The 57671-nt window shown below is 56.9% G+C and carries 52 protein-coding genes, 2 tRNA genes and 1 pseudogene (1 of these 55 running past the window's edge); 28 read left to right on the plus strand and 27 right to left on the minus strand.

Annotated elements, in window-relative coordinates:
• Positions 1 to 42 precede the first annotated feature (42 nt).
• On the plus strand, positions 43 to 114 hold the full coding sequence (locus UB90_RS23105; RefSeq protein WP_235859301.1) for a hypothetical protein: 72 nt from the start codon (positions 43 to 45) through the stop codon (positions 112 to 114).
• A gap of 109 nt (positions 115 to 223) precedes the next feature.
• Here the strand turns inward: UB90_RS23105 and UB90_RS22510 are convergent.
• Positions 224 to 1022: pseudogene (locus tag UB90_RS22510) on the minus strand (IS5 family transposase); the annotation flags it as partial.
• Positions 1023 to 1183: 161 nt separating this feature from the next.
• Between UB90_RS22510 and lipA the strand changes: the two are divergent.
• Entirely contained in the window at positions 1184 to 2134 is a 951-nt protein-coding gene (gene lipA / locus UB90_RS13540) for a lipoyl synthase (RefSeq protein WP_009176405.1), read from the plus strand.
• Positions 2131 to 3273 (plus strand): amidohydrolase, encoded by a 1143-nt coding sequence (locus tag UB90_RS13545; RefSeq protein ID WP_065324102.1) that lies wholly within the window; start codon positions 2131 to 2133, stop codon positions 3271 to 3273. The genes lipA and UB90_RS13545 overlap by 4 nt, the downstream gene beginning before the upstream one ends.
• Positions 3274 to 3289: 16 nt before the next feature.
• Here the strand turns inward: UB90_RS13545 and UB90_RS13550 are convergent, their stop codons facing one another.
• Positions 3290 to 3616, minus strand: coding sequence for an RcnB family protein (locus UB90_RS13550; protein ID WP_065324101.1), 327 nt, complete (start codon positions 3614 to 3616; stop codon positions 3290 to 3292).
• 137 nt (positions 3617 to 3753) lie between these two features.
• Entirely contained in the window at positions 3754 to 4290 is a 537-nt protein-coding gene (gene hpt, locus UB90_RS13555) for a hypoxanthine phosphoribosyltransferase (protein ID WP_005611621.1), read from the minus strand.
• A gap of 74 nt (positions 4291 to 4364) precedes the next feature.
• On the opposite strand from hpt, the gene UB90_RS13560 reads away from it, so the two are divergent.
• Positions 4365 to 4811 (plus strand): type II toxin-antitoxin system RatA family toxin, encoded by a 447-nt coding sequence (locus UB90_RS13560; RefSeq protein WP_065324100.1) that lies wholly within the window; start codon positions 4365 to 4367, stop codon positions 4809 to 4811.
• A gap of 34 nt (positions 4812 to 4845) precedes the next feature.
• Here UB90_RS13560 and UB90_RS13565 read toward each other — a convergent pair whose 3' ends face one another.
• From UB90_RS13565 to UB90_RS13575, 3 genes are read right to left on the minus strand one after another with little or no spacing between them, the layout of a single operon-like run.
• Complete coding sequence (locus UB90_RS13565; protein WP_065324099.1) at positions 4846 to 5325, minus strand: CinA family protein; 480 nt, start codon at positions 5323 to 5325, stop codon at positions 4846 to 4848.
• Positions 5322 to 5819 (minus strand): phosphatidylglycerophosphatase A family protein, encoded by a 498-nt coding sequence (locus tag UB90_RS13570; RefSeq protein WP_065324098.1) that lies wholly within the window; start codon positions 5817 to 5819, stop codon positions 5322 to 5324. Before UB90_RS13570 ends, UB90_RS13565 begins: the two co-directional genes overlap by 4 nt.
• Positions 5816 to 6964: a bifunctional 2-C-methyl-D-erythritol 4-phosphate cytidylyltransferase/2-C-methyl-D-erythritol 2,4-cyclodiphosphate synthase gene (locus UB90_RS13575; protein ID WP_065324097.1), complete on the minus strand. Its 1149-nt coding sequence runs from the start codon at positions 6962 to 6964 to the stop codon at positions 5816 to 5818. The genes UB90_RS13570 and UB90_RS13575 overlap by 4 nt, the downstream gene beginning before the upstream one ends.
• Positions 6965 to 7158: 194 nt before the next feature.
• On the opposite strand from UB90_RS13575, the gene dusB reads away from it, so the two are divergent.
• The 9 genes from dusB (at position 7159) to hflX (ending at position 19079) form a co-directional block, all read left to right on the plus strand.
• Positions 7159 to 8145, plus strand: coding sequence for a tRNA dihydrouridine synthase DusB (gene dusB, locus UB90_RS13580; protein ID WP_065324096.1), 987 nt, complete (start codon positions 7159 to 7161; stop codon positions 8143 to 8145).
• The gene (locus UB90_RS13585) at positions 8142 to 9230 is read left to right on the plus strand and encodes a two-component system sensor histidine kinase NtrB (RefSeq protein ID WP_009176180.1); all 1089 of its coding nucleotides are present in this window, start codon (positions 8142 to 8144) and stop codon (positions 9228 to 9230) included. The genes dusB and UB90_RS13585 overlap by 4 nt, the downstream gene beginning before the upstream one ends.
• A gap of 17 nt (positions 9231 to 9247) precedes the next feature.
• Complete coding sequence (locus UB90_RS13590; protein ID WP_065324095.1) at positions 9248 to 10627, plus strand: response regulator; 1380 nt, start codon at positions 9248 to 9250, stop codon at positions 10625 to 10627.
• Between the two features lie 99 nt (positions 10628 to 10726).
• Positions 10727 to 13006, plus strand: coding sequence for a sensor histidine kinase NtrY-like (locus UB90_RS13595; RefSeq protein ID WP_065324094.1), 2280 nt, complete (start codon positions 10727 to 10729; stop codon positions 13004 to 13006).
• Entirely contained in the window at positions 13003 to 14421 is a 1419-nt protein-coding gene (gene ntrX, locus UB90_RS13600) for a nitrogen assimilation response regulator NtrX (RefSeq protein WP_009176688.1), read from the plus strand. The genes UB90_RS13595 and ntrX overlap by 4 nt, the downstream gene beginning before the upstream one ends.
• Positions 14422 to 14519: 98 nt before the next feature.
• On the plus strand, positions 14520 to 15896 hold the full coding sequence (gene trkA, locus UB90_RS13605) for a Trk system potassium transporter TrkA (RefSeq protein ID WP_009176502.1): 1377 nt from the start codon (positions 14520 to 14522) through the stop codon (positions 15894 to 15896).
• Between the two features lies 1 nt (position 15897).
• Positions 15898 to 17436 carry a TrkH family potassium uptake protein gene (locus UB90_RS13610; protein ID WP_065324093.1) on the plus strand — a complete coding sequence of 513 codons (1539 nt, stop codon included), beginning with the start codon at positions 15898 to 15900 and terminating at the stop codon, positions 17434 to 17436.
• 132 nt (positions 17437 to 17568) lie between these two features.
• The gene (gene hfq / locus UB90_RS13615; protein ID WP_005611588.1) at positions 17569 to 17808 is read left to right on the plus strand and encodes an RNA chaperone Hfq; all 240 of its coding nucleotides are present in this window, start codon (positions 17569 to 17571) and stop codon (positions 17806 to 17808) included.
• Positions 17808 to 19079, plus strand: coding sequence for a GTPase HflX (gene hflX / locus UB90_RS13620; protein WP_065324092.1), 1272 nt, complete (start codon positions 17808 to 17810; stop codon positions 19077 to 19079). The genes hfq and hflX overlap by 1 nt, the downstream gene beginning before the upstream one ends.
• Before the next feature lie 24 nt (positions 19080 to 19103).
• On the opposite strand, the gene UB90_RS13625 is transcribed toward hflX, so the two are convergent.
• The gene (locus UB90_RS13625) at positions 19104 to 21575 is read right to left on the minus strand and encodes a penicillin acylase family protein (protein ID WP_065324091.1); all 2472 of its coding nucleotides are present in this window, start codon (positions 21573 to 21575) and stop codon (positions 19104 to 19106) included.
• An 84-nt stretch (positions 21576 to 21659) separates the two neighbouring features.
• Here UB90_RS13625 and UB90_RS13630 point away from each other — a divergent pair, with 84 nt between their 5' ends.
• The gene (locus UB90_RS13630) at positions 21660 to 22562 is read left to right on the plus strand and encodes an NAD(P)-dependent oxidoreductase (RefSeq protein ID WP_328585766.1); all 903 of its coding nucleotides are present in this window, start codon (positions 21660 to 21662) and stop codon (positions 22560 to 22562) included.
• 57 nt (positions 22563 to 22619) lie between these two features.
• On the opposite strand, the gene UB90_RS13635 is transcribed toward UB90_RS13630, so the two are convergent.
• Together UB90_RS13635 and hemB are read right to left on the minus strand one after the other, a co-directional pair.
• On the minus strand, positions 22620 to 23192 hold the full coding sequence (locus tag UB90_RS13635; protein WP_065321865.1) for a lipid-binding SYLF domain-containing protein: 573 nt from the start codon (positions 23190 to 23192) through the stop codon (positions 22620 to 22622).
• 132 nt (positions 23193 to 23324) lie between these two features.
• Positions 23325 to 24323: a porphobilinogen synthase gene (gene hemB / locus UB90_RS13640; RefSeq protein ID WP_065324089.1), complete on the minus strand. Its 999-nt coding sequence runs from the start codon at positions 24321 to 24323 to the stop codon at positions 23325 to 23327.
• Between the two features lie 177 nt (positions 24324 to 24500).
• Here hemB and UB90_RS13645 point away from each other — a divergent pair, with 177 nt between their 5' ends.
• Both UB90_RS13645 and mfd read left to right on the plus strand, forming a co-directional pair.
• Positions 24501 to 25022 carry a hypothetical protein gene (locus UB90_RS13645; protein WP_009176521.1) on the plus strand — a complete coding sequence of 174 codons (522 nt, stop codon included), beginning with the start codon at positions 24501 to 24503 and terminating at the stop codon, positions 25020 to 25022.
• 29 nt (positions 25023 to 25051) lie between these two features.
• Complete coding sequence (gene mfd, locus UB90_RS13650; RefSeq protein ID WP_065324088.1) at positions 25052 to 28507, plus strand: transcription-repair coupling factor; 3456 nt, start codon at positions 25052 to 25054, stop codon at positions 28505 to 28507.
• Positions 28508 to 28591: 84 nt separating this feature from the next.
• Here the strand turns inward: mfd and UB90_RS13655 are convergent, their stop codons facing one another.
• From UB90_RS13655 to UB90_RS13665, 3 genes are all read right to left on the minus strand, one after another.
• Entirely contained in the window at positions 28592 to 29815 is a 1224-nt protein-coding gene (locus UB90_RS13655; RefSeq protein WP_065324087.1) for a multidrug effflux MFS transporter, read from the minus strand.
• 192 nt (positions 29816 to 30007) lie between these two features.
• The gene (locus UB90_RS13660) at positions 30008 to 30709 is read right to left on the minus strand and encodes a DsbA family oxidoreductase (RefSeq protein ID WP_065324086.1); all 702 of its coding nucleotides are present in this window, start codon (positions 30707 to 30709) and stop codon (positions 30008 to 30010) included.
• A 3-nt stretch (positions 30710 to 30712) separates the two neighbouring features.
• Positions 30713 to 32221, minus strand: coding sequence for a class I adenylate-forming enzyme family protein (locus UB90_RS13665; RefSeq protein ID WP_065324085.1), 1509 nt, complete (start codon positions 32219 to 32221; stop codon positions 30713 to 30715).
• 78 nt (positions 32222 to 32299) lie between these two features.
• On the opposite strand from UB90_RS13665, the gene UB90_RS13670 reads away from it, so the two are divergent.
• Positions 32300 to 32929, plus strand: coding sequence for a helix-turn-helix domain-containing protein (locus UB90_RS13670; protein ID WP_005611536.1), 630 nt, complete (start codon positions 32300 to 32302; stop codon positions 32927 to 32929).
• A gap of 20 nt (positions 32930 to 32949) precedes the next feature.
• On the opposite strand, the gene UB90_RS13675 is transcribed toward UB90_RS13670, so the two are convergent.
• Both UB90_RS13675 and UB90_RS13680 read right to left on the minus strand, forming a co-directional pair.
• A complete protein-coding gene (locus tag UB90_RS13675; RefSeq protein ID WP_065324084.1) occupies positions 32950 to 33174 on the minus strand; it encodes a hypothetical protein in 225 nt (74 codons plus the stop codon).
• 233 nt (positions 33175 to 33407) lie between these two features.
• Positions 33408 to 35234, minus strand: coding sequence for an extracellular solute-binding protein (locus tag UB90_RS13680; protein ID WP_065324083.1), 1827 nt, complete (start codon positions 35232 to 35234; stop codon positions 33408 to 33410).
• Between the two features lie 337 nt (positions 35235 to 35571).
• On the opposite strand from UB90_RS13680, the gene UB90_RS13685 reads away from it, so the two are divergent.
• Together UB90_RS13685 and UB90_RS13690 are read left to right on the plus strand one after the other, a co-directional pair.
• Positions 35572 to 36345 carry a 3-hydroxybutyrate dehydrogenase gene (locus UB90_RS13685; RefSeq protein ID WP_065324082.1) on the plus strand — a complete coding sequence of 258 codons (774 nt, stop codon included), beginning with the start codon at positions 35572 to 35574 and terminating at the stop codon, positions 36343 to 36345.
• An 83-nt stretch (positions 36346 to 36428) separates the two neighbouring features.
• Positions 36429 to 37457: a patatin-like phospholipase family protein gene (locus tag UB90_RS13690; protein ID WP_065324081.1), complete on the plus strand. Its 1029-nt coding sequence runs from the start codon at positions 36429 to 36431 to the stop codon at positions 37455 to 37457.
• 1 nt (position 37458) lies between these two features.
• Here the strand turns inward: UB90_RS13690 and UB90_RS13695 are convergent, their stop codons facing one another.
• The 4 genes from UB90_RS13695 to UB90_RS13710 all read right to left on the minus strand — a co-directional run bounded on the left by UB90_RS13695 (position 37459) and on the right by UB90_RS13710 (position 40863).
• Positions 37459 to 38163 (minus strand): DUF502 domain-containing protein, encoded by a 705-nt coding sequence (locus tag UB90_RS13695; RefSeq protein ID WP_065324080.1) that lies wholly within the window; start codon positions 38161 to 38163, stop codon positions 37459 to 37461.
• Positions 38164 to 38249: 86 nt separating this feature from the next.
• Positions 38250 to 39158 carry a pseudouridine-5'-phosphate glycosidase gene (locus tag UB90_RS13700; RefSeq protein ID WP_009177039.1) on the minus strand — a complete coding sequence of 303 codons (909 nt, stop codon included), beginning with the start codon at positions 39156 to 39158 and terminating at the stop codon, positions 38250 to 38252.
• Complete coding sequence (locus UB90_RS13705) at positions 39155 to 40063, minus strand: PfkB family carbohydrate kinase (protein ID WP_065324079.1); 909 nt, start codon at positions 40061 to 40063, stop codon at positions 39155 to 39157. The genes UB90_RS13700 and UB90_RS13705 overlap by 4 nt, the downstream gene beginning before the upstream one ends.
• Before the next feature lie 167 nt (positions 40064 to 40230).
• Positions 40231 to 40863 (minus strand): thiamine phosphate synthase, encoded by a 633-nt coding sequence (locus UB90_RS13710; RefSeq protein ID WP_065324078.1) that lies wholly within the window; start codon positions 40861 to 40863, stop codon positions 40231 to 40233.
• Between the two features lie 156 nt (positions 40864 to 41019).
• Here UB90_RS13710 and UB90_RS13715 point away from each other — a divergent pair, with 156 nt between their 5' ends.
• From UB90_RS13715 to UB90_RS13725, 3 genes are all read left to right on the plus strand, one after another.
• The gene (locus UB90_RS13715) at positions 41020 to 41769 is read left to right on the plus strand and encodes an RNA methyltransferase (protein ID WP_065324077.1); all 750 of its coding nucleotides are present in this window, start codon (positions 41020 to 41022) and stop codon (positions 41767 to 41769) included.
• Positions 41770 to 41832: 63 nt separating this feature from the next.
• Positions 41833 to 42978 carry a heme A synthase gene (gene ctaA / locus UB90_RS13720; RefSeq protein ID WP_065324076.1) on the plus strand — a complete coding sequence of 382 codons (1146 nt, stop codon included), beginning with the start codon at positions 41833 to 41835 and terminating at the stop codon, positions 42976 to 42978.
• A gap of 4 nt (positions 42979 to 42982) precedes the next feature.
• On the plus strand, positions 42983 to 44452 hold the full coding sequence (locus UB90_RS13725; protein ID WP_065324075.1) for a carboxypeptidase M32: 1470 nt from the start codon (positions 42983 to 42985) through the stop codon (positions 44450 to 44452).
• A gap of 60 nt (positions 44453 to 44512) precedes the next feature.
• Here the strand turns inward: UB90_RS13725 and UB90_RS13730 are convergent, their stop codons facing one another.
• Together UB90_RS13730 and gyrA are read right to left on the minus strand one after the other, a co-directional pair.
• Positions 44513 to 44863 carry a DUF6614 family protein gene (locus UB90_RS13730; protein WP_005615674.1) on the minus strand — a complete coding sequence of 117 codons (351 nt, stop codon included), beginning with the start codon at positions 44861 to 44863 and terminating at the stop codon, positions 44513 to 44515.
• Positions 44864 to 44992: 129 nt separating this feature from the next.
• A complete protein-coding gene (gene gyrA / locus UB90_RS13735) occupies positions 44993 to 47731 on the minus strand; it encodes a DNA gyrase subunit A (protein ID WP_204161344.1) in 2739 nt (912 codons plus the stop codon).
• Positions 47732 to 47922: 191 nt separating this feature from the next.
• Between gyrA and UB90_RS13740 the strand changes: the two genes are divergently transcribed.
• Together UB90_RS13740 and pgl are read left to right on the plus strand one after the other, a co-directional pair.
• On the plus strand, positions 47923 to 48192 hold the full coding sequence (locus UB90_RS13740; RefSeq protein WP_065324074.1) for an usg protein: 270 nt from the start codon (positions 47923 to 47925) through the stop codon (positions 48190 to 48192).
• Positions 48193 to 48293: 101 nt separating this feature from the next.
• Entirely contained in the window at positions 48294 to 48965 is a 672-nt protein-coding gene (pgl, locus tag UB90_RS13745) for a 6-phosphogluconolactonase (protein ID WP_065324073.1), read from the plus strand.
• A 30-nt stretch (positions 48966 to 48995) separates the two neighbouring features.
• Here the strand turns inward: pgl and UB90_RS13750 are convergent, their stop codons facing one another.
• A complete protein-coding gene (locus UB90_RS13750) occupies positions 48996 to 49469 on the minus strand; it encodes an acyl-CoA thioesterase (RefSeq protein ID WP_065324113.1) in 474 nt (157 codons plus the stop codon).
• 86 nt (positions 49470 to 49555) lie between these two features.
• Positions 49556 to 49629, minus strand: a tRNA-Gly gene (locus tag UB90_RS13755).
• A gap of 192 nt (positions 49630 to 49821) precedes the next feature.
• Here UB90_RS13755 and UB90_RS13760 point away from each other — a divergent pair.
• A tRNA-Leu gene (locus UB90_RS13760) sits at positions 49822 to 49906 on the plus strand.
• A 201-nt stretch (positions 49907 to 50107) separates the two neighbouring features.
• Here the strand turns inward: UB90_RS13760 and UB90_RS13765 are convergent.
• Positions 50108 to 50602 carry a MarR family winged helix-turn-helix transcriptional regulator gene (locus UB90_RS13765; RefSeq protein WP_065324072.1) on the minus strand — a complete coding sequence of 165 codons (495 nt, stop codon included), beginning with the start codon at positions 50600 to 50602 and terminating at the stop codon, positions 50108 to 50110.
• A gap of 193 nt (positions 50603 to 50795) precedes the next feature.
• Between UB90_RS13765 and UB90_RS13770 the strand changes: the two genes are divergently transcribed.
• The 3 genes from UB90_RS13770 (at position 50796) to UB90_RS13780 (ending at position 53778) form a co-directional block, all read left to right on the plus strand.
• Positions 50796 to 51929: a hypothetical protein gene (locus tag UB90_RS13770; RefSeq protein ID WP_227512028.1), complete on the plus strand. Its 1134-nt coding sequence runs from the start codon at positions 50796 to 50798 to the stop codon at positions 51927 to 51929.
• Positions 51929 to 53164, plus strand: a complete 1236-nt coding sequence (locus tag UB90_RS13775; protein WP_065324070.1) for a Zn-dependent hydrolase — start codon at positions 51929 to 51931, stop codon at positions 53162 to 53164. The genes UB90_RS13770 and UB90_RS13775 overlap by 1 nt, the downstream gene beginning before the upstream one ends.
• 278 nt (positions 53165 to 53442) lie before the next feature.
• Entirely contained in the window at positions 53443 to 53778 is a 336-nt protein-coding gene (locus tag UB90_RS13780) for a hypothetical protein (protein WP_074712568.1), read from the plus strand.
• Between the two features lie 83 nt (positions 53779 to 53861).
• On the opposite strand, the gene UB90_RS13785 is transcribed toward UB90_RS13780, so the two are convergent.
• The 4 genes in view from UB90_RS13785 to UB90_RS23305 are tightly spaced (at most 3 nt apart) and all read right to left on the minus strand, a layout consistent with a single transcriptional unit that may run on beyond the window.
• Positions 53862 to 55187 (minus strand): branched-chain amino acid ABC transporter permease, encoded by a 1326-nt coding sequence (locus UB90_RS13785; protein ID WP_065324068.1) that lies wholly within the window; start codon positions 55185 to 55187, stop codon positions 53862 to 53864.
• Complete coding sequence (locus tag UB90_RS13790) at positions 55184 to 56194, minus strand: branched-chain amino acid ABC transporter permease (protein ID WP_005615646.1); 1011 nt, start codon at positions 56192 to 56194, stop codon at positions 55184 to 55186. Before UB90_RS13790 ends, UB90_RS13785 begins: the two co-directional genes overlap by 4 nt.
• Positions 56195 to 56197: 3 nt before the next feature.
• On the minus strand, positions 56198 to 56911 hold the full coding sequence (locus tag UB90_RS13795) for an ABC transporter ATP-binding protein (protein ID WP_065324067.1): 714 nt from the start codon (positions 56909 to 56911) through the stop codon (positions 56198 to 56200).
• On the minus strand, positions 56908 to 57671 hold the 3' portion of the coding sequence (locus tag UB90_RS23305) for an ABC transporter ATP-binding protein (protein WP_005615641.1). The gene runs 28 nt beyond the window's last position; only the last 764 of its 792 coding nucleotides appear in the window; the start codon falls outside the window, past its right edge — the gene reads right to left on this strand; the stop codon is at positions 56908 to 56910. The genes UB90_RS13795 and UB90_RS23305 overlap by 4 nt, the downstream gene beginning before the upstream one ends.

Raw genomic sequence — 57671 nt, forward strand, 5'->3', positions numbered from 1 at the left:
CTACTTTGCGCAACAGAGCCCGCAAGATCCGGTAAAATTGTTTTGCGGATTGCGCTGGAGCAATTACACCAACATTACGAATCCTGTCCGCCGCAGAACCAGATGATTGGATAGCGGAATTGTAATATACGTGTATGCATGCTAAGGTAGAGTGAATTGCAATGAGAGAAAGCCTCTTTACCCAATCAAAGCATACTATCCGATAGCTTAGGGTCAGGATGCATAACCAATAAATGACGAGAGAAGCCAGGGCGATGGCTGAGAGGAACACCTTGGGGCATCGGTCATAGCGGGTTGCCACGCGCCTCCAATTCTTGAGCCTGTCGAACATGATCTCGATACGGTTTCGCCGTTTGTAGCGGCGCTTGTCATATTTGACCGATGTCTTCCGCTGCTTCTGGCCTGGAATGCAAGCGCGTATGCCCTTGTCTTGCAAGGCTTCTCTGAACCAGTCGGCGTCGTAGCCTCGGTCTCCGAGCCGCCATTTTACGTTTGGCAGACTGCCCAGCAGAGCTCGCGCGCCGATGTAATCACTGACCTGCCCAGCGGTGACGAACAGGTTCAGCGGCCGACCCTGGCTGTCACAGATGGCGTGCAGCTTGGTGTTCATACCGCCCTTGGTGCGACCGATCAGGCGACCACGTCTCCCGTTTTCGGCAACCATGCTGGTCGCCGTTCGATGTGCCTTGAGGTATGTTGCATCGATCATCACGGTCTTCTCCTCGCCGTGTTCCGCAGCCAGCCCGACCATCATTCGAGCGAAGATGCCCTTCTCGCTCCAACGCTTCCAGCGCTGTAAAGCGTTTCCGGGGCTTACGGCGGCCCCACCGGGGCCACGGTCCCCTTCAACTGTGCGGGCCATAGGCTGCAGGGGCATCTCGGAACCTTAACCCATTGCGGTTGATGAATATTACCCCACTCAGAACGCGCTGGTCATCGACCCGGGGCTTTCCGTGCGACTTCGGAAAGAAAGGATCCAGACGCGCCATTTGCGCGTCGGTCAGCCAGAAAAGATTGCTCATGTCACAGCTCCATTTTCGGAGCCGTGCATCAGGCAGTGCGACCAAAATCAATGCATCCTGACCCTAGGACACTCGGAATACAGCAATGTGGCGCTGGTGATGCTGCGCGGCTGCTGTTATGTTCCACGCCAACACCTAATCGCAGTCACAAGGAAGATCCCGTGCGAGATCTGAAGATCCCGGAACAGCGCCACCCGGAAAAGGCGCATCGTCCCGATAATGCTCAGCCCAAAAAGCCAAGCTGGATTCGCGTGAAAGCGCCGGGCGGCAAGGGTTACGCTGAAACGCATAAGATCATGCGTGAAAATAACCTCGTGACCGTCTGCGAAGAAGCGGGCTGTCCAAACGTCGGCGAATGCTGGAGCCAAGGTCACGCCACCATGATGATCATGGGCGAGATCTGCACCCGGGGCTGCACCTTCTGTAATATTGCGACTGGTCGTCCGGACACGCTCGACGCGTTTGAGCCGGGGCGCGTGGCACATGCGGTGCAAAAGCTCGGTCTCAATCATGTTGTGATTACCTCTGTGGACCGGGACGACCTTGAGGATGGCGGCGCGGAGCATTTTGCCCAGACCATTCGGGCCGTGCGTCACCGTTCGCCTGACACAACGATCGAGATCCTGACCCCGGATTTCCTGAAGTGTGCCCCCGAGGTGCTGGAAACTGTTGTTGAGGCCAAACCGGACGTGTTCAACCACAACCTCGAGACGGTTCCGGGTCTCTATCTCGAAGTGCGTCCTGGTGCGCGCTATTTCCATTCGCTGCGTCTGTTGCAGCGTGTGAAAGAGCTTGATCCGAGCATCTTTACAAAATCAGGCATCATGGTCGGGCTGGGCGAGCAAGCCCCGCAGGTAAAGCAAGTGATGGACGACATGCGCGCTGCTGATGTGGATTTTCTGACCATTGGCCAATACCTTCAGCCGACGCCAAAACACCACGCTGTTGATCGGTTTGTGACGCCCGAAGAGTTCAAATCCTATGAGAAAGCCGCCTATGGCAAAGGGTTCCTGATGGTGTCGGCAACGCCGCTGACCCGGTCGTCCTACCATGCCGGAGATGATTTTGCGCAGCTTCGCGCAGCGCGGAACGCGAAACTCGGCTTGGCATGACGCCCGAACAGCTGGAACGCTTCATATCCCTGCGCCATGAGCTTCACTCTGCACCGGAACTCTCTGGTGCAGAGGGGGCGACGGCCGCACGTGTGGCTGAGATCTTGCAGGCGTATGCACCGGATCAAGTGTTGACCGGCATTGGCGGGCACGGCGTGGCTGCTGTGTTTCTTGGCGGTGAGGCCGGGCCGACGCTCGCCATCCGTTGCGAGCTGGACGCATTGCCGATCCCGGAAGAAACAAACCTAAGCTACGCGTCTCAAGTGGCTGGAAAGGCACATCTTTGCGGCCATGATGGGCATATGGTTATGGTGCTCGCTGTGGCAGAAGCTCTGGCTGAACGACGTCCTCAGAGGGGGCGTGTGGTCTTGATTTTCCAACCGGCTGAGGAAACCGGCGAAGGCGCAATCGCTTATCGTTCTGATCCGAAGTTTGCGGAAATCCCGCCGGATATGGTGCTTTCTCTTCATAATCTACCGGGGCTTGCTATGGGGGCCGTGTCCCTGCCCACAGGGCCTGCGAATTGTGCATCCCGAGGCGCGCGTATCGCGCTTTTCGGGCGCACATCTCATGCGGCTGCCCCACAAGATGGGGTGTCTCCCGCGCCTGTGCTGGCTCAGTTGATGCAGGATCTTGCGACGCTGGGTGCCGGTGGTGACTTGGATGAGGATTACGCGCTAACCACCGTCACTCACGCTAAATTGGGCGAGCCGACCTTTGGTGTCGCCCCCGGCAAGGCGGAGCTTTGGGTGACGCTGCGGACCGTAACTGACGAGAAGATGCAGTCGCTTTCTGATGCGCTTGTTTCCAAGGTTGCGACCCTTGCGGCTGACTATGGCCTGCGCCACGAGATCACCTACCACGATGTGTTTGAGGCGTGCCGAAATGCGCCGGAAGCTGTGAGTGTGATCGAGGACGCTTGCCTTACGGGCGGGGTTCCGATCACCCTGAGTGAACGCCCGCAGGCCTTTTCAGAAGACTTTGGGCAGTTTGGAAAATCCGCCCAAGCGGCAATGTTCTGGCTAGGAGCGGGCGAGAACCATCCGCAACTGCACAATCCGGATTATGACTTTCCCGATACGCTCATTCCGATTGGTTCCGGGATCTTTCTCCGGGCTATTCGCAGTGTCTTGGGCTAGCGATGGCACCGTGACGTCAGTCGACTAACGCATCGATGACGGCCACTGCGCCCACAATTGCGAGTGTGTCTCTGACAACTTCGAAAATTTTTCCATCTTTACGGACATAGCGATGTCCAGCAGGCGGAGGATGTAAGCCCCAGCGCTGATAATCGTCTACGTAATCCCAGCTGCCACTCAGGTACCGGTCATGCGCGTGACGTTTTTTCACCTGACCGGGCGCATAATGGGCTGCGCTGTTCTTGTGGCCCGGTGCCCATTTGGGCGGGCCCGCCACGGCAGCGACGGGCGCGAGGGTTACACTGGCGATAGCAAATCCTGAGACGATTTTAGAGACCGACATGATCCGTTCCTATAAACCTTTGACTACGTCACTACATGTAGCAAGATGCGGAAAGAACCAAATCGCGTGCGCCAGATGTTGCTGGTCCTATACAATGAACTGGCGAGCCTTTGCTTATTGCGACACGGGCGGTCTGCTCAGGTGAAGCGAACCTTGCCGATATAGGGCAGGTTACGATTGCGTTGGGCAAAATCGATTCCGTACCCCACGACAAATTCATCTGGGATCTCGAACCCGATCCAATCAGAGCGGAAATCCACCTCGCGGCGGGAGGGTTTGTCGAGAAGGGCAATGGATTTGAGGCGCGCGGGCTTGCGGCTCTTGAGGAGGGAAATCACGTGATTCAGCGTGTGACCTGTGTCGACGATATCCTCGACCACCAGCACGTCACGCCCTTCAATTGCGCCGCGCAAGTCTTTGAGAATGCGCACCTCTCGGCTGCTTTCCATACCGTCGCCATACGAAGACGCCTCAAGGAAATCCACCTCGATCGGCAGGTCCAGCTCTCGGACCAGATCGGCGATGAACACGAAACTGCCGCGCAACAGGCCCACGACCACCAGCTTGTCTGTGTCGCCAAACTCGGCGGTGATGTCGCCACATAGCTCTTCGATTCGTGCAGCGATGGCCTTGGCCGAGATCATTACATCAATGACATATGGTCGCTCTGACATGCTTGCCCCCTTGAATTTCGCACGCGTTCATAGGACACCACGCGCCACCTGTACAGAAGACGAATTGAGCTGAGATGCCAACACATTCGGAAAACCGACCGATGCCCTATAGCGCCCGGCAGATGTATGATCTGGTGGCGGATGTGGGATCATACCCGAAATTCCTGCCGTGGTGCGCCGCCGCGCGCATCCGCAGCCGCACACCGCAGGGCGCATCCGAGGTGATGGAGGCGGATCTGGTGATTTCCTTCAAGGTGTTTCGTGAACGCTTTGGCAGCCGCGTGGTGCTGCACCCAGATGAACACAAGATCGACACCGAATATCTCGATGGGCCGTTTCGCTATATGAAGTCCAACTGGGCGTTTGCTGATCGCGCGGATGGCGGCTGTGATGTGAGTTTCTTTGTCGATTTCGAGTTCAAGAACGCTGTGTTGCAGGGGATCATCGGTATGGTCTTCAACGAGGCGATGCAGCGGATCGTGCGGGCGTTCGAACGCCGCGCGGCAGAGCTCTATGGTTGAGGATATAAGGCTCTAACAAGGGAATTTTGGCGTTTTAGGCAGTGCGCCGCTCGAGCGCACTCTGGAGCATTGCAAGCGCATGATCCCGGCTGGCAAGGCGCACCTTATCCCGTCCCAACGCGCCAAAATCCACCAGTTCTGTCAGCGTCTCTGCGCCGGATTGCGCTAGGCCGAAACAGACACGCCCTTCGGGTTTGTGCTCTGATCCTCCGGGGCCAGCGATGCCGGTGACGGACACCGCAAAGGTGGTTCCCGCGGCGCGCAACGCGCCTTCGGCCATTTCGCGCGCAGTCTCTTTGCTCACCGCGCCAAAATCCTTGAGTGTTTGGGCACTTACACCAAGCATCTGCATCTTTGCCGCGTTGGAGTAGGTGACGAACCCCCGGTCCACCACCGCAGAGGAGCCGGGAATATCCGTCAGCGCGGTGGCGATCATACCTCCGGTGCAGCTCTCAGCGGTGGCAAGGGTTGCGCCTTGAACTTTAGCAAGGTCCAACAAGGCATTGATATTCATAGCCCAAGCACCCCATGTGAAAACCCCGCCAGAAGGGCGACGCCAATCCCGGCCATGACCCCGGCGATCACATCATCCATCATCACACCAAACGGGCCTTTCTTGCGGTCCGCCCAGCCAACAGGCCCAGGTTTCCAGATGTCGAAGAGGCGAAACAGGATGAAACCTGCAACCCAACCGGGCCAAAGCGCTGTGATATCCAGACCGTGTAGCCACGCAGGCAGCGAGATCGCCCAAAGTGCCAGCATCTGCCCGGCGAGTTCATCCAGCACAAATTCCGATGGATCCAGATCTTCCTGACCGCGAGTCATCTCTGTGGCGGCCCAAAGGCCTACAATGATCGCGAGGATAGTCACCGCTGCCAGCAAAGGAAAGCCACCAGCCACATGCAGCGCATAGGTCAAGGGCAGCGCGACCAGCGATCCCCAAGTTCCGGGGGCAGGGCGTAAATACCCGACACCACAACAGGTTCCAAGGAGTTGTGGAAGTGTCATGCGCGCACCAGCGTTGCGGTGGTAAGTGCCGCAATCCCCTCGCCACGGCCGGTAAAGCCCAGACGTTCGGAGGTTGTGGCCTTCACCGACACGCGGTCGCGATCAAGCCCCATAATCTCGGCCATTTGCGTGCGCATGGTTTCGGCGTGGGGGCCGATTTTGGGAAACTCACAGACCAGCGTGCAGTCGACATTGCTGATGACAAAGCCTTTGGATCGGGCGAGCTCCACCGCATGACGCAGGAAAATCTCCGACGCAGCACCTTTCCACTGCGGGTCGCTTGGCGGGAAGTGACGCCCAATATCGCCCTCCGCCATCGCCCCATAGAGCGCATCCGTCACCGCATGCATGCCCACATCGGCGTCCGAATGGCCCTGTAGGCCGCGGTCATGGGGGACCTTTATGCCGCAGAGGATCACGTGATCACCGGGGCCAAAACGATGCACGTCGTAGCCGTTGCCCAGTCTGATATCCGGAATGCCGTCCATGCTGCTCCTCAATATATGTTCGGCGCGGGCAAAATCCTCGGGCCGGGTGATCTTGATATTGTTGACGTCGCCTTGGGTGATGCGGACGGGCAGCCCCGCCTTGCGCGCGACCTCCACATCGTCTGCCGCCACCTCATCCAGTGCAAGATGCGCCGCAAGGATTGCGTCAAAATGAAACGCCTGCGGGGTTTGCGCGGCAAACAAGGCGTTGCGGTCCTGGGTGCCGGTGACATGGCCCTCGGCCCCAGTCCAAAGCGCATCTGTAACCGCAAGCCCCGGTGCGGCGGCGGGGGCGTGATCCAGAGCGGCGAGTGTTTCATGGATCACCTGCGTGCTCACACAGGGGCGCGCAGCATCGTGGATCAGGACACGCGTGATGCCGCGATCCTTGAGCGCGATCAATCCGTTGCGGACCGAGGTTGACCGATCAGCGCCGCCATCGGCGTGGAGAAGGTTATCGTAACCTGCGAGCGCCTCCGCCGCGTGCTCATTCTCCGGATCGCGCACCACCATGATCGTGTCGCAGCCCGCACGTTTGAACGCTGCGATGGTCCAGTCGATCACCCGCTGTCCGGCCAAGGGGCGCCATTGTTTGGCGATGTCGCCGCCGGCGCGGGTTCCTTTGCCAGCGGCAACAATCAAAACGGCGATGGTCATGGCGAGAGACACGTCCTGAGCTGGGGCAATCTTTCGGCGTGTTTACGGTGCGGTGGATAAACTGGCAACGCCCCGAGGTGAAATGCACAAAAATTAGGCAATACACCCGATATGCCGGGCTGGAATGGCGTGTTGGAATGGAGCATAGCTCCGTTTCAAGCTAATAAACACTCATATGCACAAGGATTAAGCATTTGTCCTTCTCAGTCGGACCCACACATCTCGATCCTCCCGTGGCGCTGGCGCCGATGGCTGGCATCACGGATCGTCCCTTTCGCGATCTGGTGCGCTCTTTTGGTGCGGGCCTCGTGGTGAGCGAAATGGTCGCTAGTCAGGAAATGGTGCAGGCCAAGCCCGGCGTGCGCGAGAAGGCAGAACTGAGCGCGGATGTGGAAAATACCTCCGTCCAGATCGCTGGACGAGAGGCCTATTGGATGGCCGAGGCCGCGCGGCGGGTCGCGGGCAGCGGGGCGCGTATGATCGACATCAATATGGGCTGCCCGGCCAAGAAGGTAACGAACGGGTATTCCGGCTCGGCGCTCCTGAAGACGCCGGATCACGCGCTGTCGCTCATTGAGGCAGTGGTCAAGGCCGTCGATGTGCCCGTCACGTTGAAAACCCGGCTCGGCTGGGATGACAATTGTCTGAATGCTGCAGATGTGGCGCGCCGGGCGCAAGACGCCGGGGTGCAGATGGTCACCATCCACGGCCGCACGCGCTGCCAGTTTTACAAGGGGCAGGCCGATTGGGCGGCGATTGCCGAGGTTCGGAACGCGATCTCCGTGCCGCTGCTGGCCAATGGCGACATTGTCGATGCAGCCACTGCGCGGCAGGCGTTGCGTGCCTCGGGCGCAGATGGCGTGATGATCGGGCGAGGCGTGCAAGGCAAGCCTTGGCTGCTGGCTCAGGTCGCACATGAACTCTGGGGCAGTGCTGCGCCTGATATTCCCATCCAAGGGGATTTTGTCGACATGGTATCAGGGCACTACGAGGCTATGTTGGCGTTTTATGGCAACGACCTAGGCCTGCGTGTCGCGCGCAAACATCTGGGTTGGTATATGGATGAGGCAGGCACACCATCAGCCCTGCGACGTGAGGTTCTAACAGCCAAAAGCCCGGCAGAGGTGCTGCGCTTGCTGCCTGCAGCATTGCAGGATCAGACGCAGGAGGATGCCGCATGAATGCTGCAAATGGTCCTCACAGCACCGATTGCGCCATCTGGGCGTCGCTGCCCGTGCCAGCCTTTCTGGTGGATGCAGAAAACTGCATTGCCGATGTGAACTCTGCCGCCGAAGGATTTATCAATTCGTCGCGTAAATCCCTGATCGGGCAGAAGATATGGCAACGGGTGGCGATTGAGTCATCCATCGAAATCGCGTTCGATAAGGCCCGCGTGCAGGGCACGCCGCTGTTTGTAAATGACGTAGATGTAGGCGCGCGCGAACGGGCGCCGTTGCAATGCGCGGTGCAGATTGCGCCGTTGCACGGACACCCCGGCCATATGCTCTTGATGCTGTCACCGCGCGAGCTGGCGGGGCGGATGACACAGACCCATTCGGCAAAATCCGCTGCCCAATCGGCCATCGGCATGGCAGAGATGCTCGCGCATGAAATCAAGAATCCATTGGCGGGGATCACCGGTGCGGCGCAGCTGTTGAGCATGAACCTCGCGCCTGATGACCTTGAACTTACAGACCTAATCGTGAGTGAGAGCCGCCGTATCGTAAAGCTGCTTGAACAGGTGGAGCAATTCGGAAACCTCTCGGAGCCCGATTTCAAACCCGTCAACCTGCATGATGTTCTGGACCGCGCGCGCCGCTCGGCCCTGTTGGGGTTTGGCGCCCATATGAAGATCATCGAGAAATACGACCCCTCGCTGCCACTGGCATGGGGAGACCCGGATCAGTTGTTGCAGGTGGTGCTGAACCTCTTGAAGAACGCCTCCGAGGCGGCGGGAACGACGGGTGGCACCATCACGGTACGCACCTTCTACGAGCATTCCTTCCGCCTGCGTCGCAGCGATGGGCAAGGCAAGCTGTTGCCGCTCCAGATCGAGATCAGCGACGACGGACCCGGCCTGCCGGAGAGTATTCGCGAGGACATCTTTGAACCCTTCGTCTCCGGCAAGGAGAACGGCACCGGCCTTGGTCTGGCTCTGGTCAGCAAGATTATCGGCGATCACAACGGCTGGATATCGGTGCGTTCGGAACCCGGTAATACAACCTTCAGACTGTCTCTTTCGCGCGTTCCGCGTGAGCAAAAATAACTCAGGAGAACAAAGACATGGACGGCACCGTTCTTGTGGCAGATGACGACCGTACGATCCGCACTGTCCTCACCCAGGCGCTGACCCGGGCGGGCTGCAAGGTCCATGCGACCTCCTCTTTGACGACCTTGATGCGTTGGGTCGGTGAAGGCAAAGGTGATGTGGTGATCTCGGATGTGATGATGCCCGACGGCAATGGGCTGGAGATGCTGCCGAAGATCGCACAGGATCGCCCGGGATTGCCAGTCATCGTGATTTCAGCACAAAACACGATCATGACGGCCATCAAGGCGGCCGAGGCCGAGGCCTATGATTACCTGCCCAAGCCCTTTGACTTGCCCGAACTGATGAAGCGCACGGCAAAGGCGCTGACTGAAAAGCGAACCGCTCAAGTCCCCGGTCAGATCAATGTACCGGAAGAGCGTCCAGATGAGCTGCCGCTGGTGGGACGCACAGAGGTGATGCAGACGCTTTATCGGTTGATTGCGCGCGTGATGAACACGGATATGCCGCTGTTGATCACCGGCGAAAGTGGCACCGGTAAATCGTTGATTGCACGGGCTATTCATGACTTTTCTGATCGTCGCACCTTGCCATTTGTGGTGGCCGAGGCGTCAGACCTGATTGAACTGGAAGGGCCATCCCGCCTACTTGGTCAGGTGAAGGGCGGAACGCTTTTGATTGATGAGTTGGTGGATCTGACCGATGAGGCGCAGGCGCGTTTGGTTCGGATGATGGATTCGCCCGGCGATCATGCACCACGGTTCATCGCAACCTCCAGTCAGCAAGATCTTGCTGAACAGCTCGAGGCAGGGGCGTTGCGGCAGGATCTCTATTACCGAATTTGCGGAACAGAGCTCTCTGTGCCAGCACTGCGAGAGCGTGTCGAAGACATTGCACTGTTGAGCGAACATTTCCTCTTGCGGGCCGAAACTGAAGGCGCTGCCCGACGTATCCTGAGCGATGACGCGCGCGATCTTTTGCGGCACTACGCATGGCCCGGCAACGTCCGTCAGTTGGAAAATACTGTTAAAAGACTGTCTCTTACCGCGAGAAGTGACGTGATCAGCAAGGCTGAAGTCGCGGCTGCATTAGGCCCCCAGAGCACCGGCGTTGAACCGGTTATGGGGGGCGGCGCGAACAATGAGAAACTCTCCGAATCTGTCGCACGACATTTGCAGAGATATTTCGATTTGCATGGCGACATGCTGCCGCCTCCGGGGCTTTATGCGCGTCTTTTGCGTGAAGTTGAGACGCCACTGATTGAGATTGCACTGGCTGCAACTGGCGGAAATCAGGCGAAATGCGCAGATCTGCTGGGGATTAACCGGAATACATTGCGCAAGAAAATCACTGACCTCGATATTGAGGTGACACGCCGCCGCAAACTGATGTAATATCGCCACAGGAGCGTTGCTAAGTCGCCAGAAGGCGCATGGGGTAACGCGAAATCATGTGGTGAGCGGAAAACGCTCAACATCAACTGGGGGCAGTCGGTGGCGCAGATGTCACATATCCGCTCGGTGTATCTTTGGCTTGGGGCCCTAGATCGCTGGCGAAAGACGCGTCGGGCGCGCAATATCACCACGCTTGGTCTGGTGCTGCTTGGGCCAATCATGGCGCTGGCAACTTTCCTTGTGATCGGTCCACTTAGTCAGGACGCAAGCTCTCCGGCGATGCGTCTGATCCTTCTGGCGGATCTCGTCTATGTTCTGTCGATCACTGCATTGGTGCTGAGCCAAATCGGTCGTTTGATTGCAGCGAGGCGCGAGAAGTCTGCTGGATCGCGTCTGCACCTTCGCCTCATTGGCGCGTTTGCCTTTCTTGCCTTGGTTCCAACGGTCACGGTTGCGGTATTTGCTGTTTTGACGGTGAATGTCGGGCTTGAGGGGTGGTTTTCCGAGCGCGTGCGCGATGTGATCGGAAACTCCGTAAAAGCTGCAGAAGCCTACGAACGGCAGCAACGTCAGGATCTGGAACAAGACGCAATTGCGCTCGCCCGGTTTTTGGACCGGAGTCGCCGGAACAATTTCTTCATGAGCGACGGGCAGTTACGGCAGGTTCTTTCGCAAGGACAGTTGCAAATTCAGCGTGGCTTGAAAGAGGCCTATGTGGTCAACGGCACCGGTGCAATTCAGACCCGGGGTGAGCGATCCTATGAGTTTGATTTCGAAAAGCCCACGGATCAGGAAATTGCATCAGCCGAGGCAAATGAGCTCCACGTTATTCAGGATTGGGACAACAGCGAGTTTCGCGCACTGGTCCGCCTGAACGCCTTTGTCGACCGGTATCTCTATGTCAGCCGTGAGGTGGACGGTGAGTTGTTGAATCTGTTGGATGACACGCAGGAAACAGCGCATCTCTACCAACAACTCGAAAGTGAACGCGGGCGCGTGTTGTTTGAGTTTGGTCTGCTCTACCTCGGCTTTGCGGTGATCCTAATTCTTGCTGCGATGTGGCTGGGCATGTGGTTTGCGGAACGGCTGTCACGCCCGGTTGGGCGATTGACCGTTGCGGCGCAACGGGTGGGTGCCGGGAACCTCAGTGTTCAGGTTGTCGAGGAAAACGGAGACGACGAGATTGCGCAATTGGGGCGCTATTTCAACCAGATGACCCAACAACTTCAGGCGCAACGTGAAACACTTTTGGAAAACACGCGCCAAATCGAACAGCGCCGTCGTCTGTTTGACTCGGTGTTGTCGTCGGTGACGTCTGGTGTGGTTGGGCTGGATGCCAAAGGCTGTGTGACCTTTGTGAACACTTCCGCAAAGCGCTTGCTGGATTGGCGGGAAGATCAGAAATCTCTGGCGCTTGCTGTGGCGATTCCAGAATTTGGGCCGCTGTTTGATGATCTGATTCAGGGCGGCACCAGCACGGCGCAGGGTGAGATCAAGGTGACCCGGCAGGGGCGTCTCGAAAATCTTCTGGTGCGGATGGCGCGGCGGCATGCGGGTGACGACAAACTCGAAGGATATGTGGTTGCGTTCGACGACGTGACGGATCTTGTCAGCGCGCAGCGTATGGCGGCATGGGGCGATGTTGCGCGCCGCATTGCGCATGAGATCAAGAACCCCTTGACGCCTATTCAACTAAGCGCAGAACGTATCAAACGAAAATTCGCGCCGAAACTTGGCGAAGAGCACAGTGATCAATTGCAATCCATGACAGACGTAATCGTGCGTCAAACCAATGATCTACGCCGCATCGTTGATGAGTTTTCCAAATTTGCGCGGATGCCTGAACCGGATCGCCATGAAGAGGACCTAGGCAAGCTTGTGCAGAGCGCGGTGCTATTGCAGCAGGCGGGCCAGCCGGATTTGAAGATCAAAGCGGATATTCCCGATCATCCGATGTGTGTGGATGTGGATGCCACGATGATCGGTCAGGCGCTGACAAACCTGATCAAGAACGCTGGGGAAGCCACGGAAACCCTTCGTAAAAAGGGCGTAGAAGATACCTACGCCCCTGAAATTCGGGTGTCGGTCACAAGTGATGAGAACGGACATGAAATCACTATCGCGGACAATGGGATCGGATTGCCCGCGGACCGGGCGCGATTGTTCGAACCCTATGTGACCACCCGCGACGAGGGCACCGGTCTGGGGTTGCCGATCGTGAAGAAAATTATCGAAGAGCATGGTGGCAGTTTGGTGCTTGAAGACGCACCCATCTTTGACGGGATGAGCCACCGGGGCGCTATGGCGGTGATCCGCCTTCCGGCACTGACGCCGGGAAATATCGTCCATAAACAAACCATAGTAGCAGGGCTGACATGAGTGATATTCTGATTGTTGACGATGAACGTGACATCCGGGAACTGGTTTCGGACATTCTCGAGGATGAAAGCTATGCAACGCGAAAAGCGGCCAACTCTGAAGAGTGTATGGCTGCATTTGAGGATGCGCCGCCCGCGCTGCTGATTTTGGATATCTGGCTTAAAGACAGCCAGATGGATGGGATCGACATTCTGAAGACCGTGAAACGCGACTACCCCGAGGTGCCGGTCGTCATCATTTCAGGTCACGGTAACATCGAGATTGCTGTCGCTGCGATTAAGCAGGGCGCTTATGATTTTATCGAAAAACCCTTTAATATCGATCAGTTGATGGTCGTTATTCGCCGCGCGATGGAAACCTCGCGTCTGCGGCGCGAGAACACGGACCTCAGGCGCAAGGATGTGGGCGCGACGGATATGGTGGGAACCTCTCCGGCGTTTCGTGCGCTCACCAGCCAACTTGACAAGGTTACCAAATCCAATGGCCGCGTGATGCTGACCGGTCCGGCGGGCAGCGGCAAGGAAGTGGCCGCACGCTATATCCATGCCAATTCCAACCGCGCCAGCGCGCCCTTTATCACGGTGAACTGCGCCAGCATCGAGCCTGAGCGCATGGAGGATGTGCTCTTTGGCCGCGAGGGCAGTGAACGCGGTGTAGAGCCGGGCCTCCTGGAGCAAGCGGATGGCGGTGTGATCTTCTTTGACGAGGTCGCGGATATGCCCTCCGGCACCCAATCCAAGATCCTGCGCGTTTTGGTGGATCAACAGTTCGTCCGCGTCGGTGGCACGGATAAGGTAAAGGTCGATCTGAGGGTGGTCTCGGCGACAAATCGTGACCTTGAACAGGAAATCAAGGATGGGAACTTTCGCCAAGAGTTGTATCACCGCCTGAACGTGGTTCCGATTTGCGTCCCATCACTGGCGGATCGTCGCGAAGACATCCCGCTTCTTGCCGAATACTTCATCGAAGGGTTCAACCAGAGCCAAGGCTTGCCGCTGCGTGAGTTGAGTGAGGACGCGGTCGCCTTGATGCAGACCATGACGTGGCCGGGGAACGTGCGTCAGCTTAAGAACCTCGTGGAACGTGTTCTTATTCTCGGCGATACGACCGATCCCATTCAGGCCAAAGACCTGCCCAGCGAGGAGGAAAAGGTCGAAACGGAGGGGCGCGTGGTTCTTTCGGGTGCACTGGCGACCTTGCCCTTGCGTGAGGCGCGTGAAGCCTTTGAACGCGAATACCTGCTCACTCAGATCAATCGGTTTGGCGGTAATATCAGCCGTACGGCGTCTTTTGTTGGCATGGAACGCTCGGCGCTGCACCGAAAGCTTAAATCGCTCGGTGTGGTGACATCCAACAAGGCTGGGGCCCGCGTGGCACGGGTCGAGAATGAAGAAGAGACGGAAGAAACGGCATAAACAAGGGGCAGGCCCGGCTTGTGCCGGGACAATTGAATTGACCATGCCGGAACCATCTGGCATGCAAATCAGGCAGTCCAGCGCCCGGAGAGCGGTCTATGAAAGTTATCATCTGTGGAGCCGGGCAGGTCGGTTGGCAGATCGCGCGGCATTTGTCGGGCGAACACAACGATGTCACGGTCGTCGACAACAATCCTGATCTGGTGCGCCGAGCGACAGATACCCTTGATGTTCAAGGGATTGCGGGCTTTGCTTCATATCCGGATGTGTTGGATCGGGCAGGGGCGCGGGACGCGGATATGATCATTGCCGCAACCCACTCGGATGAGGTGAACATGGTCACCTGTCAGGTGGCGCATTCGGTCTTTGCCATTCAACGCAAGATCGCGCGCCTGCGGGCCAAAAGCTATCTAAACGCAATTTACTCTGATCTCTATCGTCGCGACCATCTGCCGATTGACGTGGTCATCAGCCCGGAGCGAGAGGTTGCCGCCGCTGCGATGCAACGTCTGCGCGCGCCTGCGGCCTTTGACACCGAAGTATTTATGGACGGTCGCGCACAGCTGTTGGGCATTCACGTCGAGGAAGATTGCCCGGTTGTGAACACACCCTTGCGGCAGCTCACCGAGCTGTTCTCGACCTTGCGCGCCATTGTTGTGGGTATTCGCCGCGATGGAACGCTTTTTGCGCCGGAGCCGGGCGATCAGCTGTTTGTTGGGGACGCGGCCTATGTGTTCTGCCACGCTGATGACGTGAGCCGCACCATGGAAGTCTTTGGTAAAACAGAGAAACGTCAGGAACGTGTGGTGATTGTCGGCGGTGGTAACGTGGGGCTAGAGGTCGCCAAGGCACTGGAGGCGCGCACCGGTCGCACCCGTGCCAAGATGATCGAGAAAAGCCGCAAACACGCCGAAATTGCCGCCGAAGCATTGGAGCGCACGATTGTTCTGAACGGTGATGGTCTGGACCGGGGCCTGATGATCGAGGCGGGGATCGACAAGGCCGACGCCATGCTTGCGGTGACCGATGATGATAAAACCAATATGCTGGCAGCGGTCCGCGCCAAAACCGAGGGCTGTCCCTTTGCAATTGCCCTGATCAACGACCCAACGCTTCTGCCGTTGCTGCCGCATTTGGGAATCGACGCGCACATCAACCCGCGGGCAACCACCGTCAGCTCTATCTTGCGCCACATCCGTTATGGCCGCATCCGGCAGGTGTACTCGATTGGTGACGCAGAGGCGGAGGTGATCGAGACCGAGGTCCTTTCGACCTCGCCTATGGCAGGTCAGGCCATTCGCGATATCGACTTCCCCGAAGGTGTTCTGGTCGGTGCTGTCAGCAAAAACGGCGAAGTGGTGCGCCCAAGCGGGGGCCTCCGGATCGAGGCTGGCGATACCATCGCGCTCTTTGCCATGGCCGCAGATGTGCGCGAGGTTGAGCGCCTCATGCAGGTCTCGATCGACTACTTCTAGCATGAAGCGCCGTCCCCTGTCCCAAGTCCGCGGTATCTTGCGGTTGCCGCTGTTGCTGCTCATCTGGGGGGTGTTTGCAATCGCCATGTGGATCCCGGCAGTGTATGCGGTGATCGTGGACGACCACCAAACCTCGCAGAGTTTCTTTTATTCCGGGATCGTTGGGCTGACCTTGGTGACGTTCGTGGGGTTGTCGATTTCCAATCGGGTACCGCGATATGGGATGCCCGGCCAGCTGATGACCTTGCTGGCAACCTTTGTGTTTTTGCCCCTGTACCTTGCGATTCCACTGCAGGATGCTTTGCAAAACACAAGCTACCTGAACGCCTACTTCGATATGGTCAGTGCGTTGACCACCACCGGCGCGGATATCTTCGATCGTCCCGGGAGGGTACCGCAATCGGTGCATCTGTGGCGCGTATTGGTCGCGTGGCTGGGTGGCATGTTCATGTGGATCGCGGCATCTGCAGTTCTGGCGCCGTTGTCGCTTGGCGGGTTTGAGGTCACAACCCGCGCCGAGCCGGGCCGCAGCGATGCGATTTTGCGCGAAAGCCAGCGTCCCGATCCGCGCCGTAAGCTGATCCTCGTAACCCGGGCGCTGGCGCCGGTTTACGCGGGGCTGACCTTCGCATTGGCGCTGTTGCTGATGCTCTGTGGCGAGAGTGGGCTGGTCGCGGTGAGCCATGCGATGTCGATTATGGCGACCTCTGGTCTTTCGCCGATTGGCGGAATTGGCGCAGCTCAATCGGGACTCGCAGGTGAGATGGTGATGTTCCTCTTCCTGCTGTTTGCCTTGTCGCGCTTGACATTTTCCAGCGACACGGTCGCGGTTGGGCATGGGCGTCTCGACAAAGACCCCGAGTTCCGGACCGGCATGCTGATCATCATCGGGGTGCCGATGCTTTTGTTCTTGCGCCACTGGATTGCTGCGCTGGAGGTCAATGCATCGGACGATTGGACCATGGCGCTGGCGTCCTTTTGGGGCGCGCTGTTCACCGTCACCTCGTTTCTGACCACCAACGGATTCGAGAGCGCATATTGGTTCAGCGCGCAGGAATGGTCCGGGTTGGAAACACCGGGAATGATCCTGCTAGGGCTGGCGGTGATGGGCGGCGGTGTTGCCACCACTGCGGGGGGCGTGAAGCTGCTGCGTGTTTATGCGCTCTACCTCAATGGTCTGCGTGAAATGGAGCGATTGGTCCTGCCGTCATCTGTCAGCGGAGAAGGGCGTGGCAACAGACGCCTGCAAAGCAACGGTGCTTTTGTGGCGTGGATCTTTTTCATGCTGTTCGCGCTGTCGCTGACGCTGATCTCGGTGGCGCTGTCGGCTTTTGGTATTCCCTTTGAGCAGGCGATGATTCTCACCGTTGCGGGGCTGTCGACAACTGGTCCGCTGATCGAGGCGGCTGGGCAGGTTCCGATTGAGCTAAACCTGATGGATGCGCCTGCAAAGCTGATCTTGTGTTTCGCAATGGTTTTGGGGCGTCTTGAAACGCTGGCCATTATTGCGCTTCTGTCGCCCAATCTCTGGCGCAACTGACACAAACTGGCTAAGTCATGTGGAAAAGTGACGTTTTTCGGGTGGAAACCCGCTAAATCTGCGTCCATACTCGACATAAGGGACGCGTTGGGCCGCAGCGCGTAACAAGAACAAAGGCGAGATAATAAGCAAATGGCTTCGGACAGACAGAATCTTCAGGACGCTTTCCTGAACCACGTTCGCAAAACAAAAGTTCCAGTCACAATCTTTCTGATCAACGGTGTGAAACTGCAGGGCGTGATCACCTGGTTCGACAACTTCTGTGTGCTGCTGCGCCGCGATGGCCAGTCGCAGCTTGTATACAAGCATGCGATTTCGACCATCATGCCGGCCCAGCCGATCAGTCTCTATGAGGGTGAAGACTCCAATTGATGGAGCATGATAGGAAGCAGACCCGCGCCTGGGTCCTGCATCCGGATATCAAATCAGACAGGGATCGTCGCAACGCTGTTACGGCGCTCGAAGAGGGTGTGGCGCTTGCCGCCGCACTCCCCGACCTCGAAGTGGTCGGGGCGAAAGTCGTGGGTTTGCCCAAGGCGCATCCCGGTATGCTGTTTGGTTCCGGCAAGATCGAAGAGCTGAAGACGCTGTTCAAGGCGGAGGAGGTGGAACTGGTCCTGATTGATGGCCCAGTCAGCCCGGTCCAACAGCGCAATTTGGAAAAAGCCTGGAAGGTGAAGATTTTGGACCGGACCGGTCTGATTTTAGAAATCTTCTCAGATCGTGCGCGCACCCGTGAGGGTGTATTGCAGGTGGAGATGGCTGCGCTCAGCTACCAGCGCACGCGTCTGGTGCGGGCCTGGACTCACCTGGAACGTCAGCGCGGTGGACTTGGCTTCGTCGGCGGCCCCGGCGAAACTCAGATCGAGGCTGACCGCCGCGCCATTGACGAGCAACTTGTGCGGTTGCGTCGCCAGCTCGATAAGGTGGTGAAAACCCGGACGCTGCATCGCGCGGCGCGGGCCAAGATCCCTTATCCGATTGTTGCGCTTGTGGGCTATACCAACGCGGGAAAATCCACACTGTTCAATCGGTTAACGGGTGCAGATGTGATGGCCAAAGATATGCTCTTTGCCACACTTGACCCAACCATGCGCCGTGTCGAGTTGCCCGACGGACCCGAAGTGATCTTGTCTGATACGGTGGGCTTCATCTCTGATCTGCCGACCGAGCTGGTCGCCTCCTTCCGTGCGACACTGGAGGAAGTGTTGGCGGCGGATGTGATCCTGCATGTACGCGACATCAGTCACAGCGACACCGAAAATCAGGCCGAAGATGTAGAGCAGATCCTCAATTCCCTCGGTGTGGATGAGGATCGCGCGTTGATTGAGGTCTGGAACAAGATCGACCAACTCTCAGAAGAGGAAGCAGATGCCTGTCGTCAACGCGCTGAGCGTAGCGAGGAGCTATATGCGATCTCTGCGATCACTGGCGAGGGCCTGCCGGAACTTCTGAATAACATCGCGCTGAAATTGCAGGGCGTGCGTCATCATGAGGTGCTGCACCTCGATTTTTCACAAGGCAAGCAGCGCGCATGGTTGTTCAAACAGGATGTCGTCCAAGAGGAAGAGCAAACCGATACGGGGTTTGAGATTTCTGTACGCTGGACCGACAAGCAAAAAGCACAATACGCAGCGCTCTAGGGCGCTGCGTATTCTCTTGCCCGATCAGTCACGCGGCAAAATGCGTGTGACGCCGACGGCGGCAGCCCGCGCCAGATTTTCATCCAGAGACATCGGAATATATTCGCCGCGACGCCAATATTGCGCCATGTCGTCGTAGTAGCGCGACAGGAAATGGCCCGATTGTCCGGTGGCGATGATAAAGACGGAACTATCAGGATCGGCAAAATCATAGACCCCGCGATAACCGGCTCCATGCACGTTATTAAAGGGCTCTGGCTCCTCACCGGAGGTCAAACCGCGCTGCAGGGTGTTATCTCCGCCACTGGTGGACTGGCGAATATTTACGAAATACCGCAGCAACGGCACGTCGCCTAGAACCTCGTGATCTTGGGTCGCCTGATGGGCATCCCCCCAGCGCAGGCTCTCTAGCGTGCTGCCGTAATTCTCGCTGATATAGACCAGCGCGTCATCCAGTGCGAGCCGCGCCATATCGGTGCAGCTTTCGATCGGTGCGCTTTGCGCGACATCGCACCAAGCAGACGCACCATCTACATTGCGGAACACCCGTTCCAAGAACAATGGCTCTACTCGGGTATATGCATCAGCCAACGGGCCAAGATCATCTTCGATCAGGCGTTTTTGCAAAGCACGGACCCAACTTGCATAGATCAATGGTTCGGGCAGATGTTCGTTCATCTCGCCGTTCCACTCCGCCAGCAAGGACAGCGCGATATGGCGTTGTCGCTCTGGCGTGCCATCCGCAGCGGCTTCGCCAGTGAACCAAAGATCTGCGCCAATCAACGGCAAGAGGGTCTGAGCGCTGTAGGACACGGTATCAAGCTGCGCCTCGATAAAGCTGTCGCGGGTATGGACCTCGCGTCCTTGCATCAATTTGCGCCAACGATTGATCCGCTGGGTGTCGCCCCATGCGTAGGTCACATGGTTCGGAAAAGGGCGCTCGAGCAGCTTGTTGTTGGTATTGCCAAGAATACCGCCGCTGGGTGAGACAAACTCCGGGTTGGCCGCATAGGGCAGCCGCCCTTGCCAGCGGTTTTCACGCCGCCATCCTTGATTGGGCAAACGGCCCTGGCTTTGGTTGCGCAGATCGCGGTCGGGCATCACACCGATGGTTTTCAAGGCGATGGTCTCTTGATCCGCAAGCGTGACGTTCTGCGACGGCGCGATGAATTTCTCTCCGGCGTCAATGGCTTGCTGCACGTTCTCAGATCGCATCAAGTCCAACGCTGCCGTAATGGATGTGTCCTCACGCGACAGGGCAGTCCAGCCAAGGCTCACCACATGGCCGGGAGGCGTGATCGATGCGAGATCAAATAATGAGCCGGGCAACACGGGCCCATTTTCCGTCCATCGCAGGGTCAGCGTGAGCGGTGCACTGCCCTTGATCTGAACGATAGAGGGACGAGACGTGAATTCCTGATAGCCGTTCGGGGTCAGGTATTCCTGCGGATTGTCAGGGTTGATCTTCTCGATAAACAGATCCTGGTCGTCCAGATAGGATGATGTCAGCCCCCAACCCATTTTTTGCGACCGCCCGGTCAGCACCGCTGGAATACCTGGAATCGTGCCACCGATCACGCCACCCGTGCCGAGTTCGAGCCGCGCCAGATACCATGTGCCCGGCGCGGTCAGGGTCATATGCGGATCGTTTGCAAGCAGGGTGCCACCCGCAGCGGAGCGGCTGGGCGCCGCAGCCCATGCATTGGAAGCGCCGCCAAGGCCGCGCGGGGCAACTGGCATCAGTGCGGCATATTGCGGGTCAGCCAAATTAAGGCCATCTAATCCAGGAAACAGGCTGGTGTATTCCGGCAGCGTTGCGGTGCCAGATCCCGGCGCATCCGGCAGGATATCAAGCAGCCGTTTGGGGTCATCCAGCGCGATCGAGGTTTGGGCGCGCAGGATTTCTTCTTGCATGTTCGAAGACAGCTGCACCGCCATCAGTTTCATAATCGCGATACTGTCAGCTGGCTGCCATGGCGCAATCGGCATGTTAAACAGGAACATTTCCGGTGCGCCACGACCAAGAGCATTCTCGTTTACTTCCTGAAGGCGCGCATTGACGCCCGCAGAATAAGCCGTCAGCGCGCGCAAAGCTTCGGGGCTTTGCGAGGATACGGAACTGCGCGCTGCGCCGTAAAGATCAAGGCGGCGCAAAAAACTGTCTGTTTTAACGGTGCGTGGGCCGAACACTTCTGACAGACGCCCTTGGGCAGTCCGCCGCATCACTGCCATTTGCCAGAGTCGGTCTTGCGCATGGGCATAGCCCAACCCAAAAAACACATCCTCATCCGAAGCACCAAAGCTGCCAAAAATATGGGGAACATTGGCATTGTCGCGCACAATCTCGACCGGAGCAGTGGGGCCGGGTAGGGCGATTTCCTTATTGTACTCCGGCAGGCTTTGCGCCGCCAAAAAATAGACCAGGATCGCCCCCAGAACCCCAAGCAGAATCGTGCCGGCTGTCAGGCGTAGGAGCCAGCGGAAAAGGCGTGCCATTCGTTGTCTATTCCCTTGGTATTTCGGTGTTTGTTGCCAAGCCGCATTGCGCTTTAGGCCGGTGCTGCTAGGGTTGGCGCCAACATATGCGAAGACAGAACAGGGGGAAAGGACATGGCAAAAATTGCGTTCCTTGGATTGGGCGTCATGGGCTATCCAATGGCGGCACATCTGCAAAAGGCAGGGCATTCTGTAACCGTTTACAACCGTACAAGCGCAAAGGCGGAAAGTTGGGCAAGCGAGACAGGCGGCAGTTTCGCGCCGACACCTAAATCAGCCGCGGAAGGTGCGGATTTCGTGATGGCCTGCGTGGGCAACGATGACGATCTGCGGTCAGTCTGTTTGGGCGATGACGGTGCTTTTGCGGGAATGAAGGCAGGAGCAATCTTTGTCGATCATACCACCGTCTCGGCGCAAGTGACTGCGCAGCTTTATAGTGCTGCAAAAAAATCAGGGATCGGTTTTGTCGACGCACCTATTTCCGGCGGCCAGGCGGGTGCCGAAAATGGTGTCTTGTCGATCATGTGCGGAGGAGACGCTGACCATTTTGACAAGGCTGCCCCCGTCATGGAGGCATATTCACGCATTTGCCGCCGTATCGGCGAGAGCGGTGCGGGGCAAATGACCAAGATGTGCAACCAGATCGCAATTGCAGGGCTGGTACAGGGTCTGAGCGAAGCGCTCCATTTTGCAGAAAAAGCGGGTCTTGATGGGCGTGCGGTGGTTGAGGTGATTAGTCAGGGAGCCGCAGGCAGTTGGCAAATGGCCAATCGCTATGAGACCATGCTTGACGATCACTTTGATCATGGTTTTGCGGTGGACTGGATGCGCAAGGATCTCGGGATCTGTCTCGACACAGGAGATGATATTGGCGCGAGCCTGCCGGTGACCGCGCTCGTCGATCAGTTCTACAAGGACGTGCAAAAGCTCGGCGGTGGCCGTTGGGACACCTCTTCTCTTATCAAACGTCTGCGCGCGATGGGCTGAAACAACAAAGCCTCCCTAAATGAAGGGAGGCTTTTATCTATCTGATATTTATGAATATCAGGGGATAATGCGCGTATATTTGGAGCCTTCGATGGTGGCACCGATGCGAATGCCTGCCTGACCAAACACCGCAGCAACAACCGGCGCCGTCAGCGTGTTGGTGTCAGCGGTCAATGCATCGCCTTCATCCATCACGACATATTCAAGATCTGCACCGGCGGTCCAACCGGAGGAGCGGCGGAAACGGGCCAAAGCGGCATCGGTCATAAAGAACAGCACATGCGAATATTGCTGCGCGCCCATTTGCAGACCGGCATTGCCCTTGAGTGCCGCGTAGTAATCAACGGTCGCGCCATTGATCCGCAGCGCACCGCGTCCATAGGCCCCGCCAAAAATAAACCCGGCCTCAGTGACGAGCGGCATCACCAGCATACCGGCCGATTTACTGGCAAGATCGCGCGTGCCGGGGTAACGGTCATACATTTGGTTGAGCGTTGCATTCACTCGTGCGTCGATTTTCACATCATTTGTGTTGCCAATACCATTGCTACACGCGGCGGTTGCACCAATGGCGGCGAGACCGGTTGCGGTAAACGCACGTCGGGAAAGACGAGATTTAGAAGTGTCCATTTTGATACCTGCTCATGGAATTTAGCGCTTAATACGCCTTGTTTGGCGACACTATATGCATAATCCGCGTGGCTGTCATGTCGAAGACTGTCAAATTGAGCAGGTTCCTGCCGGGGGAACCTGCCGTACCGCTTATCCCTGCAGCAACCGGGCCACTTGCGGGGCGAAATATGTCAATACACCATCGCAACCGGCACGGCGAAAGGCCATCAGGCTTTCTAGCATGACTTTCTCACCATCGATCCAGCCATTGAGCGCAGCGGCCTGGATCATCGCGTATTCGCCAGAGACCTGATAGGCGAAGGTGGGAACCGAGAACTCTTCTTTTACACGGTGACAGATATCGAGATATGGCAGACCGGGTTTCACCATGACCATATCCGCCCCTTCGCGCAGATCGCGGGCGATCATACGCATGGCTTCGTTGGTATTGGCAGGGTCCATTTGGTAGGTCTTCTTATCCCCGGTCAGCGCACCCGATGCTCCCACCGCATCACGGAATGGGCCATAAAACCCGGAGGCGTATTTTGCGGAATAAGATAGGATCGTAACGTTCTGAAATCCCTTGCTTTCAAGCGCGGACCGCATCGCGCCGATACGACCATCCATCATATCTGAAGGGCCAATGATATCGGCGCCAGCTTCGGCTTGCGCCATCGTCATCTTGACCAGGGCCTCAACGGTTTCGTCATTGCGAATTTCGCCATCAATCACAAAGCCATCATGACCGTTGATGTTATAGGGATCGAGCGCCACGTCGGTCATCACTGCAAGGTCAGGCACCGCTGCCTTGATCCCGCGAATGGCCCGATTGCAGAGATTTTCAGGGTTCCACGCCTCAGCGCAATCCTCTGTTTTTAGCGAGGGATCAGTATACGGAAAGAGGCAGATCGCCGGAATGCCGAGCGCGTGGGCATCAATCGCGGCCTCAACGACTTTATCCACGGATCGACGCACCACGCCGGGCATGGAGGGAACGGGTTCCTCGATACCTTCTCCGTCGCGTACAAAAACGGGCCAGATCAAATCATTCACCGACAGTTCATTCTCTCGCGTCAGGTTGCGCACTGCGGCTGAGGCACGCAGGCGACGAGGGCGGGAAGCGGGGAAAGGCGCGCTGACGTAGGGCATCTGGGTCTCTTACACTGTTCTGGTGCTTATGGGTTGCATGGAACAGAGGTGTTCACAAGTGCCCGATCCGCGCATTTCTGACGCAGCAGTACTTGTGTCGCAGGGCGTGGCGATGGATACAGGGCGGGTGCGCAGATATGCACCACGGACAATAACCTATCAGGGAATAAACGCGCCTTGGATCTGTTTAGTATCATCTTCGAACTGATTGACCTTCGGTCGTTTTCTAATCTGTGGTACTGGATTGCGCTGGCGGTGTTATGGTCCTCAGCCAGCCATTGGGTACTTGGTGTTCCCTTTGACATGGTTGGACGGGCCGCAAAACACGGTGGCGAGGCGGCGCAAGATTTGCAGGATGCTGTTCGTATCCAGGTGAACAGGCTGATATATATCTCTGATGTATCAGGATTTATCCTGACAGCATTTGCGTTTTTTGCAGTGACGACATTGCTGATGCTCGGGTTTGTGTATCACGTTGAATTTGCGCAAGCCGTGGTGCTGATGTTGCTGCCGATGTATATCGTGGGGTTCATAAATTTGCGCACTGCACGAGCATTGCGGGCACCTCACGATGACGAAGCTCTGCGCAAGAGGCTGACGCACACGCGGATTATGATCCAATTGGTTGGTGTCGCGTCCATCTTTGTGACAGCCCTTTGGGGTATGTATCAAAATTTGACAATCGGCGTGCTCGGCTGAGCGGCGAACACGAAGAACAAGGAAGACTCATGTCACAGCAATCCGTCGTCATGGGGGGCGCGCCCGAAGGGTTCGACGCGCGTCTGGTTCTGAAGGAAATGACGCGCGGTGGTAAACCGGTGCTGCATATCGCGCGCGATGACAAACGGATGGAGGCAATGCGATCCGCGCTGCGGTTTGTTGCGCCTGACGTTCCCGTTGTCATTTTTCCCGGCTGGGATTGTCTGCCGTATGATCGCGTGTCTCCAAACGCAGATATCTCTGCGGCGCGGATGGCGACGCTTGCGGCTTTGGTGCATGGGCTGCCACAGCAGTTCATCTTGCTCACCACGCTCAACGCAGCCATGCAACGTGTCCCGGCGCGGGAAGTTCTGAAAGAGGCTGCGTTCTCTGCGCGCGTGAACTCCAGAATAGATGAAGATGCACTCCGCAGGTTCCTGGTTCGTATGGGGTTTTCACAAAGCCCAACTGTGATGGAACCCGGTGACTACGCTGTGCGTGGCGGCATTATCGATATCTTTCCACCGGGAGAAAGTGGCCCGGTGCGGTTGGATCTGTTCGGCGACACCTTGGATGGTGCGCGTCGGTTTGATCCCGCCACCCAACGTACGACAGAAAAACTCGATCTGGTGGAACTGGCCCCGGTGTCTGAGGTCATCCTTGACGAGGCCGCCATCACGCGTTTTCGCCAGAACTACCGCATTGAGTTTGGGGCAGCTGGCAGTGATGATCCGCTCTATGAGGCCGTAAGTGCCGGTCGCAAACATCAGGGGATGGAGCATTGGCTGCCGTTTTTCCATGAGCGGCTGGAGACATTGTTCGACTACCTGCCCGGAGCCACGGTCACATTGGATGATCAACTGACGCCCGCGCGGGTGGCGCGTTGGGACAGTATCGTTGACCAATATGAAACTCGCAAAATCGCGATGGACACCAAGGGACGGATGGATTCGGTCTATAAGCCGACACCCCCGAAGAACCTGTACCTTGATGAGGCCGCATGGAGCGACCAGATCAGCGCGCACCGCGCGGTGCAGTTTCATCCCCTGCCGCAGGCGTCTGGTCCCGGCGTGGTGGATGCTGGCGGGCGCATCGGGCGCAACTTTGCACCTGAACGCCAGCAAGAAAGTATAAGCCTTTTTGGTGCCTTGGCGGACCATATTAAAGCAAAGCTGACCAAAGGGCCGGTGATTGTCGCCTCTTATTCAGAAGGTGCGCGCGAAAGGTTGAGCGGCCTGATCGAGGATGAAGGGCTAGCTGAGACAATCGCGGTTTCTGATGGGCGCAGGATTGGCAAAGCGGGTCTGCATCTGGCCGTCTGGGCGCTGGAGCACGGGTTCGAAGCGCCTGATATGACGGTAATTTCCGAGCAAGACGTGCTCGGTGATCGCCTGATCCGAAAACCCAAACGCCGCCGCAAAGCCGAGAATTTCCTGACCGAGGCGCAATCGCTCTCTCCGGGGGATCTTGTTGTCCATGTCGATCACGGCATTGGTCGTTACATCGGGCTGGAGGTGGTTACAGCCGCCGGTGCAGCACATGAGTGTTTGTTGCTGGAATATGCCGAAGAATCAAAGCTCTATTTGCCAGTTGAGAATATCGAACTGCTGTCCAAATACGGTCATGACGAAGGGCTGTTGGACAAGCTTGGCGGCGGCGCATGGCAGGCTAAAAAGGCACGCCTGAAGGAGCGTATTCGCGAGATGGCGGATCGATTGATCCGTATTGCCGCCGAACGCGCATTGCGCAAAGCGCCAGCCATGGATCCACCGCCGCACGCATGGGAGGAGTTCTCGGCACGGTTCCCTTATCAGGAAACCGACGATCAGCTGCGGGCCATTGAGGACGTGATGAGTGATCTGAACTCTGGCCAGCCGATGGATCGCCTGATCTGCGGCGATGTGGGCTTTGGTAAGACAGAAGTGGCGATGCGCGCCGCCTTTGTCGCAGCAATGTCTGGGCTACAGGTCGCCATTGTTGCCCCGACCACATTGCTCGCCCGTCAGCACGCGGCTGGTTTCAAAGAGAGGTTTAGAGGATTTCCTCTAGAAGTCAGGCAGCTATCGCGGTTTGTTCCCGCAAAAGAAGCCAGTCAAACGCGCGAGGGTCTGGCCAAAGGTACGGTTGATATCGTTGTCGGCACCCATGCGTTGCTGGCCAAGAACATTCGCTTTCAAAATCTTGGCCTTCTGATCATTGATGAGGAACAGCATTTTGGCGTGGCTCACAAGGAGCGCCTGAAACAGCTCAGATCCGATATTCATGTGCTCACCCTGACCGCAACACCAATTCCGCGCACACTTCAACTTAGCCTCACAGGGGTGCGTGATCTTTCGATTATTGGGACACCGCCCGTGGATCGCCTTGCCATTCGCACATATGTGACGGAGTTCGATGCCATTACCATTCGCGAGGCGCTGCTGCGGGAACACTATCGCGGTGGGCAGAGTTTCTACGTGGTGCCGCGGATCTCTGATTTGCCGGAAATTGAGGCCTTCCTTCAGGAGCAACTGCCGGAGCTTAGCTATGTGGTGGCAAACGGTCAGATGGCGGCAGGGGAACTCGACGACCGGATGAACGCCTTTTACGACGGGAAATACGATGTCCTGCTGGCGACGACGATTGTGGAATCTGGTCTCGATATCCCGACCGCCAACACGATGGTGGTGCATCGCGCAGATATGTTCGGGTTGGCTCAGCTCTATCAAATCCGGGGGCGTGTTGGACGCTCAAAGACGCGCGCCTATGCGTATCTCACCACAAAACCGCGCCAGAAGCTGACTGATAGCGCAGAAAAACGTCTGCGTGTTTTGGGATCTCTCGATACTCTAGGAGCAGGATTTACTCTTGCATCTCAGGACCTTGATATCCGGGGTGCAGGTAACTTGCTGGGGGAAGAACAGTCCGGCCAGATGCGCGATGTTGGCTATGAGCTTTACCAGTCGATGCTCGAAGAGGCGATCGCCAAGATCAAATCCGGAGAGGTCGAGGGGCTGGTCGAGGGAGATGAACAATGGGCGCCGCAGATTAATCTCGGGGTGCCGGTCCTCATTCCGGAAACCTATGTTCCAGATCTGGACGTGCGACTGGGGCTCTACCGCCGTCTGTCGTCACTGACATCAAAAGTCGAACTGGAGGGGTTTGCCGCCGAGCTGATTGACCGATTTGGGAAATTGCCTAAGGAGGTCAATACGTTGATGCTTGTTGTTCGGATTAAGGCGATGTGCAAAAAGGCAGGTATTGCCAAGCTGGATGGCGGGCCCAAAGGCGCGACCATTCAGTTCCACAACGACAAGTTCGCCTCTCCGCAAGGCCTTGTCGAGTTCATTCAGTCGCAGGATGGTTTGGCGAAGGTGAAGGATAATAAGATCGTTGTCCGCCGTGACTGGCGTAAAGACAGCGATAAGATCAAAGGTGCGTTTGCGATTGCGCGGGATCTGGCAGAGAAGATCGTCGCAGAACGTAAGAAAGCCAAAACGAGCTGATATCGCCCTATAAATGTCACGCAACGCATTGTGAAAAATATAAAAAGCCCCTCGCAGGTTCCGACAGCGAGGGGCTTTTTTTGTTTATGCGGGGGCTGTCATCGCCTCAACGCGGCCCATCCAGACCATTACCGCAAAGGCGAGAGCTGCAGTGCACAGAACGCCGCCAACCATCGGCACAACGGTTCCATCAAACAACAACCCGATCGGAGCGGCGATGAATGCCGCAGCCACGGTTGAGATCGCTCCCATAACCGATGCGGCCATGCCCGCGATATGACCCATCGGCTCCATCGCGATCGCGTTCAGATTTCCAAGTGTCAGCCCGACCATGAAGAACACGCTCGTCTGCCAGAACACAAAAGTATAGAAACTCATTGGATCGCTCAGCGACAGCCCCGTCAGAGCGAACATTGCTGTGCTGATCAGGATCTGCGCGCCCAAAGCCCATGTCACCATACGCCGCATCCCAACACGCCCAACGAGCGACGCATTCAACAGGCTGGCGGTACCGGCCATCAGCGCGACAATCATGAACCAGAACGGAAAGCTCTCTCCACGGTCAAAGACCACATCATAAACGGGCTGTACCATGATGATAACAGTAAACAACATGGACATGCAGAACGTCTGTGCGAGGATTGATAGGCGCACGGTTGGGTGGCTGACCATCTCTCGTAGGGCACCGATCAGTTGCGGCAGGCGGAACGGACGTCTGTTTTCTTTCTTCAGCGGTTCTTCGAGGCGCACCCCCATCCAAAGGACTGTGATCAGCGAGAACACAGCAAAAGCGGCAAAGATACCGCGCCAGCTGGAGATGGCGATAATGCCGCTACCCAAAAGCGGCGCAAATGCGGGAACCAAGGTGAAGACCATCATCGCAAGCGACATGATCCTCGCCATGTCACGACCGACATAGAGATCGCGAACAATCGCAAGCGCAACGACGCGTGGCGCGGCTGCACCTAGCCCCATCAGGAGGCGCGAAAACAGAATGGTTTCGAGCGACTGGCTGAAATAGGAGGCGAGCGCGCCGAGACAATAAAGGCTGCATCCGGCAAAGATCACCGGTTTACGGCCAAAGGCATCGGACAATGGGCCGGTAAAGAAGGTCCCAAGCCCCATACCCATCACAAAGGATGTAACAATCAACTGAGCCTGATTTACATCATCCGGGCTCAGAGTGGCGCCAATATCCGGCAAGGCGGGCAGCATCGCATCAATCGAGAAAGCGATTGTGGCGAACATCATGGCGATCATGGCGATAAATTCGCCCTGCGACAGTGCTTTTTTGCGTGTTTCAATCATGTGTAACCTCTCACGGAGGCAAGAACGGGAGCGGACATTGCTCCGGGTTCGACCACCGGCACGTATGGCGCTAACACGGATCTTGCGGGCCGGAAAGTGGTTCAACTGTTAAATGCGCGCACAAAGACCTGTGCGCTCGAACCAGATCGCCGGGTCCGCTCGTCCCTCTAAACCATAAAAACGATAGTGCTTTTAATGTGTTGAACCGTTTGGTTCAGAATTTTCGGCACTCTGCGCTGGCTCGCTAAGCTGTGAGCGAATATCCGCTATGACCTGAGCCCAGAGCGCTGGCTGCTGCGCGCCGGGGACCACATGTTGATTGGCAATGATGAAAGTGGGAACCGAATTTACGCCCATCTTTCGGGAATGCGCATCGCGAGAGCGAATCTCCTCGATGTCACTGTCGCCTTCCAAGAGTTTCTCGACGACAGCGTGTTCCATCCCAACGTGTTCGGCGAGATCCGCGAGCACCTTGGTGTCGCCGATATCTTTGCCGTTGACAAAATACGCTTGAAATAGCGCATCCACGATTGCGGATTGCTTTGCTTCCAGTCCGGCCCAGTGGATCAGGCGATGAGCGTTGATCGTGTTTGGCGTGCGTTGCATCGCTTCGAAATTGATCTCCACACCGGCTTCGCGTGCGTGGTCTGCGATCTGAGCGTAGACCTTTACCGCATTGTCTTTGCCGCCAAATTTCGTTTCCAGATAGGCCCGCCGATCCATGCCGCCCTCTGGCATGTCGGGGTTGAGCTGAAACGGGTGCCATTCCACGACAAACGGGTGGTCGGGTGCATCCGCCAGCGCGCGGTCCAGATGAGTCTTGCCGATATAGCACCACGGGCAGATTGGATCGGACAGAATATCGAGTTTCACATGCGCAAGCGGTTGGGTCATGGTTTAGTCCTTAAACAGATCGGGCAGGGCGCGGCGCAGGAGTTTGCCATTCGGGTTTGTCGGAAACTCGGCCAGGCGTTTGTAGGTTTTGGGACGCTTGTACTCTGCCAGCCGCTCCTGTGCAAAAGCATGCAGATCCAGTTCGGTCACATCGTCGCGACCCTTGTAGAAACCTGCGATGATGCGAACGCCGGGTTTTACCTCAACCTCCGCAACGGCGAACTGCATAAGCGCGGGATGGTTGGCGAAGATGGCTTCCACCTCTAAGGGGGACACACGATAGCCGCCCGCATTCATCATGTCATCGTTTCGGCCACAATAGGTGATCTGGCCGCTCTCCTGCATGATCCCGCGATCACCGGTCAAAAACCAATCGCCGGCATAACGCGCGCGGGTTTCCTCAGGCGCGTTGATGTAGCCGATCATCAGGCCGGGGTCGTCACGGTGGATCGCGATGATGCCTTCAGTTCCAATGGGAACAGGGCGGTCTTCACCAAGGATCGCAATCCGGCGCCCAATCTGTGGTGTGCCAAGGTTTTTGGGCTCTGCAGGGCGATGGGGCGCGGACGAAATGAAAGTCGAACACTCCGACATCCCAAACGCCTCGTAAATGGCGGTGCCAACACGGGTCTGCCATTGCGTTCGAATATCGCTTGAGAGTTTCTCGCCTGCGGCAAGCCCATGGCGCAAAGCGGGCAATTTGGGAAGGGTCTCTGATTTTAAGATCTTCCTGTAAACACCGGGTACAGCGGCGAATATAGAGGCTTCTGTTCGTGCTAGAATATCAGGCAAGCCAGCCAGATCTGTATCCGCAGCAGGAATAACTGCCGTGGCACCAACGGACAGCGGGTCCATGATCCCGGTCCCAAGTGTGAAGGTCCAGTTGAAAGCACCAGCGTGCAGCAGGCGATCCTGTGGCCGTAGGTCGTACCAATCTCTGATCATCATACGACGCGCCCAGATTGCGCGATGGGCATGTCCAACCGCTCGTGGTGTCCCTCCGGTGCCCGAAGTATAGACGATATAGGCAAGCTGGTTTGGGTCGCTTTGCACAAAATCGGCAGCCGGGCAGTCGCGCATCTTTTGCAAGTCCGGCAGCGATAGCTGGCGATTATGTGAAATCGTGCTGATCCCCGGCGCGGAAACGACACCAGCAGGATTGAGGTTGCGCGCAATGCGTTCGACCTCTCGGGGTGTCAGTTGCGCGGATGTGGGAACGGGGACGATCCCAACGCTGATAGCGGCCAGGAAAACAATTGGAAAATCAATCGTATTTCCCATCCGCATCAATAAGATATCGCCCGTATTAAAACCGGAATTGAGCAGACCCGTTGCGGTACCGCGCACAGCGGCAGAAAACACGGCGTAGGACCAGACCTGATCGTCCTTGTTCTCCGATATCAGGATAGCGGGATGCTCTGCGCGTACCTCAGCGTGCTGCAGAACATAGGCTGCAAGATTAAAAGGCGCGGGGCAGGCTGGCGGGCCGCCATTGTCAAAAATGGAAAGCATGATGAAATGCCTAACCTGCGACATAAATTCGGGCAAGTGAGCGTTGCAAGGCTCACGTCGCAGACTTATAGGGTTTTCATGCAAGAACGCGATCCGAAGAAACTGATCTCCATCGCTCACGCCAATGGCGAGCAGAGCGCGCCGGAAGCCCTCGATCTGGGGGCGCGGGTGCGAGAGCTACGCAAACAACGTGACTGGACCTTGGAACATGCCGCCAGCCAGGCAGGGCTTGCGCGTTCGACGCTGTCCAAGATCGAGAACGGTCAGATGTCGCCCACTTACGAGGCGCTCAAGAAGCTGGCGGTGGGCTTGCAGATCTCAGTGCCGCAGCTGTTTACACCGCCACAGCGCGATCAGGTAAACGGACGGATGATCGTCACCAAGTTTGGCGAGGGTTCCGCACATGCCACTGCCACCTATGAGCATGAGTTGCTCGCGGATGGGCTGACACGCAAAAACATGCTGCCGTATCGTGCGCGGGTCCGGGCGCGTTCCATGGATGAATTTGATGGCTGGGTGCGCCATGATGGCGAAGAGTTCATGTATGTGCTGACGGGCGTCGTTAAGCTCTACACGGAATTTTACGAACCAGTGGAAATGCGGCGTGGCGACAGCGCCTATTACGACGGCGCGATGGGGCACAACGTGATTTCCGTCAGCTCTGACGATGCAACCATCCTCTGGGTCACCTCGCTGGTTCAGGTCTGACGCGTCAACGCCCTGAGGCGCTAGCTGGGCATGCTGAGTTCGGCTCTCAGGCTCTCCAGATAAAGAAAATCCCGCATCTCTTCGCGGGCTTCTGTCATCGATATACCTTGTGATGCCGCAAGCGCCCGGATCAGGTCATCGGCTTGGGTCTGGGCGCTGAGAATCTGGTCCACGACAAGACCGGGGAACCGCTGTCGTAGGCGTGGCAGGCTGCGCGCCAGGTCGAATTCAGTGCAATTCATCATCGGGACACTCGCATCTGGGACACAATTCGAACTTACAGACGCAAATCTAGCAAGAAAGTATAAGCCTGTCAGCGAAATTTGAAGGTTTTGAAACATTCGGCGAGGAGATGCTGACCGAAAGATATCGGGCCGGTCTGCGAGAACGGGTGTTTTGAGGTCAAATTTTCGAGGCCGAGTACGCGGTAAGTTCTTCATGTCGCGTAAAAAACCGGCCCAGTGGGCCGGTTTGAAGGCTATTCTGAGGCCTGCCACCAGACTTCAGGCATGTAGTATTCGCCATCTCCATAAATCGGAATGCGCATCGGGTAGCGAAGCTGCGAGTCATGCGCGATCCGGCTCTTGGCATATTGCCAGATGGGGATCACATAGCGCCCAGCGGTCAACACCCGGTCCAAAGCGCGAGTCGCCGCGATAAACTCATCCGACGATTTCGTCGTCAGCATATGTTTGATCATGGCCTCAGCGGCGGCGCTGTTCATTCCCATCAGGTTGCGGGAGCCGGGCAGATCCGCACCGTCGCTGCCCCAATACAGCATCTGTTCATTGCCCGGGCTTAGCGACAGTGAGCGGCGAAAGAAGGTCAGATCAAATTCATAGGCATTCTGCCGCTCGACATATTGGGCACTGTCGACCAGATCGGCAGTCATCGTGATCCCGAGGCGCGAGAGCGCATTGGCATAGATATCGACGGCCTTCTGCATCTCGGCTTCACCAAGATTGCCGTGCTGAAGCAGGACCTTCAGATGCATCGGTTCGCCCTCGGCGTTTTGAAGCACGCCCTCGTCGACAGTCCATCCCGCATCCTGCAGGAGCCCACGGGCGCGACGCAGATTGGCACGGTTGCGCTCGCTGCCGTCACTGACGGGCAGCTCATAGCCCTCCAAAGTGCCGGGAAGCAGTTCATCTTTGTAAGGATTCAACAGCGCGGCCACCCGTCCAGTGGCGGCGCCGGGCTGCATCGACAGGTAGGAGTTGGAGAAATATGAGGTGATGCGCGGCAACCGCCCACCGGTTAGCGTGTCATTGATGAACTCATAGTTGAAGGCCTCAATCAACGCCTGACGCACGCGCCAGTCGTCGAGCGAGGCGCGTCGGGTGTTCATTACCAAACCTGTCATGCCGGAGGGTTTTTGATTTGGAATTTCGGTCTTGATGACCGCACCACTTTGCACCCGCGCAAAGTTATAGTCGCTACTCCACTTGGCGGCGTTGAATTCACGCACAGCAGACAACTCGCCCGCCTTGAAGGCTTCAAACAGCACCGTCTGGTCGCCAAAGAACTCCAACCGCATTTCGTCAAAGTTATTTGTGCCTTGGCGCAGCGGCAGATCTTTGCCCCAGTAGTCTTGGTTGCGGGTGAATGTGATCGATCGACCCAGCTCAAAACTGCTCACCACATAAGGTGCGCTGCCCAGAGGGGCCTCATCTGGTGCCGCATCCGCAAAATCGCGCCCTTCCCACTGTGCTTTTTTCAAGATCGGTCGCAATCCTGCGATCAATGCAAGCTCACGGTCTTCGACATTAAAGGTGAGGCGAACACTGCGCGGGCCGGTTTTCTCGATCTTGTCCACCTTGGTCCAGAACCCGCGATACCGCAGGTTGCCCTTGGTGCCGAGGGTTTCATAGGACCAAATGACGTCCTCGACTGTCACCGGGCTTCCGTCAGAGAATCGCGCCTCTTCGCGCAGCGTGAATTCGACCCAAGAGCGATCTTCGGGCGTTTCAATCGATTCGGCGAGCAACCCATAGAGTGAAAACGGCTCGTCATAAGACCGCCCCATCAAACTCTCGTAACCCCAAAACCGCATTTGCCACGGCGGATTGCCTTTTTGTGTAAATGGATTGAGCGAGTCAAATCCGCCCAGGTTTCCAAAAACGACCGTACCGCCTTTAGGTGCATCCGGATTTACATAAGGAAGCGATTTAAACCCGCGTGGCAGAGCCGGATCGCCATACATGGCAATACCATGGGCTGATTCTGCGGATGCGAGAGTCGCACTAGCCAGAAGTGCGATTCCGGTCATTGTGGACCGGATAGATGAGAAAAATAATGGTCTCATTTTGAGAACAATCCTGCGCTGCCCTTATTTTCATAAGCCCCGAAGCTATCCGGGCCTTGAGGGGAGTTCAAACTTTTAGCTTGGACCGAGGCCGGAAATTGCTTATAACAGACTCACTGCTCGATAGGTTTCTTGCCTGTATGAAACCTGCCTCAATAACTGAACGCCGGCTTCGTGCCGGCGTTTTTTTCTTTTTTATGGGCACACCTTCATTTGAACAAAAAACCGAGTGGTTGAGGCCTGCTGAGAAATTTTCCCAGCGATGAGGCGTTTATTTTGCGCTTGCAGCATGCAAAGCTGCCGCAAATTTCACGTACGATATCGCAGAGGAATGCTCATGTCCGTCAAAGGTAAAACCGCCGTCGTCACCGGGTCCAACTCCGGAATCGGTTTGGGTGTCGCTCGGGAGTTGGCCAAAGCTGGTGCCAATGTCGTTTTGAACTCCTTTACAGATCGCGACGAAGACCACGCCATTGCTGCCGAGATCGCCAAGGAGTTCGGTGTCGAGGCCCGCTACATTCAGGCTGACATGTCCAAGGCCGATCAATGCCGTGCGTTGATCGAAAACGCCGGGCAGTGCGATATTCTGGTCAATAACGCAGGCATCCAGCATGTCGAGCCGATTGACACCTTTCCAACCGAGAAATGGGACGCGATCATTGCAATCAACCTGTCCTCGGCCTTCCACACTACCGCAGCCGCATTGCCCAAGATGCGCGCAGCCGGGTGGGGCAGGGTGGTGAATATCGCTTCTGCGCACGGCCTAACGGCCTCGCCCTATAAATCGGCTTATGTGGCCGCCAAACACGGGATCGTTGGCATGACCAAGACCGTGGCGCTGGAAACCGCAGAGGAGCCGATCACCTGCAATGCGGTGTGTCCGGGCTATGTTCTCACCCCATTGGTCGAGGCGCAAATCCCTGACACCATGGAGAAATACAACATGAGCCGTGAGGATGTGATCAAGAAAGTGATGCTCGAACGCCAACCTTCGCGCGAGTTTGCAACGGTTGAGCAGCTGGGCGGTACGGTGAACTTCCTGTGCTCTGACGCCGCAAAGCAGATCACCGGCACCACCATCAGTGTTGATGGCGGCTGGACCGCGCTTTGAACTGACAAAATTTCACCTGCCGCTGCTGGGGCGTATGTTCCGGCAGGTGCTGGTGAATTATACCTCAGATGACAGGACGGCACATGGTCAAACGCATCAATCTGGCTCTGCAAGGGGGCGGCGCACATGGCGCGTTCACATGGGGGGTTCTTGACCGGATATTGGAAGATCCGGACATTGAGATTGCCGCCATAACCGGGACCTCGGCCGGGGCGCTCAATGGAGCAGCCTTCAAGGCGGGCATGGCCAGAGATGGGCGCGATGGCGCCAAGGCCGCGTTGGATCGGCTGTGGGCGCGCATGGGGGCCGTGGGCGATATGCGCATGGCCAATTGGATTGCCGGCTTTGACGCGGGGCCGTTGCTCAACGCGCTCAAGGTGATGGCGCCATTTTCACCAATGGAGGCCATCAGCCAGGCTGTTTCGCCCTACTCCTACGGCCCGTTTTACCGCAATCCGCTGCGACCGGTGGTCGAACAGTTCGACTTCGGTGCGGTTTGCGCAGATGCGGGGCCTGATCTCTATATCTGCGCAACATCCGTACAAACCGGCAAAGTGCGGGTGTTTTCCGGAACAGAAATCTCGACCGACGCGATTCTGGCCTCTGCTTGTCTTCCCAACCTGTTTCAGGCGATCGAGATTGAAAACCCTGCTACAGGTCAGTCAGAGGCCTACTGGGACGGGGGGTACACCGGCAACCCCGCGCTTTTTCCGCTGTTTCAAGACCAACTGCCTGACGATCTCGTGGTGGTGAATATCAACCCATTGGTGCGTGAAGAGGTTCCCAAAACCGCCCATGACATCCAGAACCGGGTGAATGAGATCAGCTTCAACTCTTCCTTGCTGCGAGAGCTGCGCGCGATCTCCTTTGTTCAGAGGTTGATCGCAGACGGGACCATGGAACGAGGGCGTATGAAACGAGTTCTGGTTCATATGATTGCCGATGATGATCTGATGACGCGGCTGTCGGTCACGACAAAACTCATCCCGATCCCGCAGATCCTGCACATGCTAAAGGACGCGGGCAGAGAGGCCGCGGATGGGTTCCTGAACCAACATTCTGAAGACCTAGGACAGCGCCAGACCGTCGATCTGGTCGAAATGTTCGGCTGACCTACTGGTCCTTTGCGGCTTTGGCGTTTGTGATTTCCACCGGGTCTTTGCCGTTCGGATAGACAAGGCCCGCAGAAATCACCAGCTTCGCTGCGTCCTCGACGGTCATGTCCAGCTCAACCACATCTTCTTCGGGAAAGTAGAGCAGAAAGCCCGATGTCGGGTTGGGCGTTGTCGGAACAAACACGCTGATCAACCGTCCACTGGTTTCAGCGCGTTTGACGATCTCGCCTTTTGCGGTGGTCGAGATGAAGCCAATCGCCCAGATGCCACGACGCGGGTACTGGATCAGGCAGGCTTTTTCGAAGCTGCGCTCACTTTGTGCAAAAACCGTCTCAGAGATCTGTTTGATGCCAGAATAGATGGAACGCACGACGGGCATGCGATCCACAAGCTGTTCGGCATACCCAATCAAAGACCGGCCGATGATGCCTTTGGCAATCCAGCCCACAACGATGGTGAACAGCAAAAAGATGATCAGCCCGACGCCGCGCAGATTGATGCCGATATATTGCTCGGGCTGGAAGGTATGAGGCACGAGGGGCAAGACCACGCCATCGACCCATCCCATCACCGACCACAATAGCCAAATGGTCAATCCAACCGGTGCAATGACAACAATGCCCGTCAGGAAGGAAGACCGCAGCCGGGCAAAGAGCCCGGGGCGGCGTGGCGGAGGCGGGGTCTCGTCAAATGGCGTGTTCATATTCTGCTGTCTGATTGGCTCGCATGCAAGTTAGGGATTGTTGCCCCTAGCTACAATGCTTTCACATGCGGCCTGTTGCGATTGTCTCAAAGTCTGGCCAATTCTTTTGCAATCTCTGCGGCAAGGCGGGCGTTGTTGCGCACCAGAGCGATATTGGCCTCAAGAGAGCGACCTTCGGTCAGTTCAAAAATGCGCTGTAGCAGGAAGGGGGTGACATCCTTGCCCGTTACACCTTGCGCATCCGCCTCGCTTTGCGCCTGTGCAATGATGGGGGCCAGATCCTCTGCAGGAATTTGCTCTTCTGCAGGGATCGGGTTTGCCACCAGCTGACCACCGGGAAGCTCCAACGCGCCACGCAGGAAATGGGCGCGGGCAATATCGGCCGCGCTGTCCATGCGCAGCGGCGCGCTCAGATCAGAGGTCGCCGACCAGAACGCAGGGAAGCTGTCCTGACCGTAGGCGATCACAGGAACTCCTTGGGTTTCCAGAACTTCCAGCGTTTTCGGCACATCAAGGATCGCCTTGGCACCAGCTGCGACAACGGTCACCGCGGTCTGAGCCAGCTCCAGAAGATCGGCAGAGATGTCAAAGCTGGTTTCCGCCCCTTTATGAACACCGCCGATACCGCCAGTTGCAAAGACGGAAATCCCCGCAAGGCGCGCAGCGATCATGGTGGCGGCTACGGTGGTGGCACCGGTGCCACCCGACGCCATGCAGGCGGCGAAATCTGCGCGCGAGATCTTTGCCACACCTTCGGCCTGACCCAGCGATTGCAATGTGTCGGCCTCAAGCCCCACATGCAACGTGCCCTTGATCACCGCCATGGTAGCGGGAACTGCGCCAGCGGCGCGGATATCTGCTTCTACCTGCGCAGCTACTTCGACGTTCTGCGGGTAAGGCATACCATGGGTAATGATGGTGCTTTCAAGCGCAACAATGGGTTTGCCCTCAGCGCGGGCAGCTTCGACTTCGGCGGAATAGGTGATGTCGATCACAGGGGTGGTTCTCCGGATACATAGGTTGCAGCGGCATGAAGGGCAGAGGCGAGCGCGCTGTCGCGATCTTCTCCCCGCGCTTCTGCAGCGATATGGGCTGCCATGAACGTATCGCCAGCGCCGGTGACCCGGGCGACGGTTACGCGTGGCGGAACTTGGGTGCGGGCACCGCTGGCGTCAGCTTCGGTGGCGGATTGTCCACCATCGGTGACCAAAACGCGGGCGGCACCGCGTGACAGGAGCGCATGGGCTGCGGTTTCACTGTCGGTGAATGTGTCCTGACACAAGAGGCCCGCTTCCTCTAAGTTCACATAGAGGGTACCGCGCTGGTGAGTCAGGAATGGACGCAGACGCTCTGCTTTGCCCGGTGAGGCCGGAGCCACGCGCAAATCCGCGCCATCAAATGCAGGATGGGTTGCGATGTCATCAAGGAGCGCGAGCTTCAGGTTTCCATCCAGCGCGATCGGTCCAACAAAGGGCTGCGCGGAGGTGCCCAGAGGCCCCTCAACCAGCGGGCGCAGTATCTTATCTCCCGCGGCCTCAAGCGAATGCGCATCCGCAATCGCCGCGATCAGGCCATTTGCCCCCTCGACTGCCATATAACGGTCGGTCGGCAGATCCTCGGAGCGGTAGAGATAATCGGTGATCAGGCCAAGATGACCGCAGGCCGTGACCAGTTCGTCACCTTCGGGATCGCGACCAATGGCACTCAGAACGGCGGGTTTCATCCCGAATCGTGCCAGCGTCATGGCGATGTTCATGGCAACGCCACCGGGCAGGCGCGTGATGCGACCGGGCATGTCAGAGCCGCGCTGCATCTCCATAGTGCTTCGCCCGATTATGTCCCACAGGACAGAGCCGACGCAAAGGATATCAGGTTTGGAAAAATCAGCGCTTTCAGTCATATGGATCTCATGCCGCCTTTCAACGCCCCCCGCAAGCACATTCGCAAGCGGGGACAATCGCCTTCATATCAGAACCATTTGACGGGATGCACAAAAAAGAGCTCGGCGCAGGGCCGAGCTTGGTCATTAGAGGGCTGACCCCTTACTTTGGGTCGCTCTGAGGGAGATCAGCTCATGGCTGCCTGAAGCGCTTTCATCGCGGCGACAGGATCATCCTCTCGCCAGATCTCTTCTCCAACAGCAAAGAAGTCGGTGAGCGGAGAGATCTTGCGCACAACCTCGGTGGTGAGCCCGCCTTCGGCCACAACGGGGACTTCGATCATCTCGGACCACCACTGAAACAGCTCCGCCTCAGCGATCGCACCATCGCCCAGACCGGAGGTTCCGACCGGACCAAAACAGACGTAATCCGCGCCAGCTTCACCGGCGGTGATGCCCTCATGTCGGGAGGCACCGCAGAAACAGCCGACGATGGCCTCTGTTCCCAGCGCCTTGCGTGCGCTGCGCACCGATTTCGACGAATCCGACAGGTGCACCCCATCCAGCCCCAGCCGCTCTGCAAGGATCTGATGGTCAGAGATCACAAGTGCGATGTCGCGCGCATGGGTCACCTCGCGCAGCGCATCGGCAGCGCGGCTCAACGTGTCCTCATCACGGCTCACCAGATCCAGACGCACACAGGCGACCTCGATCTCATCCAGCACCCGCGCGAGCTGCCCTGGGAACTGCCCCAGCTCAAAGCTCGGCGGCGTGACCAGGTAAATCTGCGGCTGCTCCGGTGTCTGCTCTGCGCTGTCCATTGTCAGGGCTCCTGTTGGCATGATTGGCGGGTATTTACCCGAATTCACGCGCAACGCAAGGATTTGAAGGGGGGTGATGCGGGTTTTCCAGTGGCGAAGGCTTGCCCCAACCCGGCGCAGACAGTAAGGCAGAGCCGATTTTTCCGGAGTTCGCAGATGCCCACAGACCGCCCTCAACCTCACTTTGTGCTTGTCCGCCCGCAGATGGGCGAAAACATTGGCGGGGCCGCGCGTGCCATGTGGAACTTCGGCCTCGACCGGATGCGAATTGTCGCACCCCGGGACGGCTGGCCGAACCAGAAGGCGGTCGCCATGGCATCCGGCGCCGGGCGATTGCTGGATGAGGCGCAACTGGCACAGGATCTACCCGAAGCCTTGGCAGATTGTACCTATGTTTTTGCGACCACGGCCCGGCCACGCGAATTGACCAAACCTGTCTTCAGCCCCGAAGGTGCGATGAAGAAAGCCGCCGAGCTGTTGAGGCAGGGCGAAAAGGTCGCCGTTCTCTTTGGTCCGGAGCGTGCGGGGCTGGAAAATGATGACATCGCCAAGGCCAACGCCATCATCACCGTGCCGGTCAACCCGGAGTTTGCCTCATTGAACCTTGCGCAATGCGTGCTGCTTACGGCCTATGAGTGGCGTCGTCAGGAAGAACAGGTCCCGGGTGAGACCTTCGAGATCGGCAAATCCGACTGGGCCACGGGGCAAGAGATTGAGGCGCTGGTCACACATTACGAGGAGCGCCTGACGGAGGCGGGTTACTTCTTCCCACCGGAAAAGGCGCCGGGCATGAAGACGGTTTTCCGTAACCTCTGGAGCCGGATGCGCCTCACGCGTGCGGATGTACAGATGTTGCACGGCGTGATGCGACAGATGGTCCGTTGGAAGCAACACGGGTCGGACTAACTCTGTCTGGACCTTTTCACCCTCAGACCCTAGCGTCCCGCCAGATGAAGATGTGAGGCCAAGATGAGCAATCGCACGATTTTTGAGGAAGTGTCCTCCGACAGCAAACAACAGCCCACACCGACCCCCGGCGGTATTGATCGCAAACGCCGCGGCGCGCGCGGTGCAATCCGCGTCTGGCTTGCAGTGCTGTTTGCGCTGGTGGTGGCGATGATCGCTGTTGGCGGGCTGACGCGCCTAACCGATTCCGGCCTGTCGATTACGGAGTGGCGGCCTGTGACCGGAGCGATCCCTCCGATGAGTGAGGCCGACTGGCAGGCAGAGTTCGAGAAATACCAACAAATCGACCAGTATCACTTGTTAAACAAGTGGATGGAATTATCTGATTTCAAACAAATATACTGGTGGGAATGGGGGCACAGACAACTGGGCCGCGTCATGGGCTTGATCTGGGCAGTTGGGTTCCTGGGCTTTTTGGTTACGCGTAGCATTCCCACTGGGTGGACCGGGCGGTTGCTGCTGCCCGGTATTCTCGGCGGCGTTCAGGGCGCGATCGGCTGGTGGATGGTGTCGTCTGGCGTGACGCTTGGCGAAGGTATGACCGCTGTTGCCTCCTACCGGTTGGCGACGCATCTTGGCTTGGCTTTTGTGATCCTCGGTTATCTGGCTTGGTTTATGTTCATGCTTGGCCGTGAAGAGCGCGACCTGATGCAGGCCCGGCGCTTGAAACAAACGAAGATCTTCGGGATGAGCACGGGGCTATTGCATTTTGCTTTCCTGCAGATCCTGCTGGGCGCGTTGGTGGCTGGCATCGATGCGGGCCGTTCCTATACTGACTGGCCTTTGATGGGCGGGCAGATCCTGCCGCCGCGTCCGTTCATGATTGAACCGATCTGGAAAAATTTCTTTGAAAATCCGGGGTTGGTTCAGTTTATTCACCGGGTTTCTGGCTATCTCTTGTTTGCCTTCGCCATAGTGGTCTGGCTGCGCGGGCGTCGAAGTGCAAACCCAGCGACACGGTTCGCCTTCAACGCGGTATTTGCAGCCTTGAGCCTGCAGATCGTTATCGGCATTGTAACCGTATTGACTGCGGCGCCTGTAGAAATTGCCATCGTTCACCAAGTCGTGGCTGTTCTGGTCTGGGTGCTGATCTTGCGGGCACGCTTCTTGGCCGCCTATCCTGTTACGACTTCTATCAAAGGACATTAGAAACATGAGTTCTTTCGACGAACTGATTGCTTTTGAACGTGAAACGCAGGCGCTTGGGCAAATAGCGGGCCGTCTTGGCTGGGATCAGGAAACCATGATGCCACGCGGAGCTGCCCCCCAACGAGGTGAGGAAATGGCCGCGATTGAGGCCGTACTGCATGCGCGCCGATCAGACCCGCGGGTTGCGGACTGGTTAGAGACCGCCAAGGCACCGGACGACATCGGTGCTGCGCAGTTGCGTGAAATTCGCCGTGCCTATGAGCGCGCTGTTAAGGTGCCCGGTGAGCTGGCAAGCAAGATCGCCCGCGTTACGTCTGAGGCGCAAGGCAAATGGGCGCAGGCGCGTGCGGATGAGGATGTCGCCGCCTTCCTGCCCGTACTCGAAGAGGTCGTAGCGCTGAAGCGGCAAGAAGGTCAGGCGCTGGCCGCCGGTGGCAACCTCTACGACGCTATGGTCGCAGATTACGAGCAGGGCACAACCTCCTCTGAAATTGCTGAAATCTTCGATGCCATGCGGCCCGGTCTGGTGGATCTGCGCGCGCGTGTGCTGGAGCAGCCAACCCCGGCCGGTCTGGCGGGCACCTTTGACGAGAACGCGCAGATGAAACTGGCGCGCAAGATCGCCAAGACCTTTGGCTATGATATGAGCCATGGCCGCGTTGACAAGGCGGTGCACCCATTCAGCTCCGGCAGCGGTCTGGATGTGCGGATCACCACGCGGACCAATCCGCTCGATCCGTTCAACTGCATCTACTCCACCATTCACGAGGTCGGGCATGGGGCCTATGAGCAGAACATCGACCGCGTGCATCTGCTGACGTCGCTGGGTCGTGGTGTGTCCATGGGCGTGCATGAAAGCCAGAGCCGGATCTATGAAAACCAGATCGGGCGCAGCCGTGCCTTCACCGGCTGGTTGTTCAAGGAGATGCGAGAAGCCTTTGGTGACATTGGTGTTTCTTCGGAGAACGCGTTCTATGCAGCGGTGAATCGGGTGCAGAATGGATATATCCGCACTGAGGCCGACGAGCTTCAGTACAACCTGCACATCATGTTGCGTTTCGATCTGGAGCGTGCGCTGATGTTGGGCGACCTGGAAGTTCAGGATCTCGAAGCCGCGTGGAACGACCGTTTCCTCGCGGACTTTGGCTACGCGGTCGACAAGCCGTCGAATGGCTGTTTGCAGGACGTGCATTGGTCCGTTGGCCTGTTTGGGTATTTCCCGACCTATTCACTGGGCAATGTCTATGCGGGCTGCCTGCATGAGGCGCTGCGTCGTGATGTAGCTGATCTGGATGCGCAGCTTGCCGAAGGTGATACCTCTGTTGCGACAGGGTGGTTGCGTGAGAACCTGCAACAGTTTGGCGGATTGCGCGAACCGCGTGACACCATCACCCATGCCGCAGGCTCCGCACCGACGCATCAGCCACTGATGACCTATCTTGAGGCCAAATTTTCTGAGATTTATAATCTGTAACAGGTGCTTGCAGGCCAAATATGAGAAAAAGCCCGGGCGTATGTCCCGGGCTTTTTCAGATCAGATGAGAGCCATGCGCTCGGCGCGTTCGGGATCGGGGAACGGTCGGTACAGTCCAAAATCGGACCGCGCAATCAGCGCGTTGACATTGGCATAGAGGCGCGCAACCTCCTCGTCGTGCTCACCCAGAATTCGAAACGCCTGATCGAGTTGCGTCATATTCTCAAACTCGATCTCCAGCAGGAAATCCTTGCAGGTATCGTTTGCAAGGTTCAGCTTGCGCCGAAGCAGGCGCCAACCGGTGATCGCGCCGCGACCTTTCAGATATTCCATCCATTGCTCCACAGCGCTAGCAAAGGCCAAAGCCTTAGCTTCGTGTTGGAGGTCAATCTGACAATGGTAGAGATTCATGCGCCGCTTCTCCCGACTCAATACGCGGAAATCACGGTCAAGTTTGCGCCCAAAACATGAGCGAAGCGTAAACGAAAAACGCCGCCCCAATCTGGAGCGGCGTTTTCGCGAGATTTTAGCGGTAAGAGATTATTCTGCCACGGTTTCTTCGTCGTCACCGTTGTCCGCAATCCAAGCGACCGAGACGACCTCTTCACCCTTACCGGTGTTGAAGATCCGCACGCCGCCCGCAGAACGGGATCGGAATGAGATGCCATCGACCGGCACGCGGATCGACTGCCCCTTAGATGTTGCCAGCATGATCTGGTCATCGAGCTCCACCGGGAAGGAGGCCACCAGTGCACCACCGCGCATCGCTTTGTCCATCGCGGTGACGCCCATTCCGCCACGCCCGCGCACAGGATAATCGTGACTGGACGAGAGCTTACCGGACCCGCCTGCAGTGATGGTCAGGATCAGGTTTTCCGCCGCAGACATCTCTGCAAAGAGCTCGGTGGAGAAGTTCGGATCTTCAACCGCATCCTCGTCAGAGGCATCCTCATCCGTGAGACCCGCCATCGCGCGGCGCATCTTGAGGTACGCCGTCCGCTGCTCGGGCGTGTACTTGGAGTGGCGGATCACCGACATGGAAACAACCTCGTCACCATCGCCGAGCTTGATCCCGCGCACACCAACGGAATTGCGAGAGTTGAACACCCGCACCTCGGTTGTTGGGAAGCGGATCGCGCGCCCGGTATTGGTCACCAGCATGATGTCGTCATCTTCAGAACAGATGCGCGCATTGATCAGCTTGGTGCCTTCGTTGTCGTCCTCGAACTTCATCGCGATCTTGCCGTTGCGCATGACATTCGTGAAGTCCGACAGACGGTTACGGCGCACAGTTCCTGCAGATGTGGCGAACATGATCTGCAGATCGTCCCATTCTTCCTCGGCGCGATCCACTGGCATGATCGCAGCGATCGACACGCCCGTTGGAATCGGCAGAATATTGACGATCGCCTTGCCTTTGGCCGTCCGGCCACCTTGCGGCAGGCGCCAGGTCTTGAGCTTGTAGACCATCCCATCCGTGGTGAAGAACAGAAGCTGCGTGTGGGTGTTGGCCACGAAGAGCGTGGTGACCACATCCTCTTCCTTGGTCTGCATGCCAGACAGCCCCTTGCCACCGCGTTTCTGGGCGCGGAAGTCTGCAAGCGGGGTGCGTTTGATATAACCGCCAGAGGTCACTGTCACCACCATGTCCTCGCGCTCGATCAGATCCTCGTCATCCATGTCACCGGACCAGTCGACAATCTCGGTGCGACGGGGCACGGCAAAGCTGTTTCTGACCTCGGTCAGCTCATCGGCGATGATCCCCATGATGCGCTCACGAGAGGACAGGATTTCAAGGTATTCCTTGATCTTGGCTGCCAGTTCTTCAAGCTCATCGGTGACCTCTTTGACGCCCAGCTGGGTGAGGCGCTGCAACCGCAGCTCAAGGATCGCGCGAGCCTGAACCTCCGACAGGTTATAGGTGCCGTCGTCGTTCATGGTATGGGTCGGATCATCGATCAGGCGAATATAGCCTGCGATGTCCGATGCCGGCCAGCGGCGTGTCATCAGCTTTTGACGGGCTTCGGCAGCATCCGCAGAGGAGCGAATGGTGGCGACCACCTCGTCAACATTGGATACGGCAACCGCCAGACCACACAGGATATGGCTGCGTTCACGCGCCTTGCGCAGATTGTAGGCGGTGCGTCGCGCCACAACATCTTCGCGGAAGTCTATGAAAGACGTGAGGAATTTGCGCAAGGTCAGCTGTTCAGGACGGCCACCGTTCAGCGCCAGCATGTTGCAGCCAAAGGACGTTTGCATCGGCGTGAAACGATAAAGCTGGTTCAACACGACCTCGGCGGTGGCATCGCGCTTCAGTTCGACAACAACACGCACACCATTGCGGTCAGATTCATCCTGCACATGAGAGACGCCTTCAATGCGTTTTTCGCGCACCTGTTCCGCGATTTTTTCGATCATGGATGCCTTGTTGACCTGATAAGGAATCTCATCAACAACAATAGCGTAGCGGTCTTTCCTAATTTCTTCGACACGGGTCTTCGCGCGAATGATAACGCTGCCGCGGCCCTCAAGATAGGCCTTGCGCGCGCCAGAACGGCCCAGCATCACGCCGCCGGTCGGGAAATCGGGACCCGGTACATAATCAATCAGTTGCTCAGACGTCAGATCAGGGTCTTCAATCAGGGCAAGGGTTGCATCCACCACTTCGCCAAGGTTGTGCGGCGGGATATTGGTGGCCATACCGACCGCAATACCACCGGCACCATTGACCAGCATGTTTGGAAAACGTGCTGGCAGAACAGTGGGTTCCTTGTCCTTGCCGTCGTAGTTGTCCTGGAAATCTACCGTTTCTTTTTCGATATCCGCGAGCATGAAAGCTGCGGGCTTGTCCATCCGTACCTCGGTATAGCGCATGGCCGCCGGGTTATCGCCATCCATGGAGCCGAAGTTGCCCTGACCATCCAGAAGCGGCAGCGACATGGAGAAATCCTGCGCCATCCGCACCAAGGCATCGTAGATCGCACTGTCACCGTGGGGGTGGTATTTACCCATTACGTCGCCGACGGGGCGGGCAGACTTGCGGTAGGCCTTGTCGTGGCTGTTGCCAGTCTCATGCATCGCATAGAGAATCCGGCGGTGCACCGGCTTCAGACCATCTCGAAGATCGGGAATGGCACGGCTGACAATAACCGACATCGCATAATCGAGGTACGAATTGCGCATCTCGGATTCGATGGAAACCGTCGGACCGTCATAAGACGGACGCGCTGGCAGGTTTTCATCAGGGTTTTCAGGAGTTTCCGGCGTATCGCTCACGTTGGCTGCCCGCTTCTCTTTTGGATCTATATGTTGTGGGGTCACCATATCAGACCGCGCATATACCGTGCAAGCAAGCAGCCTCGCAAACCTTAGCAGCAATGGTGCTTATCTGCTAACAATATGATTTATATGAAAATTTACCTGTCTTCCGTAGGCTGATTGCATCAACCCTTTTTCGGAGGATGTAAATGGAACCATCTGAAACGGAACTGATGCTCAAAGGTTACGGCCTGACCACAGCTGAATTCACCTATCACATGCCTGACTATACACATGTCCTCAACACGTTCGTCTGGCAGGATTATGATCTGGCACCGGATCATCCGCGACTGTTTTCCTTCATAGATTTCTGGAAAGAGGAAATCGAAGGTCCGCTGCATCATGTCCGCTTTTCGCATCGTAAAATGATGTCGAGCGGAGAGTGGCGTAACGTGGTGGGAGAATTCTATATCAACTGAGCCGGCCTGGCGGCACTTGGCCTTCGGGTTGAGCTATGACACTGTTTTGTTCAGAATGTCACATCAGCAATGCTGTCACCTCAGATTTCAGGAGCAGTGTCATGAATTTCAACGAATATCCGGATAGAGAGATGCTCTCGATCTCGGTGGCCAATCGTATTGCCGGGGATTTGAAAAATCATCTGCTGCGCAATGGGCGCGCGGCAATCGCCGTTGCGGGCGGCACCACGCCGGGTCCGATTTTTGACGACCTTTGCGCGGCTGAACTGGATTGGGGCAATGTCTGCGTCATGGCCTCGGACGAGCGCTGGGTACCAGAAGACAGCGATCGCTCCAACGCCAAGCTGATCCGCAACCGGTTGTTGACCAATCGCGCGGCTGAGGCGCAATTCCTGCCGTTTTATACAGACGGGCTGGAGCCGGATGACGCAATCGAGAGCCTGTCGGAAAAAGTGCGCGCGCAGGGTGGTCTTGCGGTTGCGCTCCTGGGCATGGGGACGGATATGCACACCGCCTCGCTGTTTCCCGGCGTTGCCGGGCTGGAGCACGCCCTGGCTGCTGATGCGCCCGAAGTCGCTGTGATGCGCCCAGATAGCCAACCCGAGGCGCGTATCACGCTCTCGGCGCATGTTCTGGATGCGGCAATGGCGAAACATCTGGTGATCTTTGGGGCAGATAAACGCGAGGCACTCGAGCGTGCACAGAGCCTGCCGCCGGAAGAGGCACCTATTCAGGCTGTTTTGTCAGAATGTCATGTCCACTGGGCTGAATAAGTCACGCCGCACCAAGGCGCGCGGAGGCGATCAGCTTGCCTCCGTTGCCCCATCCAATGTGACAAACTGTTGTCGCAGGCTTTCCGGGATCGGGTAGCCTGCGCTACCGTCTGAAGATCTGAACACCATTACGCCGACCATGCTGGCGCGCAAATCTCCAGACCAGATTTGCTGCTCCAGAATATACGATGTCCGTCTGAAGGACAGCACCCGTGCGGTGGTCACGTAAGTTTCCCCCAGAACCATCTCACGCACATAATGGATATCGGCATTGCGGACCACGTGACGCGGTTCATCACCGTTGAAATGATGGCGGAAATGGCTGTTGTAATAGTTCACCCGCAACGCTTCAAACCAGTCGAGGTAGGCCTTGTTGTTCACATGCTGCAGAATGTCGATTTCAGAGAAACGAACACGATCCGCCATGGCCATGGGCACGGCTGCGGGCAACCCTTGGGCAAGTTGTTCATCGGCGGTGAGCGGTGTGAGAAAGCGTGGTTCCATAAGATAGGGGACTACGGAGAACCATACAAAGGCGCAACCCATTTCAGCACAAATTCGACGCAGCGATCATGTGAAATTTTGTGGAGTGGAGCGGGTGAAGGGAATCGAACCCTCGTCGTCAGCTTGGGAAGCTGCTGCTCTACCATTGAGCTACACCCGCGACATGCGCTCAGTATCACTGTCTGCAGAACAACGGCAAGCGTTTTGAGCAGAGCTCGAGCAATTTTTCTGCCTTTATTCAGAGGAATACAAAGATCACTGAGGGGTGATGCGTCTACATGCCCGATGAGTGGCATGATCCGCGCAAAAGCACTTTACATTCTCGGGCGAGGCTGACAAATACGCTCTCACTGCGGGTGTGGCGGAATTGGTAGACGCACCAGATTTAGGTTCTGGCGCCGCAAGGCGTGGGGGTTCAAGTCCCTTCACCCGCACCACATTATTTTCAAACCAAAAATTGAGACCACCAGACAGGCCGCATCTTGTGGCGAATGCCGAATTTCAGCACCCTGATCCGCCGCTAACAAACGTTGAGCGTGAGCCTGCCGTATCGTGGCAGCAGCGGTATCAAAGCCGAAAAATGCCAGAGGATTTATGAGACCTGACATTTTGCCGCACACGACGGCGTCTCTCGGCCCTCAAGGCATTGCATCCGACTGACGCAGGCCCGGATCTGCGGCTATTTTTCGACATAGGTTCAAAAAAGTCTCGCGCTCTTCGGCATCTAAACTGCCAAGCATTTCGGCCTGACGCGCGAGCGCCTTGGCTTTGATTTCTTTTAGCAATTCAGCGCCCTTATCTGTGGCATAAAGAAGCTTTGCACGCGCATCGGTGCTCGATACTTCCTCCTCAACCAGATCGCGATCTATCAGCAGACGCACCACACGGCTGATCGAGTTCTGAGGCCGCGGAAACAGGTGCTGGATATCCTTGCTGCGCAATCCGGGAAACTCTGTAATCGCGTAGAGCGCTGACCATGCATGTACCGGCATTTGATACTCGCGCTCAATATGTCGGCTGGTGACCTGATTGTTGCTCAGCACGATATAGCTCACGGCCATAAGGTATCGCAAATCAGAGCTGAAAATCTGATCAAGCATTGCTGCGGCGGTTTCATTGCTGTCGTTATTCATTAATACCCCACGATACGCTCAAACGAAATTTTACCTTGCAAGATACATCCATATGGAACAATTGTGCCGCGCAAGTGGCCAACCACATGGCAAGTGGTCGTCCACACAGCACCATCGACACTAAAGGAATTTCGTTATGCCACAATTAGTTGCCTTTTCTCTACTGGTTTCCATCCTATACATAGGCGATGTATTGTCGACACGGACGAAGTCTTGGTTGCCTTCGGTTTTTGTCTGCGCCGTCTTGTTTCTGTTGGGCTATTGGACGTTCTTTCCCGCAGATATCGTTGCGATTGCAGGGTTCCAGACACCGATCGTATATCTGGCGATCTTCCTGCTTATCACCAATATGGGCACGCTGTTGTCGGTGCGCGAATTGGTGGGCCAATGGAAAACGGTTGTGGTGTCGCTCTCGGGGATCGCGGGCATCGTCGCACTGCTTTTCACCGTGGGTTTGTTGGTGCTGGACTGGGAAACCGTCGTCGTTGGTGCACCACCGCTGGTGGGCGGGGTGGTATCCTCGTTGATCATGTCACAAGCTGCGGCAGAGGCAGGGCTGACCAGCCTGTCGGTGCTGGCGATCCTGATTTATGTCATGCAGGGGTTCGTCGGCTACCCGCTTACGGCCATTATGCTGAAGCGCGAAGGAAACCATGTTCTGCGTCGCCACCGTGCCGGTGACTGGCAGGGGCAGGCGGATCAATCGGCGGTCCCGACTTCGGGTGAATCTGCGCCCGCACGTCTGTTTGCAAAACTGCCGGAGGCGTATAACACCTTCTATTTCAAGTTTCTGCGTTTGGGGCTGGTTGCTCTTCTTGCGTGGGGGACATCGCAAGCGGTGGCTCCGCTGTTCACCATCAGCCCCTTTGTGCTGTGCTTGATCTTTGGCGTCATTGCTACGTCGATCGGGTTTCTGGAACGGGAACCGCTGCGCTCTGCGAATGCGTTTGGTTTTACAATCTTGATCCTGATGGTGTTCATCTTCGACGGGCTTAAACGCGCCACCCCGGATATGCTCACTGAGTTGGCGGTGCCGATGTTTGCTCTGATCGCAATCGGCATTTTCGGGATGTATGTCTTCTCATTCATCGCTGGGAAGCTGGTCGGCGTCAGCCCGGCGATGGCCTTTGCCTGTTCACTGACGGCGCTTTATGGCTTTCCGGCGGATTACGTCATCACCAAAGAGGTCATAAACACGCTGACCGACGATCAGGACGAACGCGAATTGCTTACCGCCCATATGCTGCCGCCCATGCTGGTTGCAGGATTTGTGACGGTGACCATGGTTTCCGTTGTAATGGCGGGTATTTTTGTGGGACTTCTGTGATGAGTAAATTCGCAAACGCGGACCGCATCCAATCGATGATTGAGGGGCTTGATCAGTTCACGGCGACGCCGGGCGCGGGCACGACACGCTTCACCTTCAGTCCGGAATTCCGGCAGGCAAGCGATTATCTGCGTGCCAAAATGCAGGAGGCTGGCCTTGTGGTGCGCGAAGATGCGGTCGGCAATCTCTTCGGTCGATTGGAAGGGAGCAACACCCATCTCGAACCGATCCTTGTCGGCTCGCATTTTGACTCTGTCCCCAATGGCGGCAAGTTCGACGGTCCAGCTGGGGTTATCGCTGGTATTGAAGCGGCTTTCCTGTTTCAGGATCACGCCATCACGCCCCATCGCCCGATCGAAGTCATCGCCATGATCGAAGAGGAAGGCAGCCGTTTTGGCAGCGGTTTGATGGCGTCTCGCTTGCTGACGGGGAAGCTTAACACCAAGGAGCTGCCTCAGATCACAGATGGCGACGGCGTAAGTTTTACCCAAGCCATGCAAAACTACGGGCTTGATCCTGCGCAGCTCGATGAGGTGGTGTTGCCGGAAGGAGCAATCCACGCCTTCCTAGAGCTTCATATCGAGCAGGGACCAGTGTTGGAAACACATGAAGAAGACGTTGCAATCGTCGATCGCATCGTGTGTTTGACCCAGCTCCGAGTTCATATCTATGGAAATGCCGGACACGCGGGTACGACTCCAATGGCAGCGCGGCGCGATGCGCTGGTCGGTGCGGTTTCCGCTCTGTCTCAGCTGCCGGATCTTGCACATAAGATCGGTCAGGACGCGGTTCTGACTGTTGGGAAGCTTGAGGTAAAGCCCGGCGGCGCGAATGTTATTCCCGATGAAGTCGCGTTCACAGTCGATATTCGCGCGCCAAGCGAGGATGTCGTGCGGGAATTGGTGGACCAGACCAGATTGGTGATCGCCGCGGTGGAGGGCAACGGGCTGAGAGCCGAAGTGCAGGAGGATCTTTTTGCGCCGTCAATCATGCTCTCGACTGAGCTCCACGGGTGCCTCACGAAACATGCGGACCAGCTTGGCCTCAAGTCACGCACGATGGTCAGCGGTGCTGGTCATGATGCGATGATCATGGCGGATTACACGCCGACGGGTCTGATCTTTGTCCCCAGTCGCGCTGGCGTGTCCCATTCTCCTGATGAGTGGACGGATTATGACCAGCTTGCACGCGGTGTAGATGTGTTGTTTTCCACTCTTCGTGAAATGACAGAATAAACTGCCTCTCATTCTGAGATTTATTGATCTCATAAGGCTGTTCAAAGCGGGTAGGTAATAAGTATCCGCTTTGAACAACTTCCAAGAAACGAATTTCGAAACTGATTTCGGTTGGCGCGAATAAAGCCATAAAATTCACCTGCCTTTGAACAGAGGTTGTCGGGGTCCGTGCGCAGAGCTTTCTACGAAACACGTATGATCCGTAAACTTTCCAGAATAGAATAGGCTCTATGATATTTTGATCGCCGGGTTCATGGCTGGTTTCATGGAGCAAAAAATTGAGCAAGTTAAACGGCTTATACAAAGTTGACTTTATCACACCTGCTCTGAGAGGATTCGGAGTGGTCATCTTCGAACAGGGTCGTGCCCGTGGTGGCGATAGCATTGTGGCCTATAATGGCACTTACACTGAAACGGGTTCAGATATTGAGATTCAACTTGAGGCGTTTCGCCATTCTCACAAAAATGATCTCGCTCCTATTTTTGGCAAAGAACATGTCACTCTGACTGTAAATGCCAAATTACTCACCAAAGAGCGCATGGTCGGGACTGCATTCTGTGTGGATGCGCCAGATATTCCGATGAAGGTTGTTTTCACCAAACTTCGGGATTGATCTCTCAAACCACCCGGAACGCAAAACGCCTGCCGATATGCTATCGGCAGGCGTTTTTTGTCGTTTGCTCTGTGTCCGGAGCTTTATTTCTCGGGTATCAGACCGCGTGGGCTGAACCTCAGCACCAGCAACAGCACCAGTCCCATAGTAAAGAGACGCATATGTGCAGCGCTCTCCAACAGATGTGCGCGCAGGCCACTGTCTTCCGACATGCCAGAGGTCACCAATTCAATCAGCATGACGCCCATGGGTTCCACCTTGATCCAAAGGAACCAGACCAAAAGCCCACCAAGGACAGAGCCGAAGTTATTGCCGGAACCACCCACAATCACCATCACCCAGATCAGAAAGGTGAACCGGAGCGGGTTATAGGTGCCGGGGGTCAATTGGCTGTCGAGCGTGGTCATCATCGCACCGGCGACGCCACAGATGGCAGAGCCGAGGATGAAGATCTGCAGGTGCCGACGGGTGACATGTTTGCCCATTGCATTGGCCGCGACCTCATTGTCGCGGATGGCGCGCATCATCCGGCCCCATGGGCTCTTGAGCGCCATCTGCGCCATCCACAACAGCACCAGCAGGACCGCCGTGAACATGAGGGAGTAGCCAAGCTTGACATAAAGCGTTGAAGCCGTGGTGGCGTCCAGCCCCCAAGAGGCTGCCTTTTCCACAAAGGCGGGATCGCCTTGCAAATCAACCTCATAGGGCAGGGGACGCGGTAGTCCGACCACGTTTTTCACTCCGCGCGACAGCCAGTCCTCATTCTTGAGCACCGCAATGATGATCTCGGCAATCCCAAGCGTCGCAATTGCCAGATAATCCGAACGCAGACCAAGCGCGGTCTTGCCGATCATCCATGCAACACCCGCCGCCAGCAGACCACCCAGAGGCCAGGCCAGCAACACTGGCAGACCGAGACCGCCGATATTGCCTTCGAGCGCTGGGTTGATGCTCTCGACGGCGGCGACACCGGGGTCGAGCACCGCACGATAGATCACAAAGCCGATGATCAGGATCGCAAGCATTGCGACAGTCCGGGTCAGACCAGCGGCCAACTTTCGATAGGTATAGATTGCCGCCGCAATGGTTGCAGCCCCTAGAACCAGCGCCAGTAGAATGCGCTGACCACCAGCCTCCCACGCGCCCGGTGTGGGCGACATGGATGTCAACACCACGGCGAGACCACCAAGTGCGGTGAACCCCATAATGCCAACATTAAACAGCCCGGCAAAGCCCCACTGCAGGTTCACCCCGAGCGCCATGATGGCGGAGATCAATCCCATGTTGAGGATGGTCAGTGACGAGTTCCAAGATCCGGAAAAGACTCCGAACGCTGTTGTGGTTCCCTCCAGCAGCAGCAAAAGGCCGACGAAGGCGAACAGAAGCGTATGTTTCAACGTATCGCTCATACCGCTTTTCCTTTGAAGATGCCGGTGGGTTTGAACAGCAGCACAACAACAAGGATCGCAAAGGAGACCGCGAATTTGTAATCAGTGCTCAGAAGCTGCGCGAGCCCCTCTGGCTCAAGGCTTTCTGGCAGGATGTAACCACCTACTTTTTTCCACGCATAGGTGATCATGACTTCGCTCATGGCGATCACAAAACCACCGGCAATCGCGCCAAGTGGACTGCCAAGACCACCGACGATGGCGGCGGCAAAGATTGGCAGCAGCAGCTGGAAGTAAGTGAAGGGTTTGAAAGACTTATCAAGCCCATAGAGCGTGCCGGCAATCGTCGCCAGCGCCGCCACGATCAGCCATGTGATCATCACAACGCGCTCAGGGTTGATGCCCGACAACAGCGCCAGATCCTCATTGTCAGAATAGGCCCGCATGGATTTGCCGGTACGGGTTTTATTGAGGAACCAGAACAGCAGCGCCACGACGATGATCGCAGTGACCACCGTGATCCCTTGCGAGGTCTTGATGGCAAGACCCTCGTCCAATCCGGTCATTTTCTTGAACGTGCCTGCCTTGATGATGAAGCGCTCACCATCGCCAAAACGCTGATCACCAGGGCCAATAATGAACCGTACAAGACCGTTCATCATGAACATCACACCAAGTGACACCATCACGAAGACCACAGGCTTGGCCTTTTGTTCGCGGTAGAATTTGAACACGGCCTTATCGGTGACCAGCACCAGCGCCATGGTTGCCACGATGCCGATGGGCAGCGCCAGAAGCGCAGTTGGCAATGGGCCAGCAGAGATGCCCCAGGATTGGAACAACCAAGTGAACAGGATCACAACCATGGTGCCAAAGGCCATGGTGTCGCCATGGGCAAAGTTAGAAAACCGCAAGATCCCGTAGATCAGCGTCACGCCGAGCGCCCCGAGTGCCAACTGGCTGCCATAGGCGATGCCGGGGATGAGAACGAAGTTTGAAAGCGCCACGAAGGCGTTGAGGAAATCCATCTCTTAGCCTCCCAGGAAAGATTTGCGCACTTCGGGATCGGCCAAAAGCTCTTGCCCGGTGCCCGTATAGGCGTTTGCGCCCTGCACCAGAACATAGCCTTTGTCTGCGATTTCAAGCGCTTGTTTGGCGTTTTGCTCAACCATCAGGATCGGTAGCCCGGTGCGGGACACCTCGATGATGCGGTCAAACAGCTCATCCATCACGATAGGCGACACGCCAGCGGTCGGCTCATCGAGCATCAAAACCTTGGGTTTGGTCATCAGCGCGCGGCCCACGGCCACCTGCTGGCGCTGACCGCCCGACAGCTCTCCGGCCGCCTGATGGCGCTTGTCCTTCAGGATCGGAAACAGGTGATAGACCTGATCCATCGTGTCGGAAAAATCGTCAGTGCGGATGAAGGCGCCCATCTCAAGGTTTTCTTCGACCGTCATTGAGGTGAAGATATTGCTCGTTTGTGGAACAAAACCCATGCCCTTGATCACGCGTTCTTGCGGGCTGAGTGTGGTGATATCCTCACCGCCCAGACGCACCGCGCCAGATCGCACGTTCAGCATGCCAAATACGGCTTTCATCGCGGTGGATTTACCAGCGCCATTGGGGCCGACGATGACAGCGATCTCGCCGGGGTTCACGGCGATGGTGCAGTCATGCAGGATGTCCGGCCCTTTGCCATAGCCACCCGTCATGCTGTCACCAATCAAAAAGGGTTCGCTCATGCGTCAGCCCCTTGCAATTTATCTTTGTTTTTCAGACCCGTGCCGAGATAAGCTTCGATCACCTGATCGTTTGCCTTGATCTCATCCAGCGTGCCTTCGGCAAGTTTCTTGCCTTCGGCCATGACGATCACCGGGTCACACAGACGGCCGATGAATTCCATGTCATGCTCGATCACCACGAAGGTGTAGCCGCGCTCCTCGTTGAGGCGCTTGATGGCATCGGCAATAGTATAAAGCAGCGTCCGGTTTACACCTGCGCCTACCTCGTCAAGGAAGACGATCTTGGCGTCGACCATCATGGTGCGGCCAAGTTCCAGCAGCTTTTTCTGGCCGCCAGAGATTTCACCTGCCTTGAGGTCCGCAATATGGCTGATGGTGAGGAACTCCAGCACCTCATCCGCCTTGGCGCGCAGGGCGCGTTCCTCATCAGCGATGCGCTTGCGTCCGAACCATGTGTTCCACAGCGTCTCACCCGATTGATTGCCCGGAACCATCATCAGGTTCTCGCGGCAGGTCATCGAGGAGAACTCATGCGCGATCTGGAAGGTGCGCAGCAATCCTTTGTGGAACAGCTCATGCGGTGGCAGGCCCGTGATGTCCTCACCATCCATCAGGACTCGGCCTGACGTGGGAGGAAGAACCCCTGCCACCACGTTGAAAAGAGTGGTTTTTCCCGCACCGTTTGGTCCGATCAAACCAGTAATGGAGCCCTTGGCGATTTCCAGCGAAGCGCCGTCCACCGCGTGGAACCCGCCGAAGT

The organism is Tritonibacter mobilis (assembly GCF_001681715.1).
Classification (GTDB): domain Bacteria; phylum Pseudomonadota; class Alphaproteobacteria; order Rhodobacterales; family Rhodobacteraceae; genus Epibacterium; species Epibacterium mobile.

Coding starts and splice junctions, on each gene's coding strand:
- UB90_RS13585 (WP_009176180.1), top strand. CDS start 8,142: ATGAATGCTGCAAATGGTCCTCACAGCACCGATTGCGCCATCTGGGCG.
- UB90_RS13730 (WP_005615674.1), bottom strand. CDS start 44,863: ATGAATCTCTACCATTGTCAGATTGACCTCCAACACGAAGCTAAGGCT.
- UB90_RS13575 (WP_065324097.1), bottom strand. CDS start 6,964: ATGACCATCGCCGTTTTGATTGTTGCCGCTGGCAAAGGAACCCGCGCC.
- UB90_RS13675 (WP_065324084.1), bottom strand. CDS start 33,174: ATGATGAATTGCACTGAATTCGACCTGGCGCGCAGCCTGCCACGCCTA.
- UB90_RS13725 (WP_065324075.1), top strand. CDS start 42,983: ATGAGTTCTTTCGACGAACTGATTGCTTTTGAACGTGAAACGCAGGCG.
- UB90_RS13665 (WP_065324085.1), bottom strand. CDS start 32,221: ATGCTTTCCATTTTTGACAATGGCGGCCCGCCAGCCTGCCCCGCGCCT.
- UB90_RS13685 (WP_065324082.1), top strand. CDS start 35,572: ATGTCCGTCAAAGGTAAAACCGCCGTCGTCACCGGGTCCAACTCCGGA.
- UB90_RS13550 (WP_065324101.1), bottom strand. CDS start 3,616: ATGTCGGTCTCTAAAATCGTCTCAGGATTTGCTATCGCCAGTGTAACC.
- UB90_RS13625 (WP_065324091.1), bottom strand. CDS start 21,575: ATGGCACGCCTTTTCCGCTGGCTCCTACGCCTGACAGCCGGCACGATT.
- UB90_RS13570 (WP_065324098.1), bottom strand. CDS start 5,819: ATGACACTTCCACAACTCCTTGGAACCTGTTGTGGTGTCGGGTATTTA.
- ctaA (WP_065324076.1), top strand. CDS start 41,833: ATGAGCAATCGCACGATTTTTGAGGAAGTGTCCTCCGACAGCAAACAA.
- UB90_RS13785 (WP_065324068.1), bottom strand. CDS start 55,187: ATGAGCGATACGTTGAAACATACGCTTCTGTTCGCCTTCGTCGGCCTT.
- UB90_RS13660 (WP_065324086.1), bottom strand. CDS start 30,709: ATGACCCAACCGCTTGCGCATGTGAAACTCGATATTCTGTCCGATCCA.
- pgl (WP_065324073.1), top strand. CDS start 48,294: ATGAATTTCAACGAATATCCGGATAGAGAGATGCTCTCGATCTCGGTG.
- UB90_RS13710 (WP_065324078.1), bottom strand. CDS start 40,863: ATGGACAGCGCAGAGCAGACACCGGAGCAGCCGCAGATTTACCTGGTC.
- mfd (WP_065324088.1), top strand. CDS start 25,052: ATGTCACAGCAATCCGTCGTCATGGGGGGCGCGCCCGAAGGGTTCGAC.
- UB90_RS13560 (WP_065324100.1), top strand. CDS start 4,365: ATGCCAACACATTCGGAAAACCGACCGATGCCCTATAGCGCCCGGCAG.
- trkA (WP_009176502.1), top strand. CDS start 14,520: ATGAAAGTTATCATCTGTGGAGCCGGGCAGGTCGGTTGGCAGATCGCG.
- hflX (WP_065324092.1), top strand. CDS start 17,808: ATGGAGCATGATAGGAAGCAGACCCGCGCCTGGGTCCTGCATCCGGAT.
- UB90_RS13740 (WP_065324074.1), top strand. CDS start 47,923: ATGGAACCATCTGAAACGGAACTGATGCTCAAAGGTTACGGCCTGACC.
- UB90_RS13690 (WP_065324081.1), top strand. CDS start 36,429: ATGGTCAAACGCATCAATCTGGCTCTGCAAGGGGGCGGCGCACATGGC.
- UB90_RS13775 (WP_065324070.1), top strand. CDS start 51,929: ATGAGTAAATTCGCAAACGCGGACCGCATCCAATCGATGATTGAGGGG.
- UB90_RS13790 (WP_005615646.1), bottom strand. CDS start 56,194: ATGGATTTCCTCAACGCCTTCGTGGCGCTTTCAAACTTCGTTCTCATC.
- UB90_RS13715 (WP_065324077.1), top strand. CDS start 41,020: ATGCCCACAGACCGCCCTCAACCTCACTTTGTGCTTGTCCGCCCGCAG.
- UB90_RS13635 (WP_065321865.1), bottom strand. CDS start 23,192: ATGGACACTTCTAAATCTCGTCTTTCCCGACGTGCGTTTACCGCAACC.
- hfq (WP_005611588.1), top strand. CDS start 17,569: ATGGCTTCGGACAGACAGAATCTTCAGGACGCTTTCCTGAACCACGTT.
- hpt (WP_005611621.1), bottom strand. CDS start 4,290: ATGTCAGAGCGACCATATGTCATTGATGTAATGATCTCGGCCAAGGCC.
- UB90_RS13610 (WP_065324093.1), top strand. CDS start 15,898: ATGAAGCGCCGTCCCCTGTCCCAAGTCCGCGGTATCTTGCGGTTGCCG.
- UB90_RS13545 (WP_065324102.1), top strand. CDS start 2,131: ATGACGCCCGAACAGCTGGAACGCTTCATATCCCTGCGCCATGAGCTT.
- hemB (WP_065324089.1), bottom strand. CDS start 24,323: ATGCCCTACGTCAGCGCGCCTTTCCCCGCTTCCCGCCCTCGTCGCCTG.
- ntrX (WP_009176688.1), top strand. CDS start 13,003: ATGAGTGATATTCTGATTGTTGACGATGAACGTGACATCCGGGAACTG.
- UB90_RS13680 (WP_065324083.1), bottom strand. CDS start 35,234: ATGAGACCATTATTTTTCTCATCTATCCGGTCCACAATGACCGGAATC.
- UB90_RS13655 (WP_065324087.1), bottom strand. CDS start 29,815: ATGATTGAAACACGCAAAAAAGCACTGTCGCAGGGCGAATTTATCGCC.
- UB90_RS13765 (WP_065324072.1), bottom strand. CDS start 50,602: ATGAATAACGACAGCAATGAAACCGCCGCAGCAATGCTTGATCAGATT.
- UB90_RS13795 (WP_065324067.1), bottom strand. CDS start 56,911: ATGAGCGAACCCTTTTTGATTGGTGACAGCATGACGGGTGGCTATGGC.
- UB90_RS13590 (WP_065324095.1), top strand. CDS start 9,248: ATGGACGGCACCGTTCTTGTGGCAGATGACGACCGTACGATCCGCACT.
- UB90_RS13695 (WP_065324080.1), bottom strand. CDS start 38,163: ATGAACACGCCATTTGACGAGACCCCGCCTCCGCCACGCCGCCCCGGG.
- UB90_RS13670 (WP_005611536.1), top strand. CDS start 32,300: ATGCAAGAACGCGATCCGAAGAAACTGATCTCCATCGCTCACGCCAAT.
- UB90_RS13705 (WP_065324079.1), bottom strand. CDS start 40,063: ATGACTGAAAGCGCTGATTTTTCCAAACCTGATATCCTTTGCGTCGGC.
- UB90_RS13750 (WP_065324113.1), bottom strand. CDS start 49,469: ATGGAACCACGCTTTCTCACACCGCTCACCGCCGATGAACAACTTGCC.
- UB90_RS13565 (WP_065324099.1), bottom strand. CDS start 5,325: ATGAATATCAATGCCTTGTTGGACCTTGCTAAAGTTCAAGGCGCAACC.